Annotated in this window: 51 protein-coding genes and 3 rRNA genes (1 of these 54 running past the window's edge); 37 read left to right on the forward strand and 17 right to left on the reverse strand. The window is 69.9% G+C overall.

Features of this window, described 5'->3' with window-relative positions; translation table 11 throughout:
- The 8 genes from IGS69_RS19445 to IGS69_RS19480 form a co-directional block, all read left to right on the forward strand.
- A protein-coding gene (locus tag IGS69_RS19445; protein ID WP_190901576.1) for an L-aspartate oxidase crosses the window boundary here: on the forward strand, positions 1 to 306 show its end. Its footprint begins 1404 nt before the window's first position; 306 of the gene's 1710 nt are visible here — the last part of the coding sequence; the start codon falls outside the window, past its left edge; the stop codon is at positions 304 to 306.
- A 5-nt stretch (positions 307 to 311) separates the two neighbouring features.
- Positions 312 to 1286 carry a carboxylating nicotinate-nucleotide diphosphorylase gene (gene nadC, locus IGS69_RS19450; RefSeq protein ID WP_190901578.1) on the forward strand — a complete coding sequence of 325 codons (975 nt, stop codon included), beginning with the start codon at positions 312 to 314 and terminating at the stop codon, positions 1284 to 1286.
- 15 nt (positions 1287 to 1301) lie between these two features.
- On the forward strand, positions 1302 to 2099 hold the full coding sequence (locus IGS69_RS19455) for a type III pantothenate kinase (protein WP_190901580.1): 798 nt from the start codon (positions 1302 to 1304) through the stop codon (positions 2097 to 2099).
- 525 nt (positions 2100 to 2624) lie between these two features.
- Positions 2625 to 3293 (forward strand): hypothetical protein, encoded by a 669-nt coding sequence (locus IGS69_RS19460; protein ID WP_232543581.1) that lies wholly within the window; start codon positions 2625 to 2627, stop codon positions 3291 to 3293.
- Between the two features lie 18 nt (positions 3294 to 3311).
- Positions 3312 to 3500 carry a hypothetical protein gene (locus IGS69_RS19465; RefSeq protein WP_190901582.1) on the forward strand — a complete coding sequence of 63 codons (189 nt, stop codon included), beginning with the start codon at positions 3312 to 3314 and terminating at the stop codon, positions 3498 to 3500.
- A 148-nt stretch (positions 3501 to 3648) separates the two neighbouring features.
- A complete protein-coding gene (locus IGS69_RS19470) occupies positions 3649 to 4122 on the forward strand; it encodes a BlaI/MecI/CopY family transcriptional regulator (RefSeq protein ID WP_190901584.1) in 474 nt (157 codons plus the stop codon).
- A gap of 9 nt (positions 4123 to 4131) precedes the next feature.
- The gene (locus IGS69_RS19475) at positions 4132 to 4665 is read left to right on the forward strand and encodes an amino-acid N-acetyltransferase (protein WP_190901586.1); all 534 of its coding nucleotides are present in this window, start codon (positions 4132 to 4134) and stop codon (positions 4663 to 4665) included.
- Between the two features lie 263 nt (positions 4666 to 4928).
- Positions 4929 to 5264, forward strand: coding sequence for a histone-like nucleoid-structuring protein Lsr2 (locus IGS69_RS19480; RefSeq protein ID WP_010048839.1), 336 nt, complete (start codon positions 4929 to 4931; stop codon positions 5262 to 5264).
- A 9-nt stretch (positions 5265 to 5273) separates the two neighbouring features.
- On the opposite strand, the gene IGS69_RS19485 is transcribed toward IGS69_RS19480, so the two are convergent.
- Complete coding sequence (locus IGS69_RS19485) at positions 5274 to 5969, reverse strand: SCO3374 family protein (protein ID WP_190901588.1); 696 nt, start codon at positions 5967 to 5969, stop codon at positions 5274 to 5276.
- Positions 5970 to 6399: 430 nt separating this feature from the next.
- Between IGS69_RS19485 and IGS69_RS19490 the strand changes: the two genes are divergently transcribed.
- Positions 6400 to 8925, forward strand: a complete 2526-nt coding sequence (locus tag IGS69_RS19490) for an ATP-dependent Clp protease ATP-binding subunit (protein ID WP_142161091.1) — start codon at positions 6400 to 6402, stop codon at positions 8923 to 8925.
- Between the two features lie 97 nt (positions 8926 to 9022).
- Here IGS69_RS19490 and IGS69_RS19495 read toward each other — a convergent pair whose 3' ends face one another.
- A complete protein-coding gene (locus IGS69_RS19495; RefSeq protein ID WP_190901590.1) occupies positions 9023 to 9676 on the reverse strand; it encodes an HAD family acid phosphatase in 654 nt (217 codons plus the stop codon).
- Positions 9677 to 10116: 440 nt separating this feature from the next.
- On the opposite strand from IGS69_RS19495, the gene IGS69_RS19500 reads away from it, so the two are divergent.
- On the forward strand, positions 10117 to 10836 hold the full coding sequence (locus tag IGS69_RS19500) for a M23 family metallopeptidase (protein WP_190901592.1): 720 nt from the start codon (positions 10117 to 10119) through the stop codon (positions 10834 to 10836).
- Positions 10837 to 10942: 106 nt separating this feature from the next.
- Here IGS69_RS19500 and IGS69_RS19505 read toward each other — a convergent pair whose 3' ends face one another.
- Positions 10943 to 11539 (reverse strand): TetR/AcrR family transcriptional regulator, encoded by a 597-nt coding sequence (locus IGS69_RS19505; protein ID WP_031104888.1) that lies wholly within the window; start codon positions 11537 to 11539, stop codon positions 10943 to 10945.
- 124 nt (positions 11540 to 11663) lie between these two features.
- On the opposite strand from IGS69_RS19505, the gene IGS69_RS19510 reads away from it, so the two are divergent.
- From IGS69_RS19510 to IGS69_RS19520, 3 genes are all read left to right on the forward strand, one after another.
- Positions 11664 to 13250 carry an MDR family MFS transporter gene (locus tag IGS69_RS19510; RefSeq protein ID WP_190901594.1) on the forward strand — a complete coding sequence of 529 codons (1587 nt, stop codon included), beginning with the start codon at positions 11664 to 11666 and terminating at the stop codon, positions 13248 to 13250.
- Positions 13251 to 13629: 379 nt separating this feature from the next.
- Positions 13630 to 14064: a helix-turn-helix transcriptional regulator gene (locus IGS69_RS19515; protein WP_190901596.1), complete on the forward strand. Its 435-nt coding sequence runs from the start codon at positions 13630 to 13632 to the stop codon at positions 14062 to 14064.
- Between the two features lie 71 nt (positions 14065 to 14135).
- Complete coding sequence (locus IGS69_RS19520) at positions 14136 to 14582, forward strand: VOC family protein (RefSeq protein WP_190901598.1); 447 nt, start codon at positions 14136 to 14138, stop codon at positions 14580 to 14582.
- Between the two features lie 15 nt (positions 14583 to 14597).
- On the opposite strand, the gene cseC is transcribed toward IGS69_RS19520, so the two are convergent.
- The 5 genes from cseC to IGS69_RS19545 all read right to left on the reverse strand — a co-directional run bounded on the left by cseC (position 14598) and on the right by IGS69_RS19545 (position 19220).
- The gene (cseC, locus tag IGS69_RS19525) at positions 14598 to 15947 is read right to left on the reverse strand and encodes a two-component system sensor histidine kinase CseC (RefSeq protein ID WP_190901600.1); all 1350 of its coding nucleotides are present in this window, start codon (positions 15945 to 15947) and stop codon (positions 14598 to 14600) included.
- 14 nt (positions 15948 to 15961) lie between these two features.
- Complete coding sequence (gene cseB, locus IGS69_RS19530) at positions 15962 to 16663, reverse strand: two-component system response regulator CseB (RefSeq protein ID WP_190901602.1); 702 nt, start codon at positions 16661 to 16663, stop codon at positions 15962 to 15964.
- A gap of 125 nt (positions 16664 to 16788) precedes the next feature.
- Positions 16789 to 17445: a hypothetical protein gene (locus tag IGS69_RS19535; protein ID WP_190901604.1), complete on the reverse strand. Its 657-nt coding sequence runs from the start codon at positions 17443 to 17445 to the stop codon at positions 16789 to 16791.
- The gene (locus IGS69_RS19540; protein ID WP_030251439.1) at positions 17433 to 17972 is read right to left on the reverse strand and encodes a SigE family RNA polymerase sigma factor; all 540 of its coding nucleotides are present in this window, start codon (positions 17970 to 17972) and stop codon (positions 17433 to 17435) included. The genes IGS69_RS19535 and IGS69_RS19540 overlap by 13 nt, the downstream gene beginning before the upstream one ends.
- A 309-nt stretch (positions 17973 to 18281) precedes the next feature.
- Positions 18282 to 19220, reverse strand: a complete 939-nt coding sequence (locus IGS69_RS19545) for an A/G-specific adenine glycosylase (RefSeq protein ID WP_190901606.1) — start codon at positions 19218 to 19220, stop codon at positions 18282 to 18284.
- 538 nt (positions 19221 to 19758) lie between these two features.
- On the opposite strand from IGS69_RS19545, the gene IGS69_RS19550 reads away from it, so the two are divergent.
- Positions 19759 to 20610, forward strand: a complete 852-nt coding sequence (locus tag IGS69_RS19550) for a hypothetical protein (RefSeq protein WP_190901608.1) — start codon at positions 19759 to 19761, stop codon at positions 20608 to 20610.
- Positions 20611 to 20711: 101 nt separating this feature from the next.
- Here the strand turns inward: IGS69_RS19550 and disA are convergent, their stop codons facing one another.
- Positions 20712 to 21836, reverse strand: coding sequence for a DNA integrity scanning diadenylate cyclase DisA (disA, locus tag IGS69_RS19555; RefSeq protein WP_031104906.1), 1125 nt, complete (start codon positions 21834 to 21836; stop codon positions 20712 to 20714).
- Between the two features lie 80 nt (positions 21837 to 21916).
- Complete coding sequence (gene radA / locus IGS69_RS19560; protein ID WP_190901610.1) at positions 21917 to 23326, reverse strand: DNA repair protein RadA; 1410 nt, start codon at positions 23324 to 23326, stop codon at positions 21917 to 21919.
- A gap of 196 nt (positions 23327 to 23522) precedes the next feature.
- Between radA and IGS69_RS19565 the strand changes: the two genes are divergently transcribed.
- Complete coding sequence (locus IGS69_RS19565) at positions 23523 to 25253, forward strand: BACON domain-containing protein (protein ID WP_190901612.1); 1731 nt, start codon at positions 23523 to 23525, stop codon at positions 25251 to 25253.
- 8 nt (positions 25254 to 25261) lie between these two features.
- Here the strand turns inward: IGS69_RS19565 and IGS69_RS19570 are convergent, their stop codons facing one another.
- Positions 25262 to 26089 carry a hypothetical protein gene (locus IGS69_RS19570; protein ID WP_190901614.1) on the reverse strand — a complete coding sequence of 276 codons (828 nt, stop codon included), beginning with the start codon at positions 26087 to 26089 and terminating at the stop codon, positions 25262 to 25264.
- Between the two features lie 71 nt (positions 26090 to 26160).
- On the opposite strand from IGS69_RS19570, the gene IGS69_RS19575 reads away from it, so the two are divergent.
- The 4 genes from IGS69_RS19575 (at position 26161) to ilvD (ending at position 30671) form a co-directional block, all read left to right on the forward strand.
- Positions 26161 to 27093: a Ppx/GppA phosphatase family protein gene (locus IGS69_RS19575; protein ID WP_190901616.1), complete on the forward strand. Its 933-nt coding sequence runs from the start codon at positions 26161 to 26163 to the stop codon at positions 27091 to 27093.
- Between the two features lie 82 nt (positions 27094 to 27175).
- Positions 27176 to 28000 (forward strand): sugar phosphate isomerase/epimerase family protein, encoded by an 825-nt coding sequence (locus IGS69_RS19580; RefSeq protein WP_190901619.1) that lies wholly within the window; start codon positions 27176 to 27178, stop codon positions 27998 to 28000.
- Positions 27997 to 28629, forward strand: a complete 633-nt coding sequence (locus IGS69_RS19585; protein ID WP_190901621.1) for a TetR/AcrR family transcriptional regulator — start codon at positions 27997 to 27999, stop codon at positions 28627 to 28629. The genes IGS69_RS19580 and IGS69_RS19585 overlap by 4 nt, the downstream gene beginning before the upstream one ends.
- Positions 28630 to 28817: 188 nt before the next feature.
- Entirely contained in the window at positions 28818 to 30671 is a 1854-nt protein-coding gene (ilvD, locus tag IGS69_RS19590; RefSeq protein WP_190901623.1) for a dihydroxy-acid dehydratase, read from the forward strand.
- Between the two features lie 150 nt (positions 30672 to 30821).
- Here ilvD and IGS69_RS19595 read toward each other — a convergent pair whose 3' ends face one another.
- Entirely contained in the window at positions 30822 to 33056 is a 2235-nt protein-coding gene (locus tag IGS69_RS19595) for a protein kinase domain-containing protein (protein WP_190901625.1), read from the reverse strand.
- Positions 33057 to 33237: 181 nt separating this feature from the next.
- On the opposite strand from IGS69_RS19595, the gene IGS69_RS19600 reads away from it, so the two are divergent.
- Positions 33238 to 33558: an SH3 domain-containing protein gene (locus IGS69_RS19600; protein ID WP_190901627.1), complete on the forward strand. Its 321-nt coding sequence runs from the start codon at positions 33238 to 33240 to the stop codon at positions 33556 to 33558.
- Positions 33559 to 33619: 61 nt separating this feature from the next.
- Positions 33620 to 34132, forward strand: coding sequence for an EamA/RhaT family transporter (locus IGS69_RS19605; RefSeq protein WP_190901629.1), 513 nt, complete (start codon positions 33620 to 33622; stop codon positions 34130 to 34132).
- Positions 34133 to 34157: 25 nt separating this feature from the next.
- Here IGS69_RS19605 and IGS69_RS19610 read toward each other — a convergent pair whose 3' ends face one another.
- On the reverse strand, positions 34158 to 34736 hold the full coding sequence (locus IGS69_RS19610) for a TetR/AcrR family transcriptional regulator (protein WP_190901631.1): 579 nt from the start codon (positions 34734 to 34736) through the stop codon (positions 34158 to 34160).
- A 71-nt stretch (positions 34737 to 34807) separates the two neighbouring features.
- On the opposite strand from IGS69_RS19610, the gene IGS69_RS19615 reads away from it, so the two are divergent.
- The 4 genes from IGS69_RS19615 to proC all read left to right on the forward strand — a co-directional run bounded on the left by IGS69_RS19615 (position 34808) and on the right by proC (position 38123).
- Positions 34808 to 35401 (forward strand): dihydrofolate reductase family protein, encoded by a 594-nt coding sequence (locus IGS69_RS19615; RefSeq protein WP_190901633.1) that lies wholly within the window; start codon positions 34808 to 34810, stop codon positions 35399 to 35401.
- Between the two features lie 194 nt (positions 35402 to 35595).
- Entirely contained in the window at positions 35596 to 36429 is an 834-nt protein-coding gene (locus tag IGS69_RS19620) for an ABC transporter ATP-binding protein (protein WP_190901635.1), read from the forward strand.
- On the forward strand, positions 36426 to 37205 hold the full coding sequence (locus tag IGS69_RS19625) for an ABC transporter permease (protein ID WP_190901637.1): 780 nt from the start codon (positions 36426 to 36428) through the stop codon (positions 37203 to 37205). The genes IGS69_RS19620 and IGS69_RS19625 overlap by 4 nt, the downstream gene beginning before the upstream one ends.
- Before the next feature lie 105 nt (positions 37206 to 37310).
- Positions 37311 to 38123: a pyrroline-5-carboxylate reductase gene (proC, locus tag IGS69_RS19630; protein ID WP_190901639.1), complete on the forward strand. Its 813-nt coding sequence runs from the start codon at positions 37311 to 37313 to the stop codon at positions 38121 to 38123.
- 44 nt (positions 38124 to 38167) lie between these two features.
- Here proC and trpS read toward each other — a convergent pair whose 3' ends face one another.
- Positions 38168 to 39211 (reverse strand): tryptophan--tRNA ligase, encoded by a 1044-nt coding sequence (gene trpS / locus IGS69_RS19635; protein WP_190901642.1) that lies wholly within the window; start codon positions 39209 to 39211, stop codon positions 38168 to 38170.
- Between the two features lie 832 nt (positions 39212 to 40043).
- Here trpS and IGS69_RS19640 point away from each other — a divergent pair.
- From IGS69_RS19640 to IGS69_RS19690, 11 genes are all read left to right on the forward strand, one after another.
- A 16S ribosomal RNA gene (locus tag IGS69_RS19640) occupies positions 40044 to 41569 on the forward strand.
- A gap of 301 nt (positions 41570 to 41870) precedes the next feature.
- Positions 41871 to 44990 (forward strand): 23S ribosomal RNA (locus tag IGS69_RS19645).
- 72 nt (positions 44991 to 45062) lie between these two features.
- Positions 45063 to 45179 (forward strand): 5S ribosomal RNA (gene rrf, locus IGS69_RS19650).
- Together the 16S, 23S and 5S rRNA genes form the textbook arrangement of a ribosomal RNA operon.
- Positions 45180 to 45241: 62 nt before the next feature.
- Entirely contained in the window at positions 45242 to 45886 is a 645-nt protein-coding gene (locus IGS69_RS19655; protein WP_190901643.1) for an HAD family hydrolase, read from the forward strand.
- Between the two features lie 94 nt (positions 45887 to 45980).
- Entirely contained in the window at positions 45981 to 47201 is a 1221-nt protein-coding gene (locus IGS69_RS19660; RefSeq protein WP_190901645.1) for an MFS transporter, read from the forward strand.
- Positions 47152 to 48324 (forward strand): acetoin utilization protein AcuC, encoded by a 1173-nt coding sequence (locus IGS69_RS19665; RefSeq protein ID WP_190901647.1) that lies wholly within the window; start codon positions 47152 to 47154, stop codon positions 48322 to 48324. The genes IGS69_RS19660 and IGS69_RS19665 overlap by 50 nt, the downstream gene beginning before the upstream one ends.
- An 84-nt stretch (positions 48325 to 48408) precedes the next feature.
- A complete protein-coding gene (locus IGS69_RS19670; RefSeq protein ID WP_190901649.1) occupies positions 48409 to 49224 on the forward strand; it encodes a phosphatase in 816 nt (271 codons plus the stop codon).
- A 129-nt stretch (positions 49225 to 49353) separates the two neighbouring features.
- Positions 49354 to 49566 carry a helix-turn-helix domain-containing protein gene (locus IGS69_RS19675; RefSeq protein ID WP_004984898.1) on the forward strand — a complete coding sequence of 71 codons (213 nt, stop codon included), beginning with the start codon at positions 49354 to 49356 and terminating at the stop codon, positions 49564 to 49566.
- Between the two features lie 154 nt (positions 49567 to 49720).
- Positions 49721 to 49819 (forward strand): 30S ribosomal protein bS22, encoded by a 99-nt coding sequence (locus tag IGS69_RS19680; RefSeq protein WP_003948845.1) that lies wholly within the window; start codon positions 49721 to 49723, stop codon positions 49817 to 49819.
- A 230-nt stretch (positions 49820 to 50049) separates the two neighbouring features.
- Positions 50050 to 51111, forward strand: a complete 1062-nt coding sequence (locus IGS69_RS19685; protein WP_190901651.1) for an NAD-dependent epimerase/dehydratase family protein — start codon at positions 50050 to 50052, stop codon at positions 51109 to 51111.
- Positions 51112 to 51125: 14 nt separating this feature from the next.
- A complete protein-coding gene (locus IGS69_RS19690; protein WP_190901654.1) occupies positions 51126 to 52181 on the forward strand; it encodes a lysophospholipid acyltransferase family protein in 1056 nt (351 codons plus the stop codon).
- Between the two features lie 197 nt (positions 52182 to 52378).
- On the opposite strand, the gene IGS69_RS19695 is transcribed toward IGS69_RS19690, so the two are convergent.
- From IGS69_RS19695 to IGS69_RS19705, 3 genes are all read right to left on the reverse strand, one after another.
- The gene (locus IGS69_RS19695; RefSeq protein WP_190901656.1) at positions 52379 to 53617 is read right to left on the reverse strand and encodes a DUF5667 domain-containing protein; all 1239 of its coding nucleotides are present in this window, start codon (positions 53615 to 53617) and stop codon (positions 52379 to 52381) included.
- 236 nt (positions 53618 to 53853) lie between these two features.
- The gene (locus IGS69_RS19700; RefSeq protein WP_184848587.1) at positions 53854 to 54624 is read right to left on the reverse strand and encodes an ECF subfamily RNA polymerase sigma factor, BldN family; all 771 of its coding nucleotides are present in this window, start codon (positions 54622 to 54624) and stop codon (positions 53854 to 53856) included.
- 348 nt (positions 54625 to 54972) lie between these two features.
- A complete protein-coding gene (locus tag IGS69_RS19705) occupies positions 54973 to 55890 on the reverse strand; it encodes an HAD family hydrolase (protein WP_190901658.1) in 918 nt (305 codons plus the stop codon).
- 162 nt (positions 55891 to 56052) lie between these two features.
- Between IGS69_RS19705 and IGS69_RS19710 the strand changes: the two genes are divergently transcribed.
- Entirely contained in the window at positions 56053 to 56331 is a 279-nt protein-coding gene (locus tag IGS69_RS19710; protein ID WP_190901660.1) for a glutaredoxin family protein, read from the forward strand.
- Positions 56332 to 56621 lie beyond the last annotated feature (290 nt).

A 56621-nucleotide genomic window follows, 5' to 3' on the forward strand; every position in this document is an offset into this window, starting at 1 on the left:
CTCCAGCGCCTGCACACCGACGCCCGGGAGGCCCTCGCCGAGCACGGCAAGACGGCCGAGGCCGGCGTCGACACCTGGGAGGCCACCAACCTCCTGTGCGTGGCCCGCGTCCTGGTGGCCGCGGCCCTGCTGCGCGAGGAGACCCGGGGCTGCCACTGGCGCGAGGACCGCCCCGAGCGCGACGACGCGGCCTGGCGCCGCCACATCGTCGTGACCCTGAATCCGGACCGCACGCTGGCCGTGCACACCACGGACACCACAGACTTCCCTACGACCCTCCCGCCCAAGGCCCCCCAGGAGCAGTGACCGACGTGAGCACCCCCGACCTTCCCCTCGTCTCCTCCGGAGGCTGCGGAGACGGCTGCGCCTGCGGCGCGGACGACGAGGCGTACCTGGAGTGCGGCCTGGACCCCGCACTCGCCCAGCTCCTGGCCGACGCCGGCCTCGACCCCGTCGAGGTCGAGGACATCGCCAACGTGGCCCTCCAGGAGGACCTGGCCCACGGCGTCGATGTGACGACGGTGGCGACCATCCCCGAGGACGCGGTGGCCACGGCCGACTTCACCGCACGCGAGGCGGGCACCGTGGCCGGCCTGCGGGTCGCCGAGGCGGTCATCTCGGTGGTCTGCGAGGAAGAGCTCGAGATCGAGCGCCACGCGGAGGACGGCGACCGTGTCGAGGCGGGCCAGAAGCTCCTCTCCGTCACCACCCGCACCCGCGACCTCCTCACGGCCGAGCGCAGCGCGCTGAACATCCTGTGCCGCCTGTCGGGCGTCGCGACGGCCACGCGCGCGTGGGCGGACGCGCTCGAGGGGACCAAGGCGAAGGTCCGCGACACCCGCAAGACGACCCCCGGCCTGCGCGGCCTGGAGAAGTACGCGGTCCGCTGCGGCGGCGGCGTCAACCACCGCATGTCCCTCTCGGACGCGGCCCTGGTCAAGGACAACCACGTGGTCGCGGCGGGCGGCGTCGCCGAGGCCTTCCAGGCGGTCCGCGAACGCTTCCCGGACGTGCCCATCGAGGTCGAGGTCGACACCCTGGACCAGCTCCGGGAGGTCCTGGACGCCGGCGCCGACCTGATCCTGCTGGACAACTTCACGCCGGCCGAGTGCGCCGAGGCCGTCGGGATCGTCCAGGGCCGCGCCGCCCTGGAGGCCTCGGGCCGCCTCACCCTCGGCAACGCCAAGGCGTACGCGGACACCGGCGTCGACTACCTCGCCGTCGGAGCCCTCACCCACTCCTCGCCGATCCTGGACATCGGCCTGGACCTGCGGCCGGCGGAGTAGGGGCGGGTACGGGCCATGCTGCTGACGATCGACGTAGGAAACACCCACACCGTCCTCGGCCTGTTCGACGGCGACGAGATCGTCGAACACTGGCGCATCTCCACGGACGCGCGCCGCACCGCGGACGAACTGGCGGTCCTCCTCCAGGGCCTGATGGGCATGCACCCGCTCCTCGGCGACGAGCTGGGCGACGGCATCGACGGCATCGCCATCTGCGCCACCGTCCCCTCGGTCCTGCACGAGCTCCGCGAGGTGACGCGCCGCTACTACGGCGACGTGCCCGCGATCCTCGTCGAACCGGGCGTTAAGACGGGCGTGCCGATCCTCATGGACAACCCCAAGGAGGTCGGCGCCGACCGCATCATCAACGCGGTCGCGGCGGTCGAGCTCTACGGCGGCCCCGCGATCGTCGTCGACTTCGGCACGGCGACGACGTTCGACGCGGTCAGCGCGCGAGGGGAGTACGTCGGCGGGGTCATCTCACCCGGCATCGAGATCTCCGTGGAGGCCCTGGGCGTCCGCGGCGCCCAGCTCCGCAAGATCGAGGTGGCCCGGCCCCGCAGCGTCATCGGCAAGAACACGGTCGAGGCGATGCAGTCGGGTGTCATCTACGGTTTCGCCGGCCAGGTCGACGGCGTGGTCAACCGCATGGCCCGCGAGCTGTCCCAGGACCCGGACGACGTCACCGTCATCGCCACGGGCGGCCTCGCGCCGATGGTCCTGGGTGAGTCGTCGGTGATCGACGAACACGAGCCGTGGCTGACACTGATCGGACTGCGACTGGTCTACGAGCGCAACGTCTCGCGCACGTGAGCGACTGGGGACGGGGCGCAACCCGCCGAGGCGCCCCGCGCCCCGTCCCCAGCCCCGCCCGCCCCGGTCATCCCCAGCAACGCCGCGTCCGGCGCTCACGGCCGCCGCCGCCCCCCGGCCACGCGGCCTGCCCCCCGCCACGCGGCCTCCCCTCCCCCGGAGCCGCGCCGTTCCGGCGCCCCCCCGGCCGCGCGGTTTCCGGCGTCTGGCGTCGGCGCCGCTTCCCGGCTTTTGCGCGCGCCACTTCCGGCACCCACCCCCGGGGCCCCTGCCTCCGGCGTCCGTCGGCCAGCAGCCTGCCCCCAGCCGCGCCGCTACCGGCGCCCCGGCTACGCCGCCTCTGAGGCCATTCCCGGCACCCGAGCCGCGCCACCCCCGGGCAGCCCAGCCACACCACCTCCGGCGCCCCGGCTACAGACGCCCGGCACCCTCGCCGCCGCCCCCCCCAACCCCCACCCGAGTGTTCCCCCGCGCCACACCCATCCCCTATGCGCAATTTGTCTGATTAGCGCGTATCGTCGCCGCATGCCCACGCCATACGGATCCCGCGGCGGCATGGCGTTCGGTGTGGAGGAGCTGCGTGTGCTCCGCCGCGCTCTCGCCCTCGCCCTCGACCCCACCCCCGCCTCGGCCGACGACGTCCAGGACTGTCTCCGTCTCGCAGAGTCACTCGACGAGGCACTGCGGGAGGGGGCCAGGCTGCGCGCCTTCCTCGTGGCCGACCTGGGCCGGTATCGCGCCGCCCTCCCCGGAACCGCCGCCGGCTACCTCGCGCTGCTGGACGAGGCGCTGGGCGCCGGCTACCGCCCCCTGCCCGACGACCTCGCCGCCCTCCGCGCCCTGCGCGGCAACCCCACCGCGGCGGCCCTGCTGGATCGCTGCGCGGTCACCACCCTCACCCCCGCCGAACTCCCCGTCGCCGCCGTTCCCGGCTCCCGCACCCGCCTCCTGGCCATCCCTGGAGGCCGCTGCGCCCCGGCGGCCGCGTCCGCCGGCGGCGGCCCGGAGAAGCAGCCCGAGAAGAAGCCCACCCGCAAGCCACCGGCCCCGGCCCCCAAGCCCGCCCCGGCGCCCGCGCCCGGCCCGGACACCCCGAAGCCCTCCCGCCCGATCCCCACCCCGGGCGAGGTCTTCCCGCGCCGCAAGCCGGCCCCGCCACCCCCCGCGAACCCCCAGCACCTCGCCGCCGGCTGACGTGGCTACCCTGGATCCATGGACTACGTCTCCGCGCTCCTGCCCCCGGCCGTCATGGCCGTCTTCTTCGTCGGCGTGATCCGGGTGATCGTGAAGACACAGGGTGGCGCCAACAAGGCCAAGGAGGACGCGGCCGTGGACGCCGCCCTCGCGCGCGTGGAGGGCGCCCGCCAGACCGCCGCGACCTCCCCGAAGGCCGAGGCCTGACCCCACCCCCTCCGAGGGCGTACGACTCGGCGGACCCGCACCCCGCGGCGCCCGCACTCACGAGCCGTACGCCCTTTTTGTTCCCGTTCGCCGGTCACGCGCACGTCCGCCACGCCATTACCGGGATCTCCCACTATTGTTCTGAGCTGTGCCTCGCCCATTGGGAGAACTCGAAGACGCGGTCATGTCGCGGGTGTGGAAGTGGAACCGCCCGGTGACCGTTCGAGAAGTCCTGGAAGATCTTCAGAAGGAGCGGTCCATCGCGTACACCACCGTGATGACCGTTTTGGACAATCTCCATCAGAAGGGCTGGGTGCGCCGCGAGGCGGAAGGCCGTGCCTATCGATATGAGGCGGTCTCCACCCGCGCCGCCTACGCGGCCGCCCTGATGAACGACGCCTGGTCGCAGAGCGACAACCCCGCCGCCGCTCTCGTCGCCTTCTTCGGCATGATGAGCGAGGAACAGCGGCGGTCTCTCAACGATGCCGTCCGCATCGTCCAGGGCCCGGAAACCCAGGAACCGACCGAACCGTCGGAATCCGCAGAACCGGCCGAACGAGCGGAACCCGGGGAACAGACCGAGGAGAACCCCGCCTCCGCTCGGGACCACGGCGGGCGATAGCGTCCCGGCATGTCCGCGAAGAGCGACGAAGCCACCGCAAAAGCCATCACCGTCCGACGGGCCCGCACCAGCGACGTCCCGGCCGTACGGGGCCTCCTTGACGCCTACGTCCGCGGGCGCATCCTGCTCGACAAAGCAACGGTGACGCTTTACGAGGACATCCAGGAGTTCTGGGTCGCGGAACGGGACGACAACGCCGAGGTCGTCGGCTGCGGCGCGCTGCACGTGATGTGGGAAGACCTCGCGGAAGTCCGCACTCTCGCGGTGAAGCCCGGCTTGAAGGGCGCGGGCGTCGGACACCGGGTGCTGGAGAAGTTGCTGCAGACCGCCCGCTGGCTCGGCGTTCGCCGTGTTTTCTGTCTGACCTTCGAAGTCGACTTCTTCACCAAGCACGGCTTCGTGGAGATCGGCGAGACGCCCGTCGACACGGATGTCTACGCGGAGCTCCTGCGTTCCTATGACGAGGGTGTCGCGGAGTTCCTCGGACTCGAACGAGTGAAACCGAACACCTTGGGCAACAGCCGGATGCTTCTGCATCTGTGATCCCCGGGCGCCAGTAGACCGCTAGCGGGTCAGGCCGGTTCGTCAAGGCATATTCCACGGCGCCCACCCTGCCCCGGTTCCCTATGTCCGAAACGCGTACGTTTCCGGACCGGGGCCGGGCTGCCGGACTCTGCCGGGGGTTTGTGTTTTTCCGGCAAAAGCGGTTTGCTTTCCGACGTACTGCAGTACTGCATATAACAGGGGACGGCGATACGGCGGACGCCGGCACACCCGCCCTGAAGATATCGATGAAAGGAAATCCGGTGGCACAGAAGGTTCAGGTCCTTCTTGTCGACGACCTCGACGGTGGCGAGGCGGACGAGACCGTGACGTTCGCGCTGGACGGCAAGACGTACGAGATCGATCTCACCACTGCCAATGCGGACAAGCTCCGTGGCCTTCTCGAGCCTTACGTGAAGGGCGGTCGGCGTACCGGAGGCCGTGCTTCGGGCGGGCGCGGAAAGGCGCGCGCCGCTTCGAGCGGCAGCCAGGACACCGCGGCGATCCGCGCCTGGGCGAAGGAGAACGGTTACGAGGTCAACGACCGCGGCCGTGTTCCCGCGACCATCCGCGAGGCTTACGAGAAGGCCAACGGCTGAACAGCGGCCCTACCGACCCTGCGCACGCACGGCCGGTGGCTGGGCGCACGCGCGCCGCAGCCGGACCCGGTGGCACTGTGTGGCCACCGTGTTCACCAGCCGCACCAGATCGGGGGCGTCCCCATCGCCCCCCAGCGCCGACAGCGTCGGCAGCGAGGCCTCGACCTCGCATCCCGGCTCGGGGGGCCGCAGCCACACGGCGGCCCCCTGGGAACCGACCCGGCCCCGGGGAGCAGGCGGTACATCCGCCTCGCAGGGCGCCGCGGTGCGCGATGCGCGTGCCGGCGGCAGCGCCCCCTCCCCTTGAGGCAGCGGGGGTGACGGCGCCTCGATGAGGCCGCCCGCGCCGATCGCCAGCAGATCCAGCGACAGGGTCCCCCAGTCCAGCCACTCCAGCAGCCCGGGGAGCTCCTCCGCGCTGCCCGTCGCCACCAGGAGCAGCATCCGGCCGCCGTGCAGCGCTACGGGAGAGCCGGACGCCAGGCGCCGCAGGGCCGCGTGCCCCGCCTCCGCCGGGACGTCCAGGACGTCGTAGCGCACCCCCACCGGCAGCCGCAGGGGATCCCCGGGCACCGTCGGCCACCCCAGTTCGTTCTCGTACCACCGCCGGACCTGACCGCTCCCGCCGGACGGGCCGAGCGGCCGGCGGGGGAGTGGGACGAGCGGGGTCGAGGACGGGGTCACGGGCTGAGGGGCGCCGAACATGCCAAGTGCAACACCCGGAAGCGCCTGAGGGTTACGCTGGGTGGTGCTGTAAACGCACAGAGTGGCGAAATGGGGGCGCGAGGGGGGTGCGGGGAGGCGCAAGGTTGTTCGCCCGTAGCGGAGGGAACGGGGGCGCCGGGCATGGACTTCCGGTCGTCACGGGTAAGACATCCCTAGTGGGAGGGGGCGACACGCAGGAAAGGACGTCTCACGTTCGCCATCGGCGTACTGGCGAGTGGGGTATCTGCCTGGCCTGCGGGAACATCGTCTCGCACCATCGGGTTGGAGCAGATGTCGGCGTTCGGGGTCAGGAGGCCAAGGACGGTGTCGGCAGTTGGAATGAGCGGTCCCCGCTTGCGGGACTAAGCTGCGGAAGGACAGGGAGGGGAAGTTCCCCCCACTGCCTGACCGCTCTGAGGAGCGATTAACGATGTTCGAGAGGTTCACCGACCGCGCGCGGCGGGTTGTCGTCCTGGCTCAGGAAGAAGCCCGGATGCTCAACCACAACTACATCGGCACTGAGCACATCCTCCTGGGCCTGATCCACGAGGGTGAAGGTGTCGCCGCCAAGGCCCTTGAGAGCCTCGGGATTTCGCTCGAGGCGGTCCGCCAGCAGGTGGAGGAGATCATCGGCCAGGGCCAGCAGGCCCCGTCCGGCCACATCCCCTTCACCCCCCGTGCCAAGAAGGTCCTGGAGCTGTCGCTCCGCGAGGCCCTTCAGCTGGGCCACAACTACATCGGCACGGAGCACATCCTGCTCGGCCTGATCCGCGAGGGCGAGGGCGTCGCCGCCCAGGTCCTCGTCAAGCTGGGCGCAGATCTGAACCGCGTGCGGCAGCAGGTGATCCAGCTGCTCTCCGGTTACCAGGGCAAGGAGACCGCCACCGCCGGCGGTCCTGCCGAGGGCACCCCCTCCACGTCCCTGGTCCTCGACCAGTTCGGCCGGAACCTCACCCAGGCCGCTCGTGAGTCCAAGCTCGACCCGGTCATCGGGCGCGAGAAGGAGATCGAGCGGGTCATGCAGGTGCTGTCCCGCCGTACGAAGAACAACCCGGTCCTGATCGGTGAGCCCGGCGTCGGCAAGACCGCCGTCGTCGAGGGCCTCGCTCAGGCCATCGTCAAGGGCGAGGTGCCCGAGACCCTCAAGGACAAGCACCTCTACACCCTGGACCTCGGCGCGCTGGTCGCCGGCTCCCGCTACCGCGGTGACTTCGAGGAGCGCCTGAAGAAGGTGCTCAAGGAGATCCGCACCCGCGGCGACATCATCCTGTTCATCGACGAGCTCCACACGCTGGTCGGTGCGGGTGCCGCCGAGGGCGCCATCGACGCGGCTTCCATCCTGAAGCCGATGCTGGCCCGCGGTGAGCTGCAGACCATCGGTGCCACCACGCTGGACGAGTACCGCAAGCACCTGGAGAAGGACGCGGCCCTCGAGCGCCGCTTCCAGCCCATCCAGGTCGCGGAGCCGTCCCTGCCGCACACGATCGAGATCCTCAAGGGTCTCCGTGACCGGTACGAGGCCCACCACCGCGTCTCGATCACCGACGAGGCGCTGGTCCAGGCCGCCACGCTGGCCGACCGGTACATCTCGGACCGCTTCCTGCCGGACAAGGCGATCGACCTGATCGACGAGGCCGGTTCCCGGATGCGCATCCGCCGGATGACCGCGCCGCCGGACCTGCGCGAGTTCGACGAGAAGATCGCCGGCGTCCGCCGCGACAAGGAGTCCGCGATCGACTCGCAGGACTTCGAGAAGGCCGCCTCCCTGCGCGACAAGGAGAAGCAGCTCCTGGCCGCCAAGGCCAAGCGGGAGAAGGAGTGGAAGGCCGGCGACATGGACGTCGTCGCCGAGGTCGACGGCGAGCTGATCGCCGAGGTCCTCGCGACCGCCACCGGCATCCCGGTCTTCAAGCTGACCGAGGAGGAGTCCTCGCGTCTGCTGCGCATGGAGGACGAGCTCCACAAGCGGGTCATCGGCCAGGTCGACGCCGTCAAGGCGCTGTCGAAGGCGATCCGCCGTACGCGTGCCGGTCTGAAGGACCCGAAGCGTCCCGGTGGCTCGTTCATCTTCGCCGGCCCCTCCGGTGTCGGTAAGACCGAGCTGTCCAAGGCGCTCGCCGAGTTCCTCTTCGGCGACGAGGACGCGCTGATCTCCCTCGACATGTCGGAGTTCAGCGAGAAGCACACGGTCTCGCGGCTCTTCGGTTCGCCCCCCGGCTACGTGGGCTACGAGGAGGGCGGCCAGCTCACCGAGAAGGTCCGCCGCAAGCCGTTCTCCGTCGTGCTCTTCGACGAGGTCGAGAAGGCCCACCCGGACATCTTCAACTCGCTGCTGCAGATCCTGGAGGACGGTCGCCTGACCGACTCCCAGGGCCGGGTCGTGGACTTCAAGAACACGGTCATCATCATGACGACCAACCTCGGCACCCGGGACATCTCCAAGGGCTTCAACCTGGGCTTCGCGGCCCAGGGCGACACGAAGTCCAACTACGAGCGCATGAAGAACAAGGTCTCGGACGAGCTCAAGCAGCACTTCCGGCCCGAGTTCCTCAACCGCGTCGACGACGTGGTCGTCTTCCCGCAGCTCAGCCAGGACGACATCCTCAAGATCGTCGACCTGATGATCGGCAAGGTCGACGAGCGCCTGAAGGACCGGGACATGGGCATCGAGCTCTCCCAGTCCGCCAAGGAGCTGCTGTCCAAGAAGGGCTACGACCCGGTGCTGGGTGCGCGTCCGCTGCGTCGCACCATCCAGCGTGAGATCGAGGACTCGCTGTCGGAGAAGATCCTCTTCGGCGAGCTGCGCCCCGGTCACATCGTGGTCGTCGACACGGAGGGCGAGGGCGACACCAAGACCTTCACCTTCCGCGGCGAGGAGAAGGCGCCCCTCCCGGACGTCCCGCCGATCGAGCAGGCGGCCGGTGGCACGGGCCCGAACCTGAGCAAGGACGCCTGAGTGTAGCGACCCAGTGAGAAGGGGCCGGTGCTGAACAGCACCGGCCCCTTCTGCATGCCCGGACGCCTCCCCTGAGGCAGCCGCCCGTCGTGGTTCCCTAGGACAGCTGTCCGTCGTAGTCCGGCAGCTTGAACGTCCGCTCGGCGTGGCCGCCCGACAGGTCGGTGGCGCTGTTGCCGATGTTCGCGATGATCGTGTAGCCCTTGCGCTCGACGTCGACGCGCTGGGCCGTCTTGTAGTCGGCGACGTTCTTGAAGAGGTCGAGGAAGCCGCGGACGTAGAGCCCTGAGACCTGGTAGCCGGCCTGCTTCAGGTTGTACTGGGTGAACGGGGCGATGATGTCCGGCCGGGCGGTCACGAAGAACAGGGCGACGCCGCGCTCCTGGGCGTATCTGGCGGCCTCCAGGACCGGCTTGTTGGCCGGTTGCGGGTAGCTGAAGCCGAAGTCCGTCTCCAGCGTCGTGTTGTCGATGTCGAAGACGATGGCCTGTTTCTCGCCGGGCTGCGTGGCCGCGATCCGCTGCTTCAGATAGGGCAGGGCCTGGTCCATCACGGCCTGACAGTCCTGCTGCCAGGTGCCGTAGTCGACGTCCGCGGCGGTGGCGGAGGGGGAGGTGGCGGTCGCCGCTGTGGCGGTCGTGGAAGCCCGGCTGGTGGTCGCGGCGTCGGCCGGTGCGGCCATGGCCACGAGGGCCGCCGCCGAGACGGCGGTCACTGATGCGCGGCGCAACCAGGGGCGTCGGGTCTGCATGTCGTGGGGGTCCTCTCACGTCAGTGACGCTGCCAACATGTCGTGTGCATGCTCGTGCGCGAGGGTGGCGCGAGGGGAACCGTAGGGTTACCGGGCGGTAAGTGCCTAGAGGCGTGCGCCACATTTCCGGAATGGCTGGAGAGGGCCCCCGGTGACATGCCGCACAGGCGATATGTCCGTTACTAGCGGGAATAGTGGATAAAGGATCGGGATGAAAGGGATTCTTGCCCCAGGGTGAGGGGGAAAGTGCGCGCTAGGGCCCGTTTCATCCCGAATGACTGCTGTGTCAAGAGACGTAGAACACTGAACCAAATTACTAAGTAGCGTCGTAGATCACGCTTTTGGGAGTTTGTCGGACTTCGGGTTACCAAGGGATAGCCACCGCGGCGAGCGTCAGTGCGCCGGGTGGTTTTCTCCGTCCCCTTCCATACGAGGTTTCGATGTCCCAGCGCGTCACGTCCCGTTCTTCCCGTACGTCCCAGCTCCGCACCCGTGCGACCGTGCTGGCCGCCGGCCTTGGTGTCTCGGTCGCACTGGGAGCCGGGGTCGCGTCCGCCGCCGACACCACGGCCGCGTCCGGTGCCGCCACCGCCGTGCAGGCGCAGGCCGCCGCCCAGGCCAAGGTCGCCAAGGCCGAGGCCGTGAAGGCCGAGAAGGCCGCCGCCGCCAAGGCCGTCGCCGCGAAGAAGGCGGCCGAGAAGAAGGCCGCCGCCAAGAAGGCGGCTGCCAAGAAGGCCAAGCCCTCCTGGGTCGACCCGGTGAAGAAGTACAGCCTCTCCGCGAGCTTCGCCCAGAACGGCGGCATGTGGGCGAGCAAGCACAGCGGTCAGGACTTCGCCGTGCCGAGCGGCACCCAGGTCGTCGCCGCCCACGGCGGCACCGTGGTCAAGGCCGGCGGCAACGGCGCCGGCGACGGTCCCGCGTACGGCAACGCCGTCGTGATCAAGCACGGCAACGGCACGTACTCCCAGTACGCCCACCTGTCGAAGGTCACCGTGCACGTCGGCCAGATCGTCAAGACCGGCCAGGAGATCGCCAAGTCCGGCAACACCGGCAACTCGAGCGGTCCCCACCTGCACTTCGAGATCCGTACGACCCCGAACTACGGCTCGGCGGTCGACCCGGTGAAGTTCCTGCGCGCCAAGGGCGTGAAGGTCTGACCCCAGGTGTGACCCCAGGGGTCGTCCCGGGTGAGATCCCGGCGGTGATCTCGGGTGTGATCTCGGGTGTGATCCCGGCGGTGATCTCGGTGTGATCCCCCAGGCCCTAGGAGCCCCCGGCTCCCCGGTGGGCCTGGGTCACCAGGTCCGTGGCGACCTCGAGGACGGCTTTGTTCTTCTCCTCGGGGTCGTCTCCCATGTCCTGGAGCAGGAACATGCCGGCGTGCAGCGTGAAGATGGCGCTGGCGCAGCGGACCTGGTCGACCAGGTCCGCGTCCGGGTCGACGATGATGTCGCGCAGGCTGTGGATACGGGCCTTGAAGGACTCGCCGATCCGCAGGTCCCGTACCGTCGCCTGGTTCTCATGCATGAAGCGGAACAGCGGCGTCGCCTCGGCCAGGGTGTCGGCGTAGCGGCGGATGATCTCCTGCTTGGTCGCGAGGGTGTGCGGCTGCTGCCGGCCCCACTCGATCAGGTCCTCGATCGGCTGGGTGAGGTCCTCGAAGATGCTGACGAGGATCTCTTCCTTCGTCTTGAAGTGGTAGTAGAGCGCGGCCTTGGTGACCTCGAGGCGCTCGGCGATCTCGCGCAGGGAGGTCTTCTCGTAGCCGTGCTCCGCGAAGAGTTCGAGGGCCACGTCCTGGATGCGCCGGCGGGTGTCCCCGCGGCGCCGCTGCTTGGTGCCGTCCATGGTGCCGCCCATCCTCCTACGCCCCCCCGCTTTCCGGAAAACTTACTTGACGCCCGGCTAGTTACGCGACTAGCTTCCGAGTGTAGTCACTAGCCGGTCGGCAAGTAAGTAGCGGTAGCTGGGGGAGTGGGAAGCGATGGCGGACACGACGGACACACCGGCGGCCGACGCCGGGGGGAAACAACCGAAGAGCGTGCGGGTGGTCCTGCTCGCGCTGATGATCGCGATGATGCTCGCGATGCTCGACAACATGATCATCGGCACCGCGATGCCGACGATCGTCGGTGAGCTGGGCGGGCTCGAGCACCTCGCGTGGGTCGTCACCGCCTACACGCTCGCGACCGCGGCCTCCACCCCGCTGTGGGGCAAGCTCGGCGACCTGTACGGCCGCAAGGGCACGTTCATGACGTCCATCGTGATCTTCCTGGTCGGTTCCGCGCTCAGCGGCATGGCCCAGAACATGGGCGAGCTGATCGGCTTCCGCGCGGTGCAGGGCCTCGGCGCCGGCGGTCTGATGGTCGGCGTCATGGCGATCATCGGCGATCTGATCCCGCCCCGCGAGCGCGGCAAGTACCAGGGCATGATGGCCGGCGTCATGGCGCTGGCGATGATCGGCGGCCCGCTGGTCGGCGGCACGATCACCGACAACTGGGGCTGGCGCTGGGCCTTCTACATCAACCTGCCGCTCGGAGCGGTGGCGCTCGCCGCCGTCGGTGCCGTGCTGCACCTGCCGAAGCAGCGCTCCCAGGCCCGGATCGACTATCTGGGCGCCGCGCTCCTGACCGTCGGCATCACCGCGATCGTGCTCGTCACCACCTGGGGCGGCACGGAGTACGCCTGGAGCTCCGCGCGGATCATGGAGCTGATCGGCATCGGGGTCGCCGCGCTGGTCGGGTTCGTGTTCTGGCAGACCAGGGCCGCCGAACCGGTGCTGCCGCTGCACATCTTCCGCAGCCGCAACTTCACGCTGATGTCGGTCATCGGCTTCATCACCGGCTTCGTGATGTTCGGCGCGACGCTCTTCCTGCCGCTGTACCAGCAGTCCGTGCAGGGTGCTTCCGCGACCAACTCCGGGCTGCTGCTCCTGCCGATGCTCGGGGCGATGCTCGTGACCTCGATGGTCGCCGGGCGGGTGACCACGAACACCGGCAAGTACAAGGTCTTCCCGATCGCCGGCAGCGCGCTGATGATCGCCGGCCTGTATCTGCTGTCCACGATGGACACCGGGACCTCCCGGCTGACCTCCGGTGTCTTCATGGCCGTGGTCGGGCTGGGCATGGGCTGCCTGATGCAGATCACCATGCTGGTCGCGCAGAACAGCGTGGAGATGAAGGACATGGGCGTCGCGTCCTCGTCGACCACCCTGTTCCGCACGCTCGGCTCCTCCTTCGGCGTCGCGATCATGGGCGCGTTGTTCAACAACCGCGTCCAGGACGTCATGAGCGAGCGGGCCGGTGCGCTGGGCTCCAAGGTGACCGAGCAGTCGGCGCAGCTCGACGCCAAGAGCCTGGAGAAGCTCCCGGTGCTGATCCGGGAGGCCTACCAGCACGCGGTCTCCGCCGGCACGCACACGGCGTTCCTGCTCGGCGCGGTGGTGGCGGTGATCGCCCTGGTGGCGGCCGTGTTCGTCAAGGAGGTCCCGCTGAAGGGAGCGGGACCCAAGGAGGAGGACGGCAAGCCGGACACCCCGGCGGCGCAGCCGCCCATGGTCGAGGCCGTCTGACCGACCCCACCGCACGAGGCCCCTGGGAGTGTCCGCCCGGGGGCTTCGGCATGTCGCGGCTCGGGGTGCGGGGGTGCCGGGGGGCGGGGGTGCGGGGGTGCCGGGCGCGGGGTGCCGGGCCGTGGGATGCCCGGTCGCGGGATGCCTGGCCGTGACATGTCGGCCGCTCGATGTCCGGTGGCGGGATGCGACCGCGCGGTGCCCGGTCGCGGGATGCCTGGCCGTGACATGTCGGGCCGCGGGATGCAGGCCGCTCGACGTCCGGTCGCGGGAAGCCGGTCGCGCGATGCCGGCCCGCGCGGTGCACCGCCGCGCGATCCACGGCCCCCGGCCGCCGGCAGCGGGGCCGCTGTCAGACCCCCGTGCCACCATCGAGCGCATGGACAGGACGCGGCGGATGCGGCTCGCCAAGGACGTAATGGACCGGGACTGGGCCGACCCCGAGCTGGACCTGGACACCGTCGCCGCGCACGCGGGGTACTCGCGCTACCACTTCATCCGTGCCTTCAAGGAGGCCTACGGCGAGACCCCCGGCCAGTACCTCACGCACCGCCGCATCGATCGCGCCGAGGACCTGCTGCGCACGGCGAACCTGTCGGTGACGGAGATCTGCCACCTGGTCGGCTTCAGCAGTGTCGGCACGTTCTCGGCCCGCTTCAAGGCCTGGACGGGACTGACCCCCAGCGAGTACCGCACGAAGCACGTGGGCCGGGGAACCGCCCTCATACCCGGCTGCTACGCCATGCTCTGGGCCGGCGGCTTCCGTACCGCGCCCGGCGCCGGCGAGAAGCGCAATTCCGGAGAAGCGGGCTGACACCCCCGCTGCCTACCGTGACAGGGCGGGCACAACCGGCCGCAGCCGCAGCGTCAGAGCAGGAGCACGCCATGATCAAGGGTCTCGCCATCTCGACCGTCTGGGTCCTCGACCAGGACCGGGCCAAGGAGTTCTACACGGAGAAACTGGGCCTGGAGGTCCGTACGGACATGACCATGGGCGAGGGCGGCATGCGCTGGCTCACGGTCGGCTCGCCGAACCAGCCCGACGTCGAGCTGACGCTGATGGTGCCCGGCGGGCCCGCGATGGACCCCGAGTCCGCCGAAATGCTCCGCAAGCTGGTGACGAAGGGCGCGCTCGGCGCGGGCGTGCTGACCACCGACGACATCCACGGCGACTACAAGAAGCTCAAGGACCGGGGCGTGGAGTTCCTCCAGGAGCCGCAGGAGCGCCCGTACGGCACGGAGGCGTTGTTCCGCGACGACTCCGGCAACTGGTTCTCCTTCACCCAGCGCCGCGAGGGCGGCCTCGACATGGACCAGGACTGGTCCAGCTGATCTGCCGACCCCCCCTCACGACCCCGGCAGCATCGGGTAGCTCCCCGTGTTCGTCGGCGCGTGCTCCGGCAGCCACAGCACGGCGACCGCGCCCTCGGCCGGGAGGTGCTCCGGCGTCCCGGGGGTGCGGACGTTGCGGAAGGTCAGCCGGGCGCCCAGCACCCGGGCCTGCCCGGCCGCGATGGTCAGGCCGAGACCGTGCCCGTGCCCGGCCCGGTCCTTGCTGCCGGTGCGGAAGCGGCTCGGCCCCTCGGCGAGCAGGTCCCCGGGGAAGCCCGGGCCGTGGTCGCGCACCCGGATGACCCGGCCCTCGACGCTGACCTCGATGGGCGGCCTGCCGTGCCGGGCCGCGTTGGCCAGCAGGTTGAACAGGACGCGCTCCAGGCGGCGCGGGTCGGTGGTGACCTCCGACTCGTGCACGACGCGCACGGTGATGGCCGGATCCTTGGCCGCCACCCGCCGGGCGACGAACTCGCCCAGCATGAGGTCCTGCAGCTCCGCCCGCTCGGAGGCCCCGTCAAGACGGGCCACCTCCAGCACGTCCTCGACCAGCGTGCGCATGGCCTTCGCCCGGTCCAGCACCAGCTCGGTCGGGCGCCCGGGCGGCAGCAGTTCCGCCGCGGTCAGCAGCCCGGTCACCGGGGTGCGCAGCTCGTGCGCGATGTCGGCGGTGACCCGCCGCTCGGCCTCGATGCGCTGGCGCAGCGCGTCCGCCATGGCGTCCACCGCGCTCGCCAGGTCGTCGGTCTCGTCCCGCACGACCCCGCCCATGGCGTCCCGCACCCGCACGTCCGTCTCACCGCCCGCGAGCTGGCCCGCCGCGACGGCCGCCTTGCGCAGCCGCCGCGACAGATGCCCGCCGATGAGCACCCCGAGCGCGCTGCCGCCGAGGACGACCGCGATGGACCCGATGAGCAGGGCCTGGTCGAGGTCCTGGAGGATGTCCGAGCTGCGGTCGGTGAAGCCCGAGTGCAGCGACATCACCTGCCCGTTCTTCAGCGGCACGGCGGCCCATATGTCGGGCACCTCGCCCGGCCGGTCCGCCACGTACGTCGCCCGCCGGCCCGCCTCGACCCGCTCCCGCAGCGCATGCGGCAGATCCGGGTCGTTGATCTTGGTGTTGGGGAAGTTCATCCGCCCGGACAGCTCGAAGTTGCGCTGGGCGATCATGATCCGCTCGTCGGCGAGGTCACGCGCGTTGTCCAGCATCGAGACCCGGGCGGCGTTGTGCACGACGAGGCTCAGCGCGATCGCCACCAGCGCGCCCACCAGCGCGATGGCCGCGCTCAGCTTCCATCTGAGGCCCGTACGGATGCCCGCACGCTCCAAGCCCGCGGCGACCAGGCGCCGGAAGTGCCCCCTCATACCCCTGCCCCTGCTCAGGCCTTCAACTTGTAGCCGAACCCGCGGACCGTCTCGATCCGGTCCTGGCCGATCTTCTGCCGCAGCCGCTGTACGTGTACGTCGACGACGCGGGTGTCCCCGCCCCAGCCGTAGTCCCACACCCGCTCGAGCAGCTTGTCGCGGGAGAGCACCGTGCCCGGAGCCGACGAGAACTCCAGCAGCAGCCGCATCTCGGTCGGCGTCAGCGCCACCGGCTGCCCGGCGCGGCGGACCTCCATGCCCTCGGTGTCGACCTCCAGGTCCCCGAAGGCCAGCACGCCACTGCCGGCCGGGGCCTCGGCCTCCTCGCCCCGGCCGCCGCCGGCGTGCCCGAAGCGGCGCAGCACCGCGCGGATCCGGGCGACCAGGACAGCACCGTCGAACGGCTTGGTCACATAGTCGTCGGCGCCCGCTTCCAGGCCCAGCACGACGTCGATGGAGTCGGCCCGCGCCGACAGCATGATCACCGGCACGGTCGACTCGTCGCGGATGCGGCGGCACAGGCTGACACCGTCGAGTCCGGGGAGCATGACGTCCAGCAGCGCGATGTCGGGGCGGTCCGCCCGGAACGCCTCCAGGCCCGACAGCCCGTCGGGCATGGCGGTGACCACGAAGCCGTCCCGTTCCAGGGCGAGCTGCGTGGCCTCGCGGATGACGTCGTCGTCCTCGACGAACAGGACGTGGGTCTGGTCTGCCATCCCGGTGCTCTCAGTCCTCTGTGATCCATAAGGTGCGTTCTCCTGCTGGGACGCACGGTCCCGGTGATGCGTTCACCGGGGGATCGGTCCGAACGGCCCGATCGGTTCACGCGGCCCTGCCCGCGTCAGCTCGCGGGCACCGGCGTCGCGCTGTCGCCGCCGACTTTCCCGTAGTCGTTGTGCGTGCGGAACTTCTCGGCGAAGTGGCCGGAGGTCCATCTGTACGTGATCACGTTCTCCCCGGAGGGACTCGACACCGGGTCGCCCTTCTCGTACACCTGCTTGGTCACCACCAGGTCCCCGCGGTCGATCTCCGCGTAGACCGGCGGCTCCTCCGCCTTGAACACGTTCTGGTACGAGCCGTCCCGCTCGCGGTACACGTAAGTGCCGACGCCCACCGCGTCACCGCAGGTCAGCACGTTGACGACGACGTCGTCCGCCGAGCCCTTCGTCAGATTGCCGTAGGAGACGTCGACCGGGTACTCGTCGGCGACGCACGGCTTCAGCTCGCGCTTCACCTCGGGCGCGACCTTGGGATCGTCCTTGACGAGCTTGACCGCGTTCACGGTTTTCGGGGCCTTCGACGGCGCGGCGGACGGTGTGGCGGCGGCGGCGCCCGCCACCGAGTCGGCGTGCGCCGGGCCCTCGTCACGGGCGCCGGTGCCGCCCGCACCGCACCCGGACACCAAAAGGGCGAGGGCGGTGGGCACGGCCAGTGCCGCGCTCACCGCCTGGATACTGCCCCGGGTCCGTGCAGAACCCTCGCCGGTCAGGCCGCGCACCGCTCCCGCTCCTCACGCTCCAGCGCGCGTGCGTCCAGATCGCGGGACTCCAGCTCCTCGCGGAGCCGGGCGAGCGCCCGGTGCAGCGTGCTTTTGACCGTTCCTGCCGACATGCCGAGGGCGGCGGCCGTCTCCTCCGTGGACATCTGCTCCCAGTGTCGCAGCACCACGACACTGCGCTGCTTCGGGGCGAGCACCTTCAGGATGTCCATCAGCAGGGCGCGGTCCGCGTGCTGTTCGGTGGCGTCGTCGACCGAGGCGTCCGGGAGCTGCTCGGTCGGGACCTCCTCCAGCTTCCGCGCCCGCCACCACTCGGTGCGGGTGTTGATCATCACCCGGCGCAGATAGGCGTCGGCCAGCCGCTTGTCCTCGATGGTCTCCCACCGGCCGTACGTCCGCACCAGTGCCGTCTGCAGCAGGTCCTGGGCGTCCGTCGGGTCCGGGACCAGGCGGCGGGCACTGCGCAGCAGCGCGTCCTGCCGGGTGCGGACATACTCCTCGAACTCGAGCACCTCGCCCTGCGCCATGGTGAACCGCCTCCCGTTTCCCCGTTCGGGCCGGCTCCCCGCCGCCCGTGTACTGCCTGTGGTCTTCAGTCGTCCCGTGTCTTCCGGGAACGCGTCTGAAGGTACGGAGGCGTTGTCACGGCACTGTCCGAGGCAGCCTGCGGCCAGCGCTCGGCTGTCCGTCGGTTGTGTAACGGAAGCCGTAACGGGGTAGAGCGGTGGGGGTGTTGGGCGCGATTCGGGGTGATTTGTCCGCTCTGGCTCTGTGACGGACGGCGGCCCGCGGCTGTGACCTGTCTGTGCGTCAGGCCTGCTGGCCGGGTAGGTCCGTCAGGTCAGCGGCAGCCGGTACGAGCCGCCCGCCAGCGGCTCCACCAGACCGTCGGCGACAAGACCGTCCAGGGCGCGGGCCCGCTGCACCGGCTCGTGCCACACCCGGTCCAGCGCCGCCTGGGGCACGGCCCCATGAGCCTCCCGCAGCACGGCGAGCAGCCGCCCGCGCACCTGCCGGTCGGTGCCCGCGTAGGTCTGGCCGCGGCGCGGCGGTCCGTCGTGCTCCGGCTTGCCCGCCAGCCGCCACGCGCACTGCGCGGCGATCGGGCAGCGGTGGCACGACTCGCTCTTCGCCGTGCACACCAGCGCGCCCAGTTCCATGGAGGCGGCGGCCCAGCGGGCGGCGGTCGGCTCGTCCTCGGGCAGCAGCGCGCGGGCCAGCTTGCGCTCGGCGGCGGTGGTGGCGTTCGGCGGGTACTGCACGCCGGTGACCGCGCGGGCGAAGACCCGCCGCACGTTGGTGTCCAGCACCGCGTGCCGCTGCCCGTAGGCGAAGGAGGCGACGGCGGCGGCCGTGTACTCGCCGATGCCGGGCAGCGCGAGCAGCTGTGCGTGGTCGGCCGGTACGTCACCGCCGTGCCGTTCCGTTATGGCGACGGCGGCGCCGTGCAGCCGCAGCGCGCGGCGCGGGTAGCCGAGCCGGCCCCAGGCGCGGACGGCCTCGCCGGGCGCGTCCTTGGCCAGGTCGGCGGGGCGCGGCCAGCGCTCCAGCCACTGCTCGTAGACGGGCAGGACGCGGCTCACCGGCGTCTGCTGGAGCATGAACTCGCTGACCATCACCCCCCACGCCCCGGCCTCGGGGCGCCGCCACGGCAGGTCACGGGCGTGTTCGCCGAACCAGTCGATGACGGGGGAGTGCAGGTTCTCTCCGAGGGGCGGCCCGGAGGGGCTGTCGGCGGAGACGGCGGGATGCGGGGGCTTCGTGGGAGCAGTCATGGCCCTTCGATGGTGCCACGCAGAGGTGCCGAATCGGGCACACCGCCACCACACCGGGGCGGTTACCCGAAGATCGGCAGATCTCCCGTTCGAGCCGCGGGTCGTCGGAGGGTGCCGCCCCCACCCCCTCCGTGACCCCCAACGGTCCCTTCACCGAGGGAAGTTCACCCGCGCCGCCCGGTGAACTGCCGAGCGGCGCGCGGGCGTTCCGGCGAGCGCGCGCGGGCGTCCCCGACCGGCCGTGCGCCGTGCGGCGCGGCGCGGGGTCGCACAGGCGTCTCGCGCGAGGAGAAGAGCGCCGCACCGGCACGGGAACGCAGGCCCCGGCCCCGCGCCGTACCCACATCGGGGTGTCCTGCCCGCCGTCACGGACGGTAAGGGGCGGGCCGATACCGTCACACCCCGCGATCATGGTGTCCCCCACGGGGCGAAAGGCCAGGGTGGGAACGTGATTTCCGGAATGATGATCCGGAAAAGTTGTCGCTCCGAGCGGCGGGTGGGACCGGCGAACGCGCCGATCTCTCGTAAGGTTTGCGCCGTGGGATCTTTGCGCAATCCGGTCGGGCCGCTTCCCTCCTCCATCTACTGGCGTCGGAGGGTCGTACTGGTGTCTGTAGTCGCCGTGTTGGCGCTGCTGACCCTGTGGATCGTGACCATGGGCGGCGGAGGCGGCAAGGATCACGACAACGGCGCCAACGGCAAGAATCCCGCGCCCTCCATCACGCCCGGCCCGTCGAGTTCGGGCCCCGCCATCAGTCAAGCCCCGGGCGGGCGCGACGAGTCGGGGGACGAGGGCTCCGGCGGCGCGGGCGACGGCTCCGGGAACGGCGCGGGAGACGGCTCCGGGGACGGCTCGGGGTCCGGCGACGGTTCCGGTTCCGGCGGCTCGGGCGGCTCCGAGGGCGCGGGCGGCACCGGCGGCTCGGGGAGCGGTACCGCCGCGGGCGGCGTAGGGGCGGGCGACACCCTGCCGGCCGGCTCCACCCTGCCCAACTGCACGGCGAGCGCGGTGAAGTTCAGCCTGCGCAGCCGCCACAACACCTACGACCCCGAGCAGACGCCCACGTTCCTGCTCACCGCGCGGAACATCTCCGGCAGCGACTGCAAGATCGATCTCGGGCCGAAGAACGCGGTGTTCACGATCGCCCCGGCGAGCAGCGACGACGACTACTGGTCCTCCGAGGACTGCCCCAAGGCCGCCGCGCACCAGCTGTACCGGGTCGCCGCCGGCAGCAACATCACCTACACCCTGAAGTGGGACCGCAAGCCGAGCGCGCCCGAGTGCGCCACACCCCGCGCGGGCTCGGCCGGGTCGGGCACATACCTGGTGGAAGCCAAGGCGCCGGGCTTCGCGAAGGTCCAGACGTCGTTTGTGCTCTCGGCCGACTAGGGCCTCGGCGGCAGAGGCGGCAGAGGCGGCAGAGAAACGCCCGAGGGCGGTACCCCTTGCCGGGTACCGCCCTCAGCCGTGCCGGCTTTGTGTCGTACGCGTCAGACGTACCGCTCCAGAATCGAGGACTCCGCCAGCCGCGACAGCCCCTCGCGGACGCTGCGGGCCCGGGCCTCGCCCACGCCGTCCACCGTCTGGAGGTCGTCGACGCTCGCGGCGAGCAGCTTCTGCAGTCCGCCGAAGTGCTCGACGAGGCGGTCGATGATCGCGCCGGGGAGCCGGGGGACCTTGGCGAGGAGACGGTAGCCGCGCGGGGAGACCGCCGAGTCCAGGGTCTCGGGCGCACCGGTGTAGCCCAACGCCCGCGCCACCGTGGACAGTTCGAGCAGCTCGGCATGGGTGAGGGCGTCGAGTTCGGCGAGGGCCTGGTCGACCGTGCGGGACCGCTTGGCCGTGGGCTCGGGGACGTAGTCCCGCACGACCAGCTCGCGCTCGGGTTCCACGCCCGCGATCAGCTCGTCGAGCTGGAGGGCCAGGAGCCGGCCGTCCGTGCCGAGCTCCACCACGTACTCGGCGATCTCCGTGGCGATGCGGCGCACCATCTCCAGGCGCTGGGCGACCGCCGAGACGTCCCGGACGGTCACCAGGTCCTCGATCTCCAGCGCCGACAGGGTGCCCGCGACCTCGTCGAGGCGGAGCTTGTAGCGCTCCAGGGTGGCGAGTGCCTGGTTGGCGCGGGACAGGATCGCCGCCGAGTCCTCCAGGACGCGGCGCTGACCGTCGACGTACAGGGCGATCAGCCGCATCGACTGGGAGACGGAGACCACCGGGAAACCGACCTGCTTGCTGACGCGGTCGGCCGTGCGGTGCCGGGTGCCCGTCTCCTCCGTCGGGATCGTCGGGTCCGGGACCAGCTGCACACCCGCACGCAGGATCTTCGACAGGTCGGAGGACAGCACGATGCCGCCGTCCAGCTTGCACAGCTCGCGCAGCCGGGTCGCGGTGAACTCGACGTCCAGCACGAAACCGCCGCTGCACAGCGCCTCGACCGTCTTGTCGGAGCCGAGCACTATGAGTCCGCCGGTGTTGCCGCGGAGCACGCGCTCCAGGCCGTCACGCAGGGCGGTGCCGGGTGCCACGGCGCTCAGGGAGGCGCGCATCAGGCCATCGGTACCGGCGCTCCCGCCGGATTTTCCGGGAGCAGATGCCCGGTCGTTGGCTGCCACTGCACTCCTCCGGTCGCAGGTTCTGGGCGCCCCCGTGTCGCGCGCTCGGTTCGCACGGACGGGCGAGACCAGGGCAAAGTCTACCGGCGACCCTCCTCGTCCCGTGGGGCCTCTCTGCGACGGGAGCGGGGAAGGACCCTCAGGGCATCCCCTATGTCCGCGACTTCCAGGACCTTCATGCCCGCCGGGACCTTGCCCGGATCGCCCGGGACCAGCGCGTGCGTGAAGCCCAGGCGGTGGGCTTCGGCCAGTCTGCGCTGCACTCCGGTGACCCGTCTCACCTCGCCCGCCAGGCCCACCTCGCCGATCGCGACGAGGTTCTTCGGGAGAGGTGTGTCACTCGCCGCGCTCGCCAGGGCGAGGGCGACGGCCAGGTCCGCGGCCGGCTCGGTGAGCTTCACCCCGCCGACCGTCGCGGAGTAGATGTCCCTTTTGCCCAAGGCGCTGATCCGCCCCCGCTGTTCCAGCACCGCGAGCATCATCGAGACGCGGGAGGTCTCCAGGCCCGAGGTGGTGCGGCGCGGGGAGGGGATCTGCGAATCGACCGTGAGCGCCTGGACCTCCGCGACCAGGGGGCGGCGGCCCTCCAGGGTGACGGTCAGGCAGGTGCCCGGGACGGGTTCGGCCCGGCGGGTCAGGAAGAGCCCGCTGGGGTCGGCGAGACCCGTGATCCCCTCGTCGTGCAGCTCGAAGCAGCCGACCTCGTCGGTGGTGCCGTAGCGGTTCTTGACGCCGCGCACGAGACGCAGGCGGGCGTGCCGGTCGCCCTCGAAGCTCAGGACGACGTCCACCAGGTGCTCCAGCAGGCGCGGGCCCGCGATCGCGCCGTCCTTGGTGACGTGGCCCACCAGGAGCGTGGACATGCCGCGTTCCTTGGAGGCCCGGATGAGGGCCCCGGCGACCTCCCGCACCTGGGCCATGCCGCCCGGGGCGCCGTCGATCTCGGGGGAGGCCACCGTCTGCACCGAGTCCATGATCAGCAGCGACGGCTTCACCGCGTCCAAGTGGCCCAGCACCGCGGCCAGGTCCGTCTCGGCCGCCAGGTAGAGGTGGTCGTCGATGGCGCCGATGCGGTCGGCGCGCAGCCGGACCTGGCTCGCCGACTCCTCACCCGTGACGTACAGGGTGCGGTGCTCGTCGCTCGCGGACTTGGCCGCCACGTCCAGCAGGAGCGTGGACTTGCCGACGCCCGGTTCGCCCGCGACCAGCACCACCGCGCCGGGGACCAGGCCGCCGCCGAGCACCCGGTCCAGCTCGGGCACGCCGGTGGGACGGGCGGTGGCCCGGCGGCCGTCCACCTGGCCGATGGGCAGGGCGGAGGTGGTGACCCGGCCGGGGGTCGTCGTACGCACCGCGGGCGCGCCGTACTCCTCGACCGTCCCCCAGGCCTGGCACTCGGGGCAGCGGCCGAGCCACTTCGCCGTCTGCCAGCCGCATTCCGTGCAGCGGTAGGACGGGCGGTCCTTGGTGGTCTTCGTACGGGCAGCCATGGACGGAACCGTAGTCGCCGCCACTGACATCGATGGACCGGCCGACGGCGTCCCCCTGCGCGCCAGGGGTTCGCCACCCCGCGCCAGCCGCGGAACGACCGGTTCATGTCCCCGATTGAGGGATCGTTTCACCCGTACGGATTAAATGTGCTCAAGCCGCCTGAAGGTGCCACTCCCGGCCCCCTACGGTCGCCGAATGATGAGCAGTACTCCGGAGATCTCCACCCGCTCGGCCCGTACGGCCGGCGCCCACCGGGCGCACCGGGAGGCGCGCGACCGCGGGGCGGCGCGCACGCTGGCGCAGCGACCGCCCGCGCGCTACGAGCCCTACCTGGACGGCCTGTTCACCTACTGCCTGTCCGTGCTGTGCGACCACGACGCCGCGACCGCCGCCCTGGGCGACGTCCTCGCACTCGCCGAACGCCGCGGCCGGCACCTCCCCCAGGCACCCGCGGACCGAAGGGCCTGGCTGTACGCGCTGGCCCGCTGGGCGTGCCTGCGCAAGCTGGCCGAGGCCAAGCAGAAACGTCAGAGCAGCCATGCCGCGGGCCGCACCGACCGGCAGCGCGCCGACCGTCCGGCCACCCCGGCCGCCTCCGAGGAGGTCCAGGAGCGGCGCCGCCGCGAACTGGCCCTGCTGGCCTGGCCGGAGGCCGCCGGCACCACGCCGGAGCAGCGCGAGGCACTCGAACTGGCCGTGCGCCACCACCTCGCCGCCCGCGAGGTCGCCGCCGTCCTCGGCATGGACCCGGCCGCCGCCCGCGATCTGCTCGCCTCCGCCGCCTGCGAGGTGGAACGCACGCGTGCGGCCCTCGCCGTGGTCGAGACCGGGGCGTGTCCGAGCGTGTCGCACCTCGTCGGCGACGGCCGGCTCGTGCTCGGCACGGCCCTGCGCCGCGAACTCGTCCGGCACGTCGACGACTGCCCGCGCTGCCGCCGCACCGCCGAGCGCGCCATCCCCGGCCGCTGGCCCGGCACCAGCGTCACGCCCGCCGAACTGCCCGTCCTGCCCGCGCCCCGCGCGGCCCTGCACGTCGCGATGGCCCACCACCCCCGCGAGCGGGGCGCCGCACCCCGCTTCGACCGGCGCGGCTTCCCGATGGACCCCAAGGACCACGCCGCCCGCAGGGACCGCCTGCGGGCGCGTGCCCTGACCACGACCGTCGTCGCCACCGTCGTGGCCGCCCCCGTGCTCGCCCTGTGGGCCGCCTACCGGGGCACCCCGACCGGCGAGGGCCAGGACGGCCGCTCGGCCTCCGCGCGCGAGGCGGACGACCCCTTCGCCCTGGACGGCGAGATGGCGGGCGGCGGCTACGAGAACGCCGGCAACACCAGCGCCCGCCCCGGCCCCCGCTTCGGCAAGGACGGCAAGGCCGACGTCTCCGTCGAGGTCATCGGCGTCGCCGGCGCGGGACGCGAGAGCGCCCTGGAGGTCACGGCGGACAACAGCGGCGACACCACCCTGATCACGCTGACCGCCAGCGGCCCGGCCCCGGTCCGCTGGTCCGCGTCCACGGGAGCCCCCTGGCTCTACCTCAGCCAGTCCTCCGGAACGCTCCGGCCCGGCGAGTCGGTGACGATCAAGGTGTACGTCGACCACCTGCGGGAGCCCGCCGGTCCCTGGCACGCGCAGGTCGCGGTCGCACCCGTGGGCGCCGTCGTGCGCATCGACGGCTACGGCACCGCGCCGAGCCCCTCCCACCCCGGTCCGGACCCCCGCCCCAGCGACCCGGGCGGACCGCCGCCGACCCACCCCGACCCGACGCCCACGACCTCCGCCCCGGACCCCGACCCGACGCCGACCACTCCGCCGCCGTCGAGCGACCCGGACCCCACGCCCACGCCGACGGACCCGGCCCCGACCGACCCCACGGGCTCGACACCACCGCCCTCGGACAGCGGTGACCCGAGCCCGGTCACGTCGTAGCCGGGCCCTCAGGCCACCGGATCGCCCGGGTGCGCCGGAGTCACGGGATCCGCGGGGTGCGGTGCCAGCAGCGGCAGCTGCGAGGCCAGCCGCTCCTCGCACAGCTCGACCAGCCGGTCGTAGCCGGCCTTGCCCATCAGCTCGATCAGCTCGGGCCGGTAGGAGACGTACACGGGATCGCCCGCGCCGTGCGCCGAGGTCGCTGACGTGCACCACCAGTGCAGGTCGTGGCCGCCCGGGCCCCAGCCGCGACGGTCGTACTCACCGATCGACACCTGCAGGACGCGCGTGTCGTCGGGCCGGTCGATCCACTCGTACGTCCGCCGCACCGGCAGCTGCCAGCACACGTCCGGCTTGGTCTCCAGCGGCTCGCGGCCCTCCTTCAGGGCCAGGATGTGCAGCGAGCAGCCCATGCCGCCCTCGAAGCCCGGCCGGTTCTGGAAGATGCACGAGCCCTGGAAGGGCCGCGTCTGCCGCTCGCCGTCCTCGTCCTCGGAGACCCAGCCGCCCCGCGTGCCCTCGGCATGGTGCTGCCAGATGTCCGGCGTGAGCCTGGCCACGTGCTCGGCGACGCGCTTCTCGTCGTCCTCGTCGGAGAAGTGGGCACCCAACGTGCAGCACCCGTCATCGGCGCGGCCCGCCTGGATGCCCTGGCAGCCGCTGCCGAAGATGCAGTTCCACCGAGAGGTCAGCCATGTCAGATCGCAGCGGAAGACCTGCTCGTCGTCCGCCGGATCAGGAAACTCCACCCATGCGCGAGCGAAGTCGAGGCCCTTCTCGTCGGACTCCACGACACCCGGTGATTTGTCGCGCTTCGCCTTTTTCGTCTTTGGCACGAGTCCAGGGTACGGGCCTCGTGCCCCCACCGAGGACAGCGGACGGCCCCGCGGGCAGTAGCGTTCCGTACATGAGACTCGGTGTCCTCGACGTGGGATCGAACACGGTGCATCTGCTCGTGGTGGACGCGCACCCCGGCGCGTGCCCGCTGCCCGCGCACTCGCACAAGGTGGAACTGCGCCTCGCCCAGCTCCTCGACGACGACGGCGCGATCGGCCCGCACGGCGTCGACCGGCTGGTCTCGGTCATCCAGGAGGCGCTCCAGGCCGCGGAGGACAAGGGCGTCGAAGAGGTCCTCCCGTTCGCCACCTCCGCCGTACGGGAGGCCCGTAACGCCGACGACGTCCTCGACCGCGTGCGCGCCGAGACCGGCGTCGAGCTCCAGGTCCTCACCGGCTCCGAGGAGGCCCGGCTGACCTTCCTCGCCGCCCGCCGCTGGTTCGGCTGGTCCGCCGGGAAGCTGCTGGTCCTGGACATCGGCGGCGGCTCCCTGGAGGTCGCCTACGGCATCGACGAGGAGCCCGACGCGGCCGCCTCGCTGCCGCTGGGCGCCGGCCGCCTCACCGCGGGCTGGCTCCCCGGCGACCCGCCCGCCCCGGACGACGTGCGCGCCCTGCGCCGGCACGTGCGGACCGAGATCGCCCGCACGGTCGGCGAATTCAGCCGCCTCGGCACCCCCGACCATGTCGTCGCCACGTCGAAGACCTTCAAGCAGCTGGCCCGCATCGCCGGAGCCGCCCGCTCCGCCGAGGGCCCCTACGTCCAGCGCGAGCTCAAGCGGGAGTCCGTGGAGGGCTGGGTCCCGCGCCTGGCCGCCATGACCGAGCAGGAGCGCACGGAGCTGCCGGGCGTCTCCGAGGGCAGGGCCGGGCAGCTCCTGGCGGGCGCCCTGGTCGCCGAGGCCGCGATGGACCTCTTCGGCGTGGAGCGCGTCGAGATATGCCCCTGGGCGCTGAGAGAAGGCGTGATCCTGCGTCGCCTGGATCACATGGAGTCGGAGTAGGGGCCCGCCCGTCTATGGCAAACACCACAACGGCCAAGAGGCCCCCCACGCCACCGAGACCACACCCCGTAATCTGTCCTGCATGGCAGAGCCAGCCGTGAAGATCCCGGACGCGAAGGTCGCCCTGTCGACAGCCTCGGTCTACCCGGAGTCGACGGCCACGGCCTTCGAGATCGCCGCGCGCCTCGGCTACGACGGAGTCGAGGTCATGGTCTGGACCGACCCGGTCAGCCAGGACATCGAGGCCCTGCGCAGACTGAGCGACTACCACCGGATCCCGATCCTGGCCGTGCACGCCCCCTGCCTGCTCATCACCCAGCGCGTCTGGTCCACCGACCCCTGGACCAAGCTCCAGCGGGCCCGCGCGGCGGCGGAGAAGCTCGACGCGAGCACGGTCGTGGTCCACCCGCCGTTCCGCTGGCAGCGCCAGTACGCCCGGGACTTCGTCAGCGGCATCTGGCGCATGGCCGACGAGACGGACGTGCGGTTCGCCGTCGAGAACATGTACCCCTGGCGCTACCGCGACCGCGAGATGCTCGCGTACGCCCCCGACTGGGACGTGACGAAGGACGACTACCGGCACTTCACGATCGACCTCAGCCACACCGCGACCGCCCGCTCCGACGCCCTCGCCATGGTCGACCGCATGGGGGACCGGCTCGGCCACGTCCACCTCGCCGACGGCCGGGGCTCCGCCAAGGACGAGCACCTGGTGCCCGGCCGCGGCACCCAGCCCTGCGCCGAGGTGCTGGAGCGGCTCGCCCTGACCGGCTTCGACGGGCACGTCGTCATCGAGGTCAACACCCGCCGCGCGATGTCGAGCGCGGAGCGCGAGGCCGACCTGGCGGAGGCCCTGGCCTTCACCCGCCTGCACCTGGCCTCGGCCGTGAAGGTGCCGCGGTCATGACCGGCCGGCCGGCCGACGGCGACGGGTCCGGAACCGCGGCCCGCCGCCGCGGCCGCCCCCCGCGCACGGAGTCGGCGGACACCCGCGACCGCATCCTGACCGCCGCCCGCGACGAGTTCTCCGAGCGCGGCTACGAGAAGACGTCCGTGCGCGGCATCGCCAAGTCCGCCGGCGTCGACTCGGCCCTCGTGCACCACTACTTCGGCACGAAGGAGCAGGTCTTCGAGGCGGCCATCACCCTGGCCTTCGGACCCGCCCTGCAGGCCCCGAAGGCCGTCGAGGAGGGCCCGCTGGACGGGGTGGGGGAGCGCCTGGCCCGCTTCTTCTTCGGCATCTGGGAGAACCCGGCGACCCGCGCGCCGCTGCTCGCCATCGTCCGGTCCGCCCTCACCAACGACACCGCGGCCGCCGTCTTCCGGCGGATCATCGCCGCCCAGGTGCTGCGCCGCATCGCCGTACGGCTGGAGCTGCCGGACGCCGAGCTGCGGGCCGAGCTCGCCGCGGCGCAGCTCGTGGGCACCGCGATCCTGCGCTACGTCCTCAAGGTCGAGCCGCTGGCCTCGGCGGACCCGGAGCAGGTCATCGCCCGGCTCGCACCCGTCGTACAGGGACATCTGACCGATCCGTAAGGCTTGCGGGTGATCGAGCCGTAGGGCGTGGGGGTGATCGAGCAGTATGGCGTGCGGGTGCCGCGCCGCCGAGACAGGCGTCCCGCATTCCGGACGCACCGTCCCGCCCACTGGATGACCGGCGTACGCTCGGTGGCAGTCAGAAATCTCCGAATCCTCTGACGCAGTCTCTGAAGGAGCGAGCGACGATGCCCGAGCTGAGGTCCCGCACAGTCACCCACGGCCGCAACATGGCGGGCGCCCGCGCCCTGATGCGCGCCTCCGGTGTACCGGGCGGCGACATCGGCCGCAAGCCGATCATCGCGGTCGCCAACAGCTTCACCGAGTTCGTCCCCGGGCACACGCACCTGGCGCCGGTCGGCCGGATCGTCAGCGAGGCGGTCGTCGCCGCCGGCGGCATCCCGCGCGAGTTCAACACGATCGCCGTCGACGACGGCATCGCCATGGGCCACGGCGGCATGCTGTACTCCCTGCCCTCCCGCGACCTGATCGCGGACAGCGTGGAGTACATGGTCGAGGCGCACTGCGCAGACGCCCTGATCTGCATCTCCAACTGCGACAAGATCACCCCGGGCATGCTGAACGCCGCCCTGCGGCTGAACATCCCCACGGTCTTCGTCTCCGGCGGCCCGATGGAGTCCGGCCGCGCCACCCTGGTCGACGGCACGGTCCGCACGCTCGACCTGGTCGACGCGATGTCCGAGGCCGTGAACGAGAAGATCTCGGACGCGGACATGCTGCGCATCGAGGAGAACGCCTGTCCGACCTGTGGCAGCTGTTCCGGCATGTTCACCGCCAACTCGATGAACTGCCTGACCGAGGCCATCGGCCTCTCCCTGCCGGGCAACGGCTCGGTCCTCGCCACGCACACGGCCCGCAAACAGCTCTACGTGAACGCGGCCAACACCGTCATGGACATCACCCGCCGCTACTACGAGCAGGACGACGAGACGGTCCTGCCCCGCAGCGTGGCGTCCGTCGCGGCCTTCGAGAACGCCATGGCCCTCGACATCGCCATGGGCGGCTCCACCAACACGATCCTGCACCTGCTGGCCGCCGCCCAGGAGGCCGGCGTCCCCTTCGGCCTGGACGAGATCAACGCGGTCTCGCGCCGGGTGCCGTGCCTCGCCAAGGTCGCCCCGAACGTCGCCAAGGACCGCACGTACTACATGGAGGACGTGCACCGCGCCGGCGGCATCCCCGCCCTGCTGGGCGAGCTGCACCGGGCCGGGCTGCTCAACGAGGACGTGCACTCCGTGCACAGCCCCTCCCTCGCCGACTGGCTCAAGACCTGGGACGTGCGCGGCGGCTCCCCGTCCGCCGAGGCGGTCGAGCTGTGGCACGCGGCCCCCGGCTGCGTCCGCTCCGCCGAGGCCTTCTCCCAGTCCGAGCGCTGGGAGGCCCTGGACGAGGACTCCGAGGGCGGCTGCATCCGCTCCGCCGAGCACGCCTACTCCAAGGACGGCGGCCTCGCGGTCCTCAAGGGCAATCTGGCCGTCGACGGCTGCGTCGTGAAGACCGCCGGCGTCGATGAGTCGATCTGGACGTTCGAGGGCCCGGCGGTCGTCTGCGAGTCGCAGGAGGAGGCCGTCCAGAAGATCCTCACCCAGCAGGTCAAGGACGGCGACGTGGTCGTCATCCGCTACGAGGGCCCCAAGGGCGGCCCCGGCATGCAGGAGATGCTCTACCCGACCTCGTACCTCAAGGGCCGCGGCCTCGGGAAGACCTGCGCGCTGGTCACGGACGGCCGCTTCTCCGGCGGCACCTCCGGCCTGTCCATCGGCCACGCCTCGCCCGAGGCGGCCGCGGGCGGCACCATCGCCCTGGTCGAGGACGGCGACCGCGTCCGCATCGACATCCCCAACCGCTCCATCGAACTGCTCGTGGACGACACCGAACTGGCCCGCCGCGACCAGGCGCTGAACGGCGTGTACGCCCCGAAGAACCGCGAGCGCAAGGTCTCGGCTGCGCTGCGGGCGTACGCGGCGATGGCGACGAGCGCGGACAAGGGCGCGGTGCGGGACGTGTCGAAGCTGGGCTGACCTCCTCTCGCGCCGAGGGCCGTCTCCCGCGTTCGCGTTCCGGGGGCGGCCCTCGCGCGTGCCCGCAGGCTCCAGACCGGTGCCCTCCGCTGCCGTGTCGCCGGAGCCGGTGCTTGTCGGCTACCAGGCTGCCGGAGCCGGTCCCCCGGCCTACCAAGCAGCCGGATCGCGCCCGTTCACCGCGAAGACGGTCCCGTCCTGCGCACTGCCGTAGACCCGGTCGCCCACGACCACGGGCTCGGGCAGTGCGGCCGGGACCCGGTCCGACCGGTCGCCCAGCCGGGAAGACGTCGCGCCGGCGAGCTTCCCGCGCCGCGCGTCGACGGCGAGCAGCCGCCCGTCCGACGCGGTCACGTACACGTACCGGTCACCGGCGACCGGCGTGGACCCCCGCATCGTTCCCGTCTCCAGACTCCACAGCTGCTTACGCGCCCCGAGATCGACGGCCACCATCGACCCCCCGGTGCCCATGAGGTAGGCCCGGTTCCCGCGCACGGTGCCATGGGCCTGCTGGAGGGGGACGGTGAGGGGCACCCGGCGGGTCTCACCCGTCTTCGGAGTGTGGCGGACCACGCCCCGCGCATCGCCGCGCACCGCGTCGACGGACAGGAGGAACACCGAGCCGTCCGAGGCGCCGATGGGCTGCAGCGTCCCGTCGAGCCGGACGTCCGACCGCACGTCACCCGTCTGCGGGTCCACCACGGTGAGCCGGGTGCTCTTCCCGTCCCCCGACGCGCTGACGGCGTACGCCGACGGGTCACCGGTGAACGTGGCGAAGAGCGGCACCTCATGACCGGGGATCCGGGTGCTCCACCGCGGGTCACCCGAGGCGCCGTCCACGCCGGTGACCTTCCCGCCGGCATCCGTGACCAGGAGCATGGCGCCGGCGTACACCGCACTGCCGGCCCCGGGAGTGTCCCGCTGCCAGCGCACCTTGCCCGAGGCCGGATCGAGCGCCTCCAGGCGACGGCCCTGGTTCGGCGAGGGCTGTACCAGGCCGCCCGCCAGCACCGGCGGCTCGTTCCGCGTTCCACCGCCGACGGGGTGCCGCCACAACAGATGTCCGTCGGACGGATCCAGCGCGAAGACCAGCCCGGACGTGGCGCAGAGCAGCCGTCCCGCCCCATGGGAGCACAGGGGTGCGCTGTCCCCGGCAGCCGGTGTCGTCTGCCATCCGCTGAACGCGGCGGACGTGGTCCGCGGGGAGGCGGCCTGTGGTGAGCCGCCGTCACCGTCGAGCAGCGGGAGCGAGGCCAGAGCGCCGACGACGGCGAGGCCGAACGCCCCGGCCCCGAGGAGCGTCCCCCTGCCGAGCCGCGGCCCCCTGCCACGCCCGGCTTTCACCCCATCACCGCCCTCCACCGCGTGACCGCCCTCCACCGCGTGACCGGCCTCCACCGCGTGACCGGCCTCCACCGCATGACCGGCCTCCACCGCGTGACCGGCCCCCGCGGCACCGGCCGCTTCCACGGCACGGGCGGGTCTCCCGGCGGGCGGCCAGGAACCCTCGGTGTCCCCGGTCCGCTGAGCCGGTATGAACGTCTGCGTGTCGTACGAAGCCGCGACGGACCGCAGCTCCCGCATCAACTCGTCCGGCGTCGGCCGCTCTTCCGGCTCCTTCGCCAGACACCGCAGCACCAGCGGCGCGACCTCGTCCGGCACACCGGTCAGGTCGGGCTCGTCATGCACCACCTGGTAGGCGACGATGTACGGGCTGTCGGAGTCGAACGGCCCCCGCCCTGTGGCCGCGTGCACCATCACCGACCCGAGCGCGAAGATGTCGGCGGCCGGACCCACCTCGCGCGGGCGCCGGAACTGCTCGGGCGCCATGAAGGGCGGCGTACCGATCAACCTCCCGGTCTCGGTGCGCAGTTCGCTGTCCAGCGGCCGGGAGATGCCGAAGTCGATGACCTTCGGCCCGTCGTCGGCGAGCAGGACGTTGCTCGGTTTCAGATCCCGGTGGACGACCCCGGCACGATGGATGTCACGCAGCGCCTCGGCCAGCCCCGCCATCAGGCGCCGCAACTGGCCGGGCTCCATGGGGCCGTTCCGCTTGACGTGGTCGGACAAGGTCGGTCCCGGGATGAACAGCGTCGCCATCCAAGGCCGTTCGCTGTCCGGGTCGGCATCGACGACGGATGCGGTGAAGGCGCCGCTCACCTTTCGCGCCGCCGCCACCTCCTGCCGGAAACGCCCCCTGAAATCGGGGTCCTTGGCGAACTGGGCGTGTACGACCTTCACCGCGAGCTTCATCCCGGAGGCGCTCCGGGCCATATGCACGACACCCATGCCGCCCGAGCCCAGACAGGACTCCAGACGGTAGTGACCGGCGTATTCGGGAAGTTCCGCTTCCGCGCCCGCTCCGGCGTTCCGCTGTGGCGCCATGGGACCACCCCCGTGCTGTTCGTCCGCGCGCGCGACGCACGGAGCCTAGTCGAAGACTCGTACGGGGCAGAGGCGGCTTGCTAGCCTCCACGCACGAGTCGCGCACACGTGTTTCATGGCGCGACTCGGGGGAATCAACGACACCCCATGACAGTCATGGGGTTCAACGGGGGAGAAACGCATGTCTGTCGACCATGTCGAGGAACTCGAAGACAGAGGCGAGGGGGAAGCCGTCACCATGGCGGCGTCGGCCTTGCGCTCGTACGCCGTCGCCCCGGGCGTCCGCCTGAACGTCCGCAGCGGCCCCGGCACCGGCTACGCCTTGGTCCGCGTCCTGCCCGAGGGAGCCAGGGTCACCATCTTCTGCCAGCGCCCCGGCACGACGGTGTCGGGCCCGTACGGCACCACGAACATCTGGGACAACATCGACGACGGCGAGTACGTCTCGGACGCCTACGTACAGACCGGCAGCGACGGCTACGTCCGCCCGCGCTGCTCCTGATCCAAACCCCAGGTCCCAGCCGGCTGGGAGCCCGCGGTCCGGCGAGGGTCATAATCGACCCGTGAGTGCAGACGACAGCACCCCTGCCGCCCCCGCGGGCTCCACGGCCAGGACCCCCGGCCCCCGCCCGGAGCCCCTGCGCTTCTTCGGCACGACCTGGCTGAACCACGACAACGGCTACACCGCCCGCCGCGTCGCGGTCGCCGCCGGTTCCCTCGCCGCCGCCGCGGCCTCCTGCCTCGTCCTCCGCCTCGCCTACCAGGGCCTCCGGATCGCCGCGATCGGCGGCTTCGTCACGCTCCTCATGGTCGCGATGTTCGCGATCTGCAGCGCGATGGCCTTCCGCCACACCTGGGACGGCTTCACCCGCCGCCACGACCCGGACCGCCAGGCGTCCCTGCGCGGCCTCCTGACCGTCGGTTTCGTCGGCTCCCTCCTCGCCTACTTCTTCCGCTCCCTCACCGAGGCCCCCGGCGAGAAGCTCCACCGCGAGGAGTACGAAGAGGCCCGCAGGCAGTACGAGAAGCGCACGACCCGCCGCTCGGGCAACCCGAAGAACCGCCGCCGCGCCTAGGCCCTGGCTCTCCGGCCGGCCGTCCCTACCGCTCCGCGACGATGCGCTCGACCGCCGCCGTCACCAGCTGCTCGCGCTCCGCCTCGCTGAAGACGTCAGGCAGGGTGAGCTGCTCGACGATCAGCCAGTTCAGGGTCAGGATGAGCAGCTTGACGGCCATGGCGTCGCCGGGAAGGCCGGAAGCCTCGTGGTACGCGACGTTGGCGTCGACGTCGGCGCGCACCCGCTCGGTGAGGACCTTGCGCAGTTCGGGACGGCGCGTGGCCTCGAGGCGCAGTTCGAGCAGGGCGAGGTACCCGGTGCGGAAGCCGGCGACCCGTCCGACGAGTTCCCGCATCAGCACGGCGTAGGTCTCCCGGTCGCGGCCGGCCGCCCGCTGCCGGGCGATCGTCGCGTCGTCGGGCTGAAGCCGCTCGTAGACCCGGGCGCCGGCCTGGGTGAGGAGGTCGTCGCGGTTGGCGAAGTAGTTGGACGCGGTCCCCGCCGGTACGCCGGCCTCGGCGTCCACCGCCCGGAACGTCAGACCCCGTGCACCCTCCCGGGCCAGCACCTCGATCGCCGCGTCGACGAGCGCGGCACGCCGCTGGTCGTTCCGTCGCACCATTGACACCACTCCAGTTGTAGTACTAGCTTCAGACCACTTCACAGAGAGTACTACGCATGGAGTTATCAGAGATGCGAAAGCTCGTGTACTACATCGCTGTCACTCTCGACGGCCGCATCGCCGGCCCCAACGGCGAGTACGACTTCTTTCCCGCCGGCGACGAACGGCAGAGCGCCGCCTACAGCGCCTGGGCCAACACCCTGTACCCCGAGACGGTCCCGACCGCCTACCGCGCCGCCGCCGGCCTCGCCGACACCCCCAACCGGTACTTCGACACCGTCGTCATGGGCCTCGGCACCTACCGCGCCGGCTTCGACCAGGGCATCACCAGCCCCTACGCGCACCTGCGTCAGTACGTGGTCTCCAGCACGCTCCGGCTCGACACCGACCCGGCCGTCACCGTCGTCCCGGGCGACCCGCTCGGCCTGGTCCGCGCACTGAAGAAGGAGGAGGGCACCGGCCTGAACGTGTGGCTCTGCGGCGGCGGCAAGCTCGCCGGTGCCCTCCTGCCCGAGATCGACGAACTGGTCGTCAAGCACTACCCGGTGGTCGCCGGCGCAGGAGTGCCGGCGTTCGACGGCGCCTTCGACCCCACCGTCTTCGAGGTCGCCGAGCGCACCGCCTTCCCGAACGGCGTCACCCTCACCCGCCTCGCCCGCCGTTAGGGCACGTCCCCGCGCTACCGACTCCCGAACAGCCCGACGGTCCGACCCACTTCGGCATCCGTCCGGCGGCAGGGCCCGCCCAGCGGGGGCCCGCCCCGCTCAAACTCCGCCCACCCCGCCCTGACCCGCACCCACCCCAAACCCGCCCCCGCAGCCGCTTGACGCGCCCGACCGCCAGGAGCATTATTCATCGCATGATGAATAATGCTCCTGGCTCGCCACGCCCGGCCCCGGCACCCACCTCCAACCACTTCCCGGGCCCGGACACCCCAGCCGTCCACGCCGAGAACCTCACCGTCATACGCGGCCCCCGCACGGTCCTGCGCAACCTCGGCTTCACCGTCCCCCGGGGCCAGATCACCGGCCTCCTCGGCCCCTCGGGCTGCGGCAAGTCGACCCTGATGCGCGCCCTCGTCGGCACCCAGGCCAAGGTCACCGGCACCCTCGACGTCCTCGGCCACCCCGCCGGCCACCCCACCCTGCGCACCCGCATCGGCTACGTCACCCAGGCCCCGTCCGTCTACGACGACCTGACCGTCCGCCAGAACCTCGACTACTTCGCCGCGATCCTCGACCCCGGCCGCCCGGCAGCCGACCGCCGCGACGCCGACGTCACCCGCGCCATAGCCGACGTCGACCTCACCACCCACGCCGACGCCCTCGCCGGAAATCTCTCCGGCGGCCAGCGCAACCGCGTCTCCCTCGCCGTCGCCCTCCTCGGCTCCCCGGAACTCCTGGTCCTCGACGAACCGACCGTCGGCCTCGACCCGGTCCTGCGCCGCGACCTGTGGAACCTCTTCCACGACATCGCGACCGGCCGCGGCGCCACCCTCCTCGTCTCCTCCCACGTCATGGACGAGGCCGAGCGCTGCCACCGCCTCCTCCTCATGCGCGACGGCGAACTCCTCGCCGACGACGCCCCTGACGCCCTGCGCACCCGCACCGGCGCCACCACGGTCGAAGAGGCCTTCCTGCGCCTGGTCGACGAGGCGAAAGCAGCAGCCCGCACGAAGGAGACGACCCGATGACCACCACCACGGCCCGCCCCACCACCCCACCGAGGGCCCTGAGCGCCTCCCGCACCACCGCCACCGCGGCCCGGGTCCTGCGCCAGCTCACCCACGACCCCCGCACCATCGCGCTGCTGATCCTCATCCCCTGCGTGATGCTGTTCCTGCTGCGCTACGTCTTCGACGGCAGCCCCCGCACCTTCGACAGCATCGGCGCGTCCCTCCTCGGGATCTTCCCGCTGATCACGATGTTCCTGGTGACGTCCATCGCCACCCTGCGCGAACGCACCTCGGGCACCCTCGAACGCCTCCTCGCCATGCCGCTCGGCAAGGGCGACCTCATCGCCGGCTACGCCCTCGCCTTCGGCACCCTGGCGATCATCCAGTCCGCCCTGGCCACGGGCCTCGCGGTCTGGTTCCTCGACCTCGACGTCACCGGCAGCCCCTGGCTCCTCCTCCTGGTGGCCCTCCTCGACGCCCTCCTCGGCACGGCCCTCGGCCTCTTCGTCTCGGCCTTCGCGGCCTCCGAGTTCCAGGCGGTCCAGTTCATGCCGGCGGTGATCTTCCCCCAGCTGCTCCTGTGCGGCCTGTTCACCCCGCGCGACACCATGCACCCGGCCCTGGAAGCCGTCTCCGACGTCCTCCCCATGTCCTACGCCGTCGACGGCATGAACGAGGTCCTCCGCCACACGGACATGACCGCCACGTTCGTCCGCGACGCCCTGATCGTCGCCGGCTGCGCACTCCTGGTCCTGATCCTGGGCGCGGCAACCCTCAGGCGCCGCACGGCGTAAGCCGGCCCGGCGCGACATCCCGCCCAGCGGACACCCGAGCCGTCTCCCACTCCCCGGTGCGAGGATGGACCCCGGACGACGCACCCTTCGGAGGCACCCCGCGCCATGACCCAGAAAGTCGCAGTCCTCGGCACCGGCAAGATCGGCGAAGCCCTGCTCAGCGGAATGATCCGCGCCGGCTGGAACCCGTCCGACCTCCTGGTCACCGCCCGCCGCCAGGAACGAGCCGAGGAACTCCGCAGCCGCTACGGCGTCACCCCGGTCACCAACCCCGAGGCCGCCAAGACCGCCGACACCCTGATCCTCACGGTCAAGCCGCAGGACATGGGCACCCTCCTCGACGAGCTCGCCCCTCACGTCCCCGCCGACCGCCTGGTCATCAGCGGCGCCGCCGGCATCCCCACCGCCTACTTCGAGGAGCGCCTCGCCCCCGACACCCCGGTCGTCCGCGTCATGACGAACACCCCCGCCCTCGTCGACGAGGCGATGTCCGTCATCTCCGCCGGCACCCACGCCACCGCCGGCCACCTCGCCCACACCGAGGAGATCTTCGGCGCCGTCGGCAAGACGCTCCGCGTCCCCGAGTCCCAGCAGGACGCCTGCACCGCCCTGTCCGGCTCCGGCCCGGCCTACTTCTTCTACCTGGTCGAAGCCATGACCGACGCCGGCATCCTCCTCGGCCTGCCCCGCGACAAGGCCCACGACCTCATCGTCCAGTCCGCCATCGGCGCCGCGACGATGCTCCGCGACAGCGGCGAACACCCGGTCAAGCTCCGCGAGAACGTCACGTCCCCCGCCGGCACGACGATCAACGCCATCCGCGAACTCGAGAACCACGGCGTACGGGCCGCTCTCATCGCCGCCCTCGAAGCCGCCCGCGACCGCAGCCGCGCCCTGGCCTCGGGCAACAACAGCTGACCACCTGGGGCGGGCCCGGCACCCGCCCCCGCGGCCACGTCACCTCACACCGTCACCACCGCACCGGCACCGGCCGTCTTCTCCACTTCCGCCACAGCGGGCAACAACCCGATCGCCCGGTACGCGGCATCCACCGTCGGCCGTGCCATCCCCCGAGCCCGCTCCGCCCCGGCCCGCAGCACCCCCTCCACATGACCCGGATCGGCGCACAACTCCTTGTGCCTCTCCTGCAACGGCCGGAGCACCTCGACCACAGCCTCCGCGGTGTCCTTCTTCAAGGCCCCGTACGACGTGTACGCACCACAGAGCGCCTCGGGCTCGCCACCCGTGCACGCCGCGAGGATCTCCAGCAGGTTCGCGAGCCCCGGCCGGGCCTCCCGGTCGTACACGACCTCCCGCCCGCTGTCGGTCACCGCCCGCATGACCTTCTTGCGCACCACGTCCGGCTCGTCCAGCAGATAGACGATCCCCGGCCCGACGTCATCGCTCTTGCCCATCTTCGACGCCGGATCCTGCAGGTTCATCACCCGGGCCGCCACCCCCGGCCGGGTGGCCCGCGGCACCACGAACGTATGCCCGTACCGCTGGTTGAACCGCACGGCGATATCCCGGGCGAGCTCGACATGCTGCCGCTGATCGTCCCCGACCGGCACCTCACCGGCCCCGTACGCCAGGATGTCCGCCGCCATCAGGACGGGATAGGTCAGCAGCGACAACCGCACACTCCCGCCCCGCAGCCGCTCCCGCGCCGCCTTCTCCTTGTACTGGATCATCCGCCGCATCTCCCCGTCGGTGGCCACGCACTCCAGTACGTAGGAGAGCCGGGCGTGCTCGTCCACATGGCTCTGCACGAACAGCGTGCAGAGCTCCGGATCCAGCCCGGCCGCCAGCAGCAGCGTCGCCGACTGCCGGCTCAGCCTGCGCACCCGCGCGGGATCGTGGTCCACGGTCAGGGCATGCAGATCGACGACGCAGAACAGGGCGTCGGCCTCGTGCTGGTCGACCGCGGCCCACCGCCGCATGGCCCCCAGGTAGTTCCCCAGCGTCAGATGCCCCGTCGGCTTGACCCCGCTGAAGACCCGTGTCATCTCTCCACCTCCTGGTCGGGACCGCCGCCCCGGGCGGCCGCCCCTCCGTGGATCCGGGAGAGAGAAACGAAAACGGCCGCCGAAGCGGCGGCCGTCGAGTGCATACGTGAGCACGGCCGCCGTCAGGCGGCCCACCACAGCTGGGTGCACGTACGCGTCGTCATGAGGCCCAGGCTACGTCGCCGCGGTGCCGTCCGCCCCTGGGTTGACACGTCCTACGCCCATCCGTAGTGTTCTCCGAGTTGCCCGACGTGAGCGCCGACTCCGGTCGGTCCCCGGGCAGCCACTCCGCAAGTACCCACCACTATTCGACGCGCAGCACGTCTGTCGTCGCTTCATTGGCATGTGTATTTACGGAATGAGGAATCCACGTTCGAAAGGACGAGGCCCCCGATTCGCTCGGGAGCCGGGGAATCCGCTAAAGTCTCACTCGTCGGAACGGCCCAACAGCCGCGAAGACAAACCCCGCTGACCGGGGATCAGGCCCGAAAGGATCTGATAGAGTCGGAACCGCCGGAAAGGGAAACGCGAAAGCGGGAACCTGGAAAGCACCGAGGAAATCGGATCGGAAAGATCTGATAGAGTCGGAAACGCAAGACCGAAGGGAAGCCCGGAGGAAAGCCCGAGAGGGTGAGTACAAAGGAAGCGACCGTTCCTTGAGAACTCAACAGCGTGCCAAAAGTCAACGCCAGATATGTTGATACCCCGTCCATCGGACATTCGATGGTCGAGGTTCCTTTGAAGAAAACACAGCGAGGACGCTGTGAACGGTCGGGCCTATTCCGCCTGACTGTTCCGCTCTCGTGCGTGTCATCCCGATCACGGGAAAACATTCACGGAGAGTTTGATCCTGGCTCAGGACGAACGCTGGCGGCGTGCTTAACACATGCAAGTCGAACGATGAACCACTTCGGTGGGGATTAGTGGCGAACGGGTGAGTAACACGTGGGCAATCTGCCCTGCACTCTGGGACAAGCCCTGGAAACGGGGTCTAATACCGGATACTGACCATCGCAGGCATCTGTGAGGGTCGAAAGCTCCGGCGGTGCAGGATGAGCCCGCGGCCTATCAGCTTGTTGGTGAGGTAATGGCTCACCAAGGCGACGACGGGTAGCCGGCCTGAGAGGGCGACCGGCCACACTGGGACTGAGACACGGCCCAGACTCCTACGGGAGGCAGCAGTGGGGAATATTGCACAATGGGCGAAAGCCTGATGCAGCGACGCCGCGTGAGGGATGACGGCCTTCGGGTTGTAAACCTCTTTCAGCAGGGAAGAAGCGAAAGTGACGGTACCTGCAGAAGAAGCGCCGGCTAACTACGTGCCAGCAGCCGCGGTAATACGTAGGGCGCGAGCGTTGTCCGGAATTATTGGGCGTAAAGAGCTCGTAGGCGGCTTGTCACGTCGGTTGTGAAAGCCCGGGGCTTAACCCCGGGTCTGCAGTCGATACGGGCAGGCTAGAGTTCGGTAGGGGAGATCGGAATTCCTGGTGTAGCGGTGAAATGCGCAGATATCAGGAGGAACACCGGTGGCGAAGGCGGATCTCTGGGCCGATACTGACGCTGAGGAGCGAAAGCGTGGGGAGCGAACAGGATTAGATACCCTGGTAGTCCACGCCGTAAACGGTGGGCACTAGGTGTGGGCAACATTCCACGTTGTCCGTGCCGCAGCTAACGCATTAAGTGCCCCGCCTGGGGAGTACGGCCGCAAGGCTAAAACTCAAAGGAATTGACGGGGGCCCGCACAAGCGGCGGAGCATGTGGCTTAATTCGACGCAACGCGAAGAACCTTACCAAGGCTTGACATACACCGGAAAACCCTGGAGACAGGGTCCCCCTTGTGGTCGGTGTACAGGTGGTGCATGGCTGTCGTCAGCTCGTGTCGTGAGATGTTGGGTTAAGTCCCGCAACGAGCGCAACCCTTGTCCCGTGTTGCCAGCAGGCCCTTGTGGTGCTGGGGACTCACGGGAGACCGCCGGGGTCAACTCGGAGGAAGGTGGGGACGACGTCAAGTCATCATGCCCCTTATGTCTTGGGCTGCACACGTGCTACAATGGCCGGTACAATGAGCTGCGATACCGCGAGGTGGAGCGAATCTCAAAAAGCCGGTCTCAGTTCGGATTGGGGTCTGCAACTCGACCCCATGAAGTCGGAGTCGCTAGTAATCGCAGATCAGCATTGCTGCGGTGAATACGTTCCCGGGCCTTGTACACACCGCCCGTCACGTCACGAAAGTCGGTAACACCCGAAGCCGGTGGCCCAACCCCTTGTGGGAGGGAGCCGTCGAAGGTGGGACTGGCGATTGGGACGAAGTCGTAACAAGGTAGCCGTACCGGAAGGTGCGGCTGGATCACCTCCTTTCTAAGGAGCACTTCTTAACCGGGCTTGCCTGGTTCAGAGGCCAGTACATCAGCGAATGTCTGATGCTGGTTGCTCATGGGTGGAACGTTGACTACTCGGCACACTTGATCGTCTTCTCCTTCTAGTACTGCTCTTCGGAGCGTGGAACGTTGAGGGGAGCGGGGAGTGTGTCGGGCACGCTGTTGGGTGTCTGAGGGAATGGTTTTCCTCAGTCGCCGGCCCCGGTGAAGCATCACGTAAGTGGTGTGTGACGGGTGGCTGGTCGTTGTTTGAGAACTGCACAGTGGACGCGAGCATCTGTGGCCAAGTTTTTAAGGGCGCACGGTGGATGCCTTGGCACCAGGAACCGATGAAGGACGTGGGAGGCCACGATAGTCCCCGGGGAGTCGTCAACCAGGCTTTGATCCGGGGGTTTCCGAATGGGGAAACCCGGCAGTCGTCATGGGCTGTCACCCATGCCTGAACACATAGGGCATGTGGAGGGAACGCGGGGAAGTGAAACATCTCAGTACCCGCAGGAAGAGAAAACAACCGTGATTCCGGGAGTAGTGGCGAGCGAAACCGGATGAGGCTAAACCGTATACGTGTGAGACCCGGCAGGGGTTGCGTATGCGGGGTTGTGGGATCTCTCTTTCACGGTCTGCCGGCCGTGGGACGAGTCAGAAACCGTTGATGTAGGCGAAGGACATGCGAAAGGTCCGGCGTAGAGGGTAAGACCCCCGTAGTCGAAACGTCAGCGGCTCGTTTGAGAGACACCCAAGTAGCACGGGGCCCGAGAAATCCCGTGTGAATCTGGCGGGACCACCCGCTAAGCCTAAATATTCCCTGGTGACCGATAGCGGATAGTACCGTGAGGGAATGGTGAAAAGTACCCCGGGAGGGGAGTGAAATAGTACCTGAAACCGTGTGCCTACAAGCCGTGGGAGCGTCGGAACAAGGCTTGCCTTGTTCTCGTGACTGCGTGCCTTTTGAAGAATGAGCCTGCGAGTTTGCGGTGTGTTGCGAGGTTAACCCGTGTGGGGAAGCCGTAGCGAAAGCGAGTCCGAATAGGGCGACTGAGTAGCACGCTCAAGACCCGAAGCGGAGTGATCTAGCCATGGGCAGGTTGAAGCGGAGGTAAGACTTCGTGGAGGACCGAACCCACCAGGGTTGAAAACCTGGGGGATGACCTGTGGTTAGGGGTGAAAGGCCAATCAAACTCCGTGATAGCTGGTTCTCCCCGAAATGCATTTAGGTGCAGCGTCGTGTGTTTCTTGCCGGAGGTAGAGCACTGGATAGGCGATGGGCCCTACCGGGTTACTGACCTTAGCCAAACTCCGAATGCCGGTAAGTGAGAGCGCGGCAGTGAGACTGTGGGGGATAAGCTCCATGGTCGAGAGGGAAACAGCCCAGAGCATCGACTAAGGCCCCTAAGCGTACGCTAAGTGGGAAAGGATGTGGAGTCGCAGAGACAACCAGGAGGTTGGCTTAGAAGCAGCCACCCTTGAAAGAGTGCGTAATAGCTCACTGGTCTAGTGATTCCGCGCCGACAATGTAGCGGGGCTCAAGCGTACCGCCGAAGTCGTGTCATTCACACATGAGGGCCAACGCCTGTGTGGATGGGTAGGGGAGCGTCGTGTGCCGGGTGAAGCAGCCGCGGAAGCGAGTTGTGGACGGTTCACGAGTGAGAATGCAGGCATGAGTAGCGATTCACACGTGAGAAACGTGTGCGCCGATTGACTAAGGGTTCCTGGGTCAAGCTGATCTGCCCAGGGTAAGTCGGGACCTAAGGCGAGGCCGACAGGCGTAGTCGATGGATAACCGGTTGATATTCCGGTACCCGCTGTGAAGCGTCAAACATCGAGCATCGTGATGCTAAGGCCGTGAAGCCGCCCCGGAGCCTTCGGGCAAAGGGGAGTGGTGGAGCCGCCGAACCAAGCGGTTAGTAGGTGAGTGATGGGGTGACGCAGGAAGGTAGTCCATCCCGGGCGGTGGTTGTCCCGGGGTAAGGGTGTAGGCCGTGCGATAGGCAAATCCGTCGCACATAAGGCTGAGACCTGATGCCGAGCCGATTGTGGTGAAGTGGATGATCCTATGCTGTCGAGAAAAGCCTCTAGCGAGTTTCATGGCGGCCCGTACCCTAAACCGACTCAGGTGGTCAGGTAGAGAATACCGAGGCGTTCGGGTGAACTATGGTTAAGGAACTCGGCAAAATGCCCCCGTAACTTCGGGAGAAGGGGGGCCACACCTGGTGATCCGTTTTGCACGGTGAGCTGGGGGTGGCCGCAGAGACCAGCGAGAAGCGACTGTTTACTAAAAACACAGGTCCGTGCGAAGCCGTAAGGCGATGTATACGGACTGACGCCTGCCCGGTGCTGGAACGTTAAGGGGACCGGTTAGCTCCATTTCGGTGGGGCGAAGCTGAGAACTTAAGCGCCAGTAAACGGCGGTGGTAACTATAACCATCCTAAGGTAGCGAAATTCCTTGTCGGGTAAGTTCCGACCTGCACGAATGGCGTAACGACTTCTCGACTGTCTCAACCATAGGCCCGGTGAAATTGCACTACGAGTAAAGATGCTCGTTTCGCGCAGCAGGACGGAAAGACCCCGGGACCTTTACTACAGTTTGATATTGGTGTTCGGTTCGGCTTGTGTAGGATAGCTGGGAGACTGTGAACTCTGGACGCCAGTTCAGGGGGAGTCGTCGTTGAAATACCAGTCTGGTCGTGCTGGATGTCTAACCTGGGTCCGTGATCCGGATCAGGGACAGTGTCTGATGGGTAGTTTAACTGGGGCGGTTGCCTCCTAAAGAGTAACGGAGGCGCCCAAAGGTTCCCTCAGCCTGGTTGGCAATCAGGTGTTGAGTGTAAGTGCACAAGGGAGCTTGACTGTGAGACCGACGGGTCGAGCAGGGACGAAAGTCGGGACTAGTGATCCGGCGGTGGCTTGTGGAAGCGCCGTCGCTCAACGGATAAAAGGTACCCCGGGGATAACAGGCTGATCTTCCCCAAGAGTCCATATCGACGGGATGGTTTGGCACCTCGATGTCGGCTCGTCGCATCCTGGGGCTGGAGTCGGTCCCAAGGGTTGGGCTGTTCGCCCATTAAAGCGGTACGCGAGCTGGGTTTAGAACGTCGTGAGACAGTTCGGTCCCTATCCGCTGTGCGCGTAGGAATATTGAGAAGGGCTGTCCCTAGTACGAGAGGACCGGGACGGACGAACCTCTGGTGTGCCAGTTGTTCTGCCAAGGGCATGGCTGGTTGGCTACGTTCGGGAGGGATAACCGCTGAAAGCATCTAAGCGGGAAGCCTGCTTCGAGATGAGTATTCCCACCTCCTTGAGAGGGTAAGGCTCCCAGTAGACGACTGGGTTGATAGGCCGGATATGGAAGCACGGTAACGTGTGGAGTTGACCGGTACTAATAGGCCGAGGGCTTGTCCTCAGTTGCTCGCGTCCACTGTGTTGGTTCTGAAACCACGAACAACCAAAGTGCCGGTTGTCAGTTTCATAGTGTTTCGGTGGTTATAGCGTAGGGGAAACGCCCGGTTACATTCCGAACCCGGAAGCTAAGCCTTACAGCGCCGATGGTACTGCAGGGGGGACCCTGTGGGAGAGTAGGACGCCGCCGAACAATTTTTGGGAAAACCCCCGCATCTTCGGATGCGGGGGTTTTCTGCGTTTAAGCTCGAATCCATGCGCTATGACCTCGTGATTTTCGACAATGACGGTGTTCTCGTCGACAGTGAGCCGATCTCCAACCGGTTGCTCGCGGCGTACCTCACCGAGCTGGGGCACCCCACCTCCTACGAGGAGTCCATTCGGGACTACATGGGATCGGCGATGCACCGCATTCACGAGCTGGTCCTGGAGCGGACCGGGCAGCGGTTGCCGGAGGACTTCGACGACGTCTTTCACACGCGGGTGTTCACGGCCTTCGAGCAGGAACTCGTGGCCGTCACCGGGGCCTCCGAGGTGTTGGAGAAGCTGGCCGCCGACGGGGTGCCGTACTGCGTGGCCTCCTCCGGTAGCCATGAGCGGATCCGCGTCGGGCATCGGACGACCGGGCTCGACCGGTGGTTCGACGAGGAGCGGATCTTCAGTTCGCAGGACGTCGGGAGGGGCAAGCCGGCCCCTGACCTGTTCCTGTTCGCGGCCGAGCGGATGGGGGTCGCGCCGGAGCGGTGTGTCGTCGTCGAGGACAGTCCGCTGGGAGTGCAGGCCGCTGTCGCCGCCGACATGGACGTGTACGGGTTCACCGCCATGACGCCGGCGGAGAAGCTGGCCGGAGCCACCCGGCTCTTCTCCGACATGGGGCAGCTGGTCGACCTGCTGGTGTGAGCCGCTCCCGGAGACCCGGACCCGCCGAAGCTGAGGAAAATTCATCTTTGGCCGGATCTACCCACGGGTAGGCCTGGGCCCTACGCTCGCCGCCATGACTGATGTGCTGCGGCGCGGCAGGGGGTCGCTGGCGTTCGGCTTCCTGGTGCAGGGGGTCGCCTTCGCTCTGCTCGTGACGAGGATCCCGGCCATCCAGGACCGGTACGGGGTCTCCGACGCGCTGCTGCCCGCGTTTCTCGCCGCCGTACCGATCCTCGCGGGGATCGGGAGCGTGACCACCGAGCGGCTGGTGATGCGGGTGCGGCCGAGCCGGCTGCTGCGGTGGTCCCAGCCCGTGGTGCTGCTGGCGCTGCTCGGCGTCGGGGCCGGGGAGCGGATGGTGGAGCTCGGGATCGCGCTCGCGGCGTTCGGCCTCGCCGTCGGCGTGCTGGACGCGTCGATGAACATGCTCGGGGTGAGCCTGCAGCGATCGTACGGGCGCAGCATCATGCTCAGTTTCCACGCGGCGTACAGCCTGGGCGGGATCGTCGGAGCCTCGCTTGCTTGGGTGGGGGCGCACTGGCAGCTGGCGTTGTGGGTGTCGTATCTGCCGGTCGTGCTGGTGCTGCTGCCGGCCGTGCTGGTGGGGAGCCGGTGGTACGTCGACGACCGGGGCGGTGCGGCTGGGGAGGTGGAGAAGCCGGGCGGGGAGGGCCAGGTTCTCGTCTTCCGGTTGCTGTTGCCGCTGTGTCTGGTGATGACGGTCGCGTACATCGGGGACTCGACGGTCTCCAACTGGAGTGCCAAGTACCTTCAGGACGTGCTCGGGAGTTCGGAGCAGATGGCGACGGTGCCGTACAACGTGTACATGGTCACCACGCTGCTGGGGCGGGCGATCGGGGACCTCGGGGTGCGGCGGTTCGGGGCGGTCGCGGTGGTGCGGGGCGGGGCGCTGCTGGCTGCGGGTGGATTCGCCGTGGTGGCCGCCGCGCCCGGGGCGTGGGTCGGGATGGTCGGGTTCACGCTGCTGGGGCTGGGACTGTGCGTGCTGGTGCCGCAGACGTTCGCGGCGGCCGGGAGGCTGTTCCCGGGAGCGTCGGACGCCGCCGTGGCGCGGCTGAATGTCTTCAACTACGTGGGGTTCTTGATCGGTTCGCCGTTGGTCGGGGCGCTCGGGGATCTGTGGAGCTACCGCGGGGCCATGCTCGTGCCGATGGTGTTGGTGCTGGTGACGCTGGTGTACGCCCGGTCGTTCGCGGCTCAACCGGACCGATACGGTGGCGGGCATGAGCGGCCGCGCACAGCTGATGTGGGACGAGGCAGTAACGGGCTATGACTTCGGTCCCGGGCACCCGATGGATCCGGTCCGGCTCGCCCTGACCCGGAGACTGGTCGACGCCTTCGGGCTGGACCGCGAGGTGGAGGTCGTCGCCGCGAAGGCGGCCGGGGAGTCGACGCTGCGGCTCGTCCACCGCCCGGACTACATCGGGGCGGTGAAGGCCGCGTCGGCGGATCCGGGGGCGGCGGACCAGTCGTACGGGCTGGGGACGTTGGACGATCCGGCGTTCGCCGGGATGCACGAGGTGTCGGCGCTGATCGCCGGGCAGTCGGTGGGGGCGGCGGAGGCCGTGTGGCGGGGTGAGGCGCTGCACGCGGTGAACTTCGCGGGCGGGCTGCACCACGCGATGCCGGGTGGTGCGTCCGGGTTCTGCATCTACAACGACGCCTCGCTGGCGATCGCGCGGCTGCTGGAGCTCGGGGCGGAGCGGGTCGCGTACATCGACGTCGACGTGCATCACGGGGACGGGGTGCAGGCGGCGTTCTGGGAGGACCCGCGGGTGCTGACGATCTCGCTGCACGAGCATCCTCAGACGCTGTTCCCGCAGACCGGATGGCCGCAGGAGACCGGGGCGGACTCCGCGGAGGGTTCGGCGGTGAACGTGGCGCTGCCGGCCGGGACGGGGGACGCGGGGTGGCTGCGGGCGTTCCACGCGGTCGTGCCGGAGCTGATCGCCGGCTTCCGGCCGCAGGTGCTCGTGACGCAGCACGGGGCCGACACGCACTTCGAGGATCCGCTGGCGCACCTGGCGGTGTCGCTGGACGCGCAGCGGGCGGTGCAGGTGGCCTGTCACGACCTGGCGCACGAGTACGCCGACGGGCGGTGGGTGGCCCTGGGCGGGGGCGGTTACGCGGTGGTCGACGTGGTGCCGCGCTCGTGGACGCACCTGGTCGCGATCGCGGCCGGGCGGGCCGTGAAGCCCGAGGCGATGATCCCCGAGGGCTGGCGTCAGGAAGTGTTCGCGAAGACGCGGCAGTTGGCGCCGGCGCGGATGACGGACGGCCGCTGGCCCGTGAGCTGGTCCGGCTGGGACGAGGGCTACGACCCGGCGGACCGGCTGGACCAGGCGGTGCTGGCGACGCGGCGGTCGGTGTTCCCGCTGCGGGGGTTGCTGGCGTGAGGCGGTGCCGCCGGGTGTAGGCCGACCGTGCGGTGTTCGCGGGTTCCCGGGACAGGGGGAGTTCCGGTCACGCACGATCTTCTTGTGCTGACCCCCGAGGCCCTGCGTGCGCATCTGGTGGGTGCTCGGCTCGCCGGGACCGTGGCGACGTCGCGGGAGGAGAGCCTGCGCAGTTATCGGCTCTTCGCCGCCCGGGACCCCCGGGTGCTGCTCGGAATCGACCCCGAAGGTGCCTGGGGGCAGCGGGAGTTGATCGAGCTGATGGCGGACCGGTGTGGTGTTTCGGCCGATTCGCGGCGGGTTTCCGGCCAGGACGTGATCGATCCGGAGCGGACCCTGGCGGCGCTGGACGCCTTCGCGGAACGCCTCGCCGAAGCCGCCGGGCGGGGCGCTCCCGTGCTTCTCGGGACCGGGCACCCGCATCGGCTGCTCGGTTTCTACGGCGCTCTGGCAGACGCGCTGTCGGCGGCTGGATGTGCCGTTCTCACCCCGGCGAAGGGTCGCCGTGTCGACATAACGACCCGGTTCGGCCTACGCACGTACAACCTCGACTACGTACGGGGAGTCGCGCTGGTGCGGACCCCGGACGGGGAACGCCCCGGTTGTGAGCCCGGCGCACATACGCACTCACCTCTCCCGGTTCGTACCGTACTGGCCGCTTGTGCGGAGGCCGGCGGGCCCCTTCCCGAGCTGGTGATCGGGGACCACGGGTGGGTCTGCGGGGCAGGTCAGCTGGGGTTCGAGGCCATCGGGCCGGCCGATACGGACGACCCGGCGCTGTTCGTGGGGGAGGCCGAGGGGTCCGTGGCCGTGGCCGTTCCACTTGATGACGGCGTGCGGTCCGATTACTACCTGCCGCTTACCCGCTACGTACTCAATCGGGCGTGTCTGTCACAGTAGGCCGCCGATGGGTGCACCTCTTCCCCACTCGCATCACTGGCACCTACATTGGGGAGTGAGCACGCAGCGACGAAGAGTCACCGGAAGGGGAAGCCGGTGGCCGTCGAGTGCGGAAGGTTCAGGTGTGTCATGGCTGCAGCTGGCGAGAGGCCTCTGAACGAGGTTCAGTTCCTTACCGTGGCGGAAGTCGCCTCGGTGATGCGAGTGTCGAAGATGACCGTGTACCGGCTGGTGCACAGCGGTCATCTGCCCGCGATCCGTGTGGGGCGGTCCTTCCGCGTCCCGGAGCAAGCGGTTCACGAGTACCTCCGCGAGAGTTACGTGGGGGTGGAAACCGCCTGACGGCGGGGCCGGGGCGATCCCCACAGGGCACTCGGGATCCCCCCGGCCTCCTCGATTACGACCTCAGCGCTCGGACGGGTAGGCTGGCCCCTCGTAGGTCGTATGGGCCCATGGCGCCCAAACACCGAGTGATGAGAAGTGAGCGAGGGTAGTCGTGGGCTCTGTTATCAAGAAGCGGCGCAAGCGGATGGCGAAGAAGAAGCACCGCAAGCTGCTCAAGCGCACGCGCGTTCAGCGTCGTAACAAGAAGTAAGTTCGCGACGCGCGAGCCGCGAAAGCGTTGCTGTGGCCCCCCACCCACCGGTGGGGGGCCACACGCATATCCGCCGCGGGTTCCGCGCCCGCGGCCCCGCGCTCCTGCGTCCGGCTGCTTCGGTCACTTCACGCATCGGGCGGTCATCACAGCGCAACAACAACCCGCTAAGTTGGCCCCACGGGGGAACGCGGTGGGGGGCAAGACGTTCTGGAAGGAAGGCGCTGATCTTGGGCAAGGTCGTGCTCGTGACCGGAGTGGCCCGCCAGCTGGGGGGCCGGTTCGTCAGGCGCATCCAGCGGGACCCCGAGGTGGACCGGGTCGTCGCCGTGGACGCGGTGCCGCCCGAGCACCATCTGGGCGGCGCGGACTTCATCCAGGCCGACATCCGGCAGCCCGGGATCGCGCGGGTGCTCGCCGAGACGGGCGCCGACACGATCGTCCACCTGGACGTGACGGGCACGCCGCTGGGCAGCGGCAACCGGGCCTCCCTGAAGGAGACCAACGTCATCGGCACCATGCAGCTGCTCGGTGCCTGCCAGAAGTCCCCGGCCGTGCAACGGCTGGTCGTGAAGTCCAGTACCAACGTCTACGGCTCCGCGCCCCGCGACCCGGCCGTGTTCACCGAGACGACTCCGCCCAAGTCCCTGCCCAGTGGCGGCTTCGCCAAGGACACGGTCGAGGTCGAGGGGTATGTCCGCGGCTTCGCGCGCCGCCGGCCCGATGTGGCCGTGTGCGTACTGCGGTTCGCCAACATCCTGGGCCCGACCGCGGACACGCCGCTCGCCTCGTACTTCGCGCTGCCGGTCCTGCCGACGGTGTTCGGCTACGACCCGCGGCTGCAGTTCGTGCACGAGGACGATGTGATCGAGGTGCTGCGGATCGGCTCGCACGAACCCCGGCGGGGCACGCTCAACAGCGGCACCTTCAACATCGCCGGCGACGGTGTGCTGCTGCTCTCCCAGTGCTCCCGGCGCCTCGGGCGGCCCACCGTGCCGCTGCTGCTGCCGGCCGTCACCTGGGCGGGCTCGCTGGTGCGTACGCTGGGCATGACGGACTTCTCGCCCGAGCAGATCCGGCTGCTCACACACGGCCGGGTGGTGGCCACGGGCCAGATGCGCGAGACGCTGGGATTCCAGCCCAAGTACACGACCGCGGAGACGTTCGCGGACTTCGCCCGCAGCCAGGGCCCCGGACTTCTTCCGCCGGAGGCCCTTGCGGGGGCCGTCGACCGGATCGCCGACTCGCCTCTCGCGGGCGGCGGACACTCCCCGACGCAGAGCGCCAACTGAGGAGCGCATCAACGATGGCGGACGCCAAGGTCATTCCGTTCGACGACGACCGGTCCCGCGGGAGCGCCGTGCAGCGCCCGCAGCGGCGCCGGAGCGCCGGGAACCGCCGCTCGGGCGCGGAGTCCGTGCCGGTGCGTGAGGTGCAGCCCCTGCCCACCAGGGCTGTTCCGCAGGATGATGTTCCTGTGACTTCCGATGAACAGCCGCCGCAGCCTTCCCGGGACGGCGAGGGCGGGCTGGAACGGCGGATCGCGGGCGGCCTGGCCTTCCTGCGCCGCCGCCTCACCGGGGACTACGAGGTCGACGACTTCGGCTACGACGAGGAGCTCACCGATCAGGTCCTGATGTCCCTGCTGCGCCCGCTGTACGACACGTACTTCCGGGTCGAGGTCAAGGGCATCGAGAACATCCCGTCCGAGGGCGGTGCCCTGATCGTCGCCAACCACTCCGGCACGCTGCCGATGGACGGCCTGATGATGCAGGTCGCCGTGCACGACAACCACCCGGCGGGCCGGCATCTGCGGCTCCTGGCCGCGGACCTGGTGTTCATGCTGCCGGTGGTCAACGAGCTGGCCCGCAAGCTGGGTCACACCCTGGCGTGCGCCGAGGACGCGTCCCGGCTGCTGGAGCAGGGCGAGTTGGTCGGGGTGATGCCGGAGGGCTTCAAGGGCCTTGGCAAGCCGTTCGCGGACCGCTACAAGCTCCAGCGCTTCGGCCGCGGCGGTTTCGTCTCGACGGCGCTGCGCGCGGGGACGCCGATCGTGCCCTGCTCGATCGTCGGGGCGGAGGAGATCTACCCGATGATCGGCAACGCCAAGACGGTCGCGCGGCTGCTGGGCTTCCCCTACTTCCCGATCACGCCCACGTTCCCGTGGCTCGGACCGCTCGGGGCGATCCCGCTGCCGACCAAGTGGACGATCCAGTTCGGCGAGCCGATCCCCACGGACGGCTATCCGCCGGAGGCGGCCGAGGACCCGATGCTGATGTTCAACCTGACCGACCAGGTCAGGGAGCAGATCCAGCACACGCTCTACAAGTTGCTGGTGCAGCGGCGGTCGGTGTTCTTCTGACGCCGACGTCCGCAACAGCGTGTGACCCTGCCCGGTCGCTCGGATCCGCCGGACGGAGTCCGGCACGGCTGTCCGAAGCCTGCGGAGCAGTGCGAGGGCAGCAGACAAGAGGGGCCAAGTTGCTGGTGCAGCGGCGGTCGGTGTTCTTCTGACGACCGTGGGGCGCCCCTCCTCGGGGGGCACCCCACCGTCGCCGTCTAGTCCGCGTCCTCGCTGTCGATGCCCAGGCCGGGCAGGAGGCCGGGCAGGAGCGGTGGGAGCGTCACATCCGGCTCGGGGACGGGTGTGTTGCCCTCCGCGGACGGGGAGGTGCTCGCCTCGCCGTCCTTCGGCGGGTCGAGGAGGCCGCCGGTGTTGCCGCCGAGCAGGCCGTCGTCGTCGCTGCCGGAGCCGGCCGAGCGGCTGGGGCTGCCGCTGCGGCCTTCGTCGCTGTGCCTGCCGCCGCTGTCGCTGGGGCGGGCCGAGCGGTCGGTGCCGGAGGAGCCGCCGGGGGCCGACTCGGAGGCGCCGCGCCGCTTGCCGTCGCCGCCGCTCGGGGCCGACGGCTCGGGCAGCAGGGACTGCAGGGGGGCGACGTCCTCGTCTATGGCGTCGAACACGGACGACACCTGCTCGCTGACGTCCCCGAGCTGGACGGGCAGTCGCTCGCGCAGCTCGCCCCAGGCCTCGCGGTGGGAGTGGGAGAACGCGGACAGGGCCTGGATGGGGCCCAGCGAGTCCGGGTCGCGCTGGTACGCCTCGCTCAGCAGGCGGTGGCCCTCCGACGCGTCGTGCCGCATGCCGGACAGGGCACGGCGGATCTCGCCGAGGGACTCGTGGTCCAGGGGGCCGCTGCGGCCGCGCTCCATCAGGCGGCGTGCCTCGCCGAGCCGCGTGGAGGCGTGGTCGAGGTAGACCCGGCCGCGCTCGTCCGACCCGTCGGCGAGGCCGAGCGTGACGTCCTCGATGCCGCGCTTGAGGCCGTAGAGCGAGTCGCCGGGCAGGGCGTCCGAGCTGGCGGCGGAGACTCCGCCGAAGGCGCTCGCCGCCACCCCTACGCTCAGTCCGCCCGCGGTGAGGCCCTTGGCGAGCCGGGAACGCGGCCGGAACTTCTTCAGCGAACTCGCGCGGTGCGCGCCGCGAGCCCGGGATCGCTGCTCGGGGACCGCGCTGTCCGTCGCCCCGCCGCCCGCGGTGCCCTCTTGAAGCATGGCCTCGAAAGCGGCCACCAGCTGGGCCCGCTGAACGACCTTGACCTCCGGGTCGAGCTCCGGCTTGGGCAGCGCGCCGAGCCCCGAGGCGAGCGCCAGATGGCGGTCCTGCTCGCTCGGTTCCGCGGCCGCCCGGGCCGGTGCCGATCCTTCGGGCTGCTCGGCCGCCGTGCCCTGCTCGGGCTGCTCCTCCAGGGCCTGGGCGAAGGCGTTCGCCCGCCGGTGCGCCGATACGTTCGCGATCACTGGCGGCACCTCCTCTCGTCATGACGGTCGACTCCCCAGGGGGTCCTGAGGGTTGCACACCCTGACCACGACCACACGATCGAGTGACCGGAGCCGGCCAGGGGGTGACCACAGGGAGCCTGCATCCCGCACAACGAGCGGCGCGGCACTTGGGTTACGGACACCGGCTGATCGGATGCCGAAGTCAACGCACCGTCACGGAACGTGAGTTGGATGTCGCCAAGCGTGCGGGTCGGTCAGCGGGCGTCTTCCGGGAGGAGCCGGGCCAGGGTGCGGACGGCCCGGTACTGGAGGGTCTTGATGGCGCCCTCGTTCTTGCCCATCACCCGGGCGGTCTCGGCGACGGAGAGGCCCTGGAGGAAGCGGAGCGTCACGCACTCCTGCTGCTGCGGATTGAGCCGCCGTACGGCGTCGAGCAGGGCGGCGTTGGAGAGGGACTCCAGGACGGAGTCCTCGGGGGAGCGCTCGACCTCGTTGGCGTCGAGCATCTCGCCGGTGGTGACCTCGAGGCGGAACCGGCTGGACTTGAAGTGGTCCGCGACGAGGTTGCGGGCGATGGTCACGAGCCAGGCGCCGAAGTCACGGCCCTGCCAGGTGAACGTGCCGATGCGCCGCAGGGCGCGCAGGAAGGTCTCGCTGGTGAGGTCCTCGGCGGTCGCCTTTCCTCCGACCCGGTAGTAGATGTACCGGTAGACGGTGTCGCTGTACTGGTCGTAGAGGCGGCCGAAGGCGTCGGACTCGCCGGCCTGGGCACGCTCCACGAGATCCATCATCCGGGCGCTGTCGCTGTCCGCCGCCGGGCGGCGGGCGGTGGCCGCCCCGGACGGGCGGCCTCGTCTGCCGACCGCGGCGCTGCCGTCGGCCAGTGCGTAGCACGGACCGACGGGCGCGGCGGTGGCGAATGCGGGGACGGCGTACGCGGTGGGGACGAAGCCGCGCAACAGGTCGTGGACCGTTGCGCGCAGCGTAGCCAGGCCCGAGGCGTCAACCCCGACGTGTGGGTACACGGGACTCCCAGAGGCAGAGCTTCCATCACGTGCAGTGCGGGACCTTTCACCCGTCGTAGCGACGGAGGGGTACCGGATTGCGTCTGAGGAGAATAACGCTTCGTGCAGGCACTGCTACACCGAGTTGCTCAAATCATCGATTACGTTGCTTCCGTAACCGATTGACGCCGGATCAAGTGCCGGAGTTTGAACGCTTGTTGATCGAAACGGTTCGGATTGCGGCTGAGTCCGGGGCGTGTTGTGGCCGTGTGCAGCCAAGAGGACTGGACACGAGGTTGTGGGGGTACGCCAGTTGGATTTACGGCGATTGTCAGGCCCTAAACGATGGTGTCCCGGTTTGATCGGTTGTCAGCGGCGCCGGCGGTGCAGGGCGATGGCGGCCGCGGTGCCGCCGGCCACCGCGCCGACGCCCGCCGCGGCCGGGATGCCGACCTTGGCGGCCTTGCGGCCCGTGCGGTAGTCGCGCAGCCGCCAGTCCAGCCGGCGGGCGTGCTTGCGCAGCTTGCTGTCCGGGTTGATGGCGTAGGGGTGGCCGACCAGCGAGAGCATCGGGATGTCGTTGTGCGAGTCGCTGTAGGCGGCGCAGCGGCCGAGGTCCAGGCCCTCGGCGGCGGCCAGGGCGCGGACGGCCTCGGCCTTCGCGGGGCCGTGCAGCGGTTCGCCGACGAGTTTGCCGGTGTAGACGCCGTCGACGGACTCGGCGACCGTGCCCAGGGCGCCGGTCAGGCCGAGGCGGCGGGCGATGACGGTGGCGATCTCGACGGGGGCGGCCGTGACCAGCCACACCTTCTGGCCGGCGTCCAGGTGGGCCTGGGCGAGGGCGCGGGTGCCGGGCCAGATGCGCTCGGCCATGTACTCGTCGTAGATCTCCTCGCCGATCGACTGCAGTTCGGCGACGCGGTGGCCCCGGACGATCGAGAGGGCGGAGTCGCGGGCCTCCTGCATGTGTTCGGGGTCCTCGACGCCGGCGAGGCGGAACCACGCCTGCTGCCACGCGAACTTCGCGAGGTCGCGCGTCTCGAAGAACTTCCGTTTGTACAGGCCGCGTCCGAAGTGGAAGAGGGCCGCGCCCTGCATGACGGTGTTGTCCAGGTCGAAGAAGGCGGCGGCCCGGTCGTCGCCGTGCACCGGGAACTGCGGTACCTCGGTCGTGCCGGCGACTTCCTGCGTGGACTTGCGGGCTGCCTCCGCCGAGGCCTCGCCTGCCAAAACGCTCCGCGCCGTGGCGGAGCGCCTACGGGGGGTGAGCCATCCTAGAGCGGCCATGGCGTGAGCATAGCCAGTTTGTTCGGGGGTTCCGGAGCCGGAACGTTCGGAGCCTGTGAACTCTCGGCAAGCGTGTCGTTAAAGATGCCGCGTGGGACGGGCGCGGTCGGCGCGTCCCCTGGCGCTTCGACGAGGGTTCCGCCCGGGCGCGGCCGCGCGACAATGGCCGACATGAGTCCCCTCTTCCGTCGCACGCCCTCTCGGGACCGGCTCGTCACGCTGATCCGCAAGCCCGGCTGTCATCTGTGTGATGACGCACAGGTCGTTGTGGAGAAGGTGTGCGGTGATCTCGGAGTCCCCTGGGAGCAGAAGGACATCACCGAGGATCGGGAACTGCACGACCAGTACTGGGAGCAGATCCCGGTCGTGCTGGTGGACGGCAGGCAGCACACGTTCTGGCGCGTGAACGAGGACCGCCTGCGCAAGGCGCTGACCGACTGATCCCGCCCGCCGAGCGACTGACCGATCAGTCCAAAGTGACCGTCGGGTCGCTTAGGATCGATGGTGACTTGGTCTCGGGGGCGGGATTCACTGAGGAGAGTGTGCGGTTTTGCCCCCGAAAGACAAGGAACGGTGGTGCGTATGCGCCGGTTCCCTGCGCGTGCGCCGGGGGCGCGTGACCCCGGTCACGTTGGCCGGGCAAATCGGACACCATCTTTGTGCACGCGTTCACAAAGACATAGCCTGCATTCGACGGGGCGGTCATGTAGGGACGTATGACCGCCTACAGC

Origin of the sequence: Streptomyces tuirus (genome assembly GCF_014701095.1) — a bacterium.
Lineage (GTDB): Bacteria > Actinomycetota > Actinomycetes > Streptomycetales > Streptomycetaceae > Streptomyces > Streptomyces tuirus.

Excerpts from the sequence above, each read along its gene's own strand:
- IGS69_RS19455 (WP_190901580.1), top strand. The coding sequence starts at position 1,302 with ATGCTGCTGACGATCGACGTAGGAAACACCCACACCGTCCTCGGCCTG.
- IGS69_RS19460 (WP_232543581.1), top strand. The coding sequence starts at position 2,625 with ATGCCCACGCCATACGGATCCCGCGGCGGCATGGCGTTCGGTGTGGAG.
- IGS69_RS19465 (WP_190901582.1), top strand. The coding sequence starts at position 3,312 with ATGGACTACGTCTCCGCGCTCCTGCCCCCGGCCGTCATGGCCGTCTTC.
- IGS69_RS19475 (WP_190901586.1), top strand. The coding sequence starts at position 4,132 with ATGTCCGCGAAGAGCGACGAAGCCACCGCAAAAGCCATCACCGTCCGA.
- IGS69_RS19485 (WP_190901588.1), bottom strand. The coding sequence starts at position 5,969 with ATGTTCGGCGCCCCTCAGCCCGTGACCCCGTCCTCGACCCCGCTCGTC.
- IGS69_RS19490 (WP_142161091.1), top strand. The coding sequence starts at position 6,400 with ATGTTCGAGAGGTTCACCGACCGCGCGCGGCGGGTTGTCGTCCTGGCT.
- IGS69_RS19495 (WP_190901590.1), bottom strand. The coding sequence starts at position 9,676 with ATGCAGACCCGACGCCCCTGGTTGCGCCGCGCATCAGTGACCGCCGTC.
- IGS69_RS19500 (WP_190901592.1), top strand. The coding sequence starts at position 10,117 with ATGTCCCAGCGCGTCACGTCCCGTTCTTCCCGTACGTCCCAGCTCCGC.
- IGS69_RS19505 (WP_031104888.1), bottom strand. The coding sequence starts at position 11,539 with ATGGGCGGCACCATGGACGGCACCAAGCAGCGGCGCCGCGGGGACACC.
- IGS69_RS19510 (WP_190901594.1), top strand. The coding sequence starts at position 11,664 with ATGGCGGACACGACGGACACACCGGCGGCCGACGCCGGGGGGAAACAA.
- IGS69_RS19515 (WP_190901596.1), top strand. The coding sequence starts at position 13,630 with ATGGACAGGACGCGGCGGATGCGGCTCGCCAAGGACGTAATGGACCGG.
- IGS69_RS19520 (WP_190901598.1), top strand. The coding sequence starts at position 14,136 with ATGATCAAGGGTCTCGCCATCTCGACCGTCTGGGTCCTCGACCAGGAC.
- cseC (WP_190901600.1), bottom strand. The coding sequence starts at position 15,947 with ATGAGGGGGCACTTCCGGCGCCTGGTCGCCGCGGGCTTGGAGCGTGCG.
- cseB (WP_190901602.1), bottom strand. The coding sequence starts at position 16,663 with ATGGCAGACCAGACCCACGTCCTGTTCGTCGAGGACGACGACGTCATC.
- IGS69_RS19540 (WP_030251439.1), bottom strand. The coding sequence starts at position 17,972 with ATGGCGCAGGGCGAGGTGCTCGAGTTCGAGGAGTATGTCCGCACCCGG.
- IGS69_RS19545 (WP_190901606.1), bottom strand. The coding sequence starts at position 19,220 with ATGACTGCTCCCACGAAGCCCCCGCATCCCGCCGTCTCCGCCGACAGC.
- radA (WP_190901610.1), bottom strand. The coding sequence starts at position 23,326 with ATGGCTGCCCGTACGAAGACCACCAAGGACCGCCCGTCCTACCGCTGC.
- IGS69_RS19565 (WP_190901612.1), top strand. The coding sequence starts at position 23,523 with ATGATGAGCAGTACTCCGGAGATCTCCACCCGCTCGGCCCGTACGGCC.
- IGS69_RS19575 (WP_190901616.1), top strand. The coding sequence starts at position 26,161 with ATGAGACTCGGTGTCCTCGACGTGGGATCGAACACGGTGCATCTGCTC.
- IGS69_RS19580 (WP_190901619.1), top strand. The coding sequence starts at position 27,176 with ATGGCAGAGCCAGCCGTGAAGATCCCGGACGCGAAGGTCGCCCTGTCG.
- IGS69_RS19585 (WP_190901621.1), top strand. The coding sequence starts at position 27,997 with ATGACCGGCCGGCCGGCCGACGGCGACGGGTCCGGAACCGCGGCCCGC.
- ilvD (WP_190901623.1), top strand. The coding sequence starts at position 28,818 with ATGCCCGAGCTGAGGTCCCGCACAGTCACCCACGGCCGCAACATGGCG.
- IGS69_RS19595 (WP_190901625.1), bottom strand. The coding sequence starts at position 33,056 with ATGGCGCCACAGCGGAACGCCGGAGCGGGCGCGGAAGCGGAACTTCCC.
- IGS69_RS19600 (WP_190901627.1), top strand. The coding sequence starts at position 33,238 with ATGTCTGTCGACCATGTCGAGGAACTCGAAGACAGAGGCGAGGGGGAA.
- IGS69_RS19610 (WP_190901631.1), bottom strand. The coding sequence starts at position 34,736 with ATGGTGCGACGGAACGACCAGCGGCGTGCCGCGCTCGTCGACGCGGCG.
- IGS69_RS19615 (WP_190901633.1), top strand. The coding sequence starts at position 34,808 with ATGCGAAAGCTCGTGTACTACATCGCTGTCACTCTCGACGGCCGCATC.
- IGS69_RS19620 (WP_190901635.1), top strand. The coding sequence starts at position 35,596 with ATGATGAATAATGCTCCTGGCTCGCCACGCCCGGCCCCGGCACCCACC.
- IGS69_RS19625 (WP_190901637.1), top strand. The coding sequence starts at position 36,426 with ATGACCACCACCACGGCCCGCCCCACCACCCCACCGAGGGCCCTGAGC.
- proC (WP_190901639.1), top strand. The coding sequence starts at position 37,311 with ATGACCCAGAAAGTCGCAGTCCTCGGCACCGGCAAGATCGGCGAAGCC.
- trpS (WP_190901642.1), bottom strand. The coding sequence starts at position 39,211 with ATGACACGGGTCTTCAGCGGGGTCAAGCCGACGGGGCATCTGACGCTG.
- IGS69_RS19655 (WP_190901643.1), top strand. The coding sequence starts at position 45,242 with ATGCGCTATGACCTCGTGATTTTCGACAATGACGGTGTTCTCGTCGAC.
- IGS69_RS19660 (WP_190901645.1), top strand. The coding sequence starts at position 45,981 with ATGACTGATGTGCTGCGGCGCGGCAGGGGGTCGCTGGCGTTCGGCTTC.
- IGS69_RS19665 (WP_190901647.1), top strand. The coding sequence starts at position 47,152 with ATGAGCGGCCGCGCACAGCTGATGTGGGACGAGGCAGTAACGGGCTAT.
- IGS69_RS19675 (WP_004984898.1), top strand. The coding sequence starts at position 49,354 with ATGGCTGCAGCTGGCGAGAGGCCTCTGAACGAGGTTCAGTTCCTTACC.
- IGS69_RS19690 (WP_190901654.1), top strand. The coding sequence starts at position 51,126 with ATGGCGGACGCCAAGGTCATTCCGTTCGACGACGACCGGTCCCGCGGG.
- IGS69_RS19705 (WP_190901658.1), bottom strand. The coding sequence starts at position 55,890 with ATGGCCGCTCTAGGATGGCTCACCCCCCGTAGGCGCTCCGCCACGGCG.
- IGS69_RS19710 (WP_190901660.1), top strand. The coding sequence starts at position 56,053 with ATGGCCGACATGAGTCCCCTCTTCCGTCGCACGCCCTCTCGGGACCGG.